The sequence below is a fragment of the Burkholderia paludis genome (assembly GCF_000732615.1).
Lineage (GTDB): Bacteria > Pseudomonadota > Gammaproteobacteria > Burkholderiales > Burkholderiaceae > Burkholderia > Burkholderia paludis.
On the sequence record NZ_JPGL01000017.1, the window covers coordinates 1 to 55323 of the forward strand.

Consider the following 55323-nt stretch of genomic DNA (forward strand, 5'->3'; position numbering starts at 1 on the left):
ACTCGGGAGTCGGGACTCGGGACTCGGGACTCGGGACTCGGGACTCGGGACTCGGGACTCGGGGCTCAGGACTCAGGACTCAGGACTCGGGGCTCGGCATACGACATGCGACATGCGACATGCGGCGGGCGGCACCGGCACCGGCCCGATCCATACGCCGCCATGAAAAACGGCACGCGGGCCGGCGCCATCGCCCGCCCGCGTGCCGTCGCGGCACCGCGCTGCCTGCCCGTGCGCTACCGGCGCCGCACGACCATCAGCCGCAATTCGGTCATGTCCTCGATCGCGTAGCGGATCCCTTCGCGGCCGAGGCCCGAATCCTTCACGCCGCCGTACGGCATGTTGTCGACGCGGAACGACGGCACGTCGTTGATCACGACGCCGCCGACCTCCAGCTCGTCCCACGCACGCTGCGCATGCGTGAGCGAATCGGTAAACACGCCCGCCTGCAACCCGAAGTCGCTGTCGTTCACGCGCGCGAGCGCATCGTCGAACCGCTCGAACTTCTCGAGGATCGCGACCGGGCCGAACGCCTCCTTCCGGTACAGGTCCTGCTCGCGCCCGACGTTCTCCAGCAGCGTCGCCTCGAACATCGCGCCGTCGACCTTGCCGCCCGCGACGATCCTCGCGCCCGCCGCGACGGCCGCATCCATCCAGCCGGACAGCCGGCGCGACTCGCCTTCGGAGATCATCGGGCCGACGAAGGTTGCCGGGTCCTTCGGATCGCCCATCTTCAGCGAACGCGTCTTCGCGACCAGCTTCTCGCGCAGCGCGTCGTAGAGATCGGCATGCACGAGGATCCGCTGCACGCCGATGCAGCTCTGGCCGGACTGGTAGTACGCGCCGAACGCGAGACGCTCGACCACGTAGTCGAGCCGGTCGCGCTGATCGGCATCGACGATCGCGGCCGCATTGCCGCCGAGTTCCAGCACGACTTTCTTCTTGCCGGCCTTCTCCTTCAGCGCCCAGCCGACCGCGGGCGACCCCGTGAACGACAGCAGCTTGAACCGCTCGTCGGTCGTGAACAGGTCGGCGCCGTCGCGATGCGCGGGCAGCACCGAAAACGCGCCCTTCGGCAGGTCGGTTTCCGCGAGCACCTCGCCGATGATCAGCGCGCCGATCGGCGTGCGGCTCGCGGGCTTCAGCACGAACGGGCAGCCGGCCGCGAGCGCCGGCGCGACCTTGTGCGCGGCGAGGTTCAGCGGGAAGTTGAACGGCGAGATGAACGAGCACGGACCGATCGGCACGCGCTTCGTGTAGCCCGTATAGCCCTGCGCACGCGCGGAGATCTCGAGGTTGACGATCTCGCCGTCGATGCGCACCGATTCCTCGGAGGCCACGCGGAACGTGTCGATCAGCCGCGTCACTTCGCCCTTCGAATCGTTGATCGGCTTGCCGGCCTCGATGCACAGCGCCTCGGCCAGCTCGTCGAAGCGCTCGCGAAAGCGCGTGACGCAATGGTCGAGCACCGCCTGCCGCCGGTACGCGGGCAGCTCGCGCATCGGTTTCGCGGCGTCGACCGCCGCGCCGATCGCCGCGTCGATCGCCCTGGCATCGGCCAGCGCGACCCGTGTCGCGACCTGGCCGCTGAACTTGTCCGTCACGTCCAGATCGGTGTTCGCGTACACGGCCTCGTTGGCGAGGTAGTACGGATAGGTTTCCTTCAGCATGGAACGGCTCCTTCCGGTGAGCGGGGGCTTCAGAGCTGCGCCGACAGGCGCTTGATCTCGCGGTTCAGCACGCGTTCGTTGTCCGAATAGTCGATCGGCACGTCGATCACGTGCACGCCCGGCGACGACAGGCACTCGCGCAGCAGCGGCTCGAGATCGTCGGCCGCCTCGACGCGGTGCCCGTGTGCGCCGTAGCTTTGCGCATACGACACGAAATCGGGGTTCTGCAGCGTCATCGCGAAATCGGGGAAGTTCATGTTCTCCTGCTTCCAGCGAATCATCCCGAACGCATCGTCGCGCAGGATCATCACGACGATGTCGAGCTTCAGCCGGACGGCCGTTTCGAGCTCCTGGGAATTCATCATGAAGCCGCCGTCGCCGCACACGGCGATCACCTTGCGCTGCGGATGCACGATCTTCGTCGCGATCGCCGACGGCACGCCCGCGCCCATCGACGCGAGCGCGTTGTCGAGCAGCAGCGAGTTCGGCTCGTGCGCGCGCCAGTAGCGCGCGAACCAGATCTTGTACATGCCGTTGTCGAGACAGACGATCCCGTCGACCGGCAGCGCGTTGTACAGGTCGTTGACGATGCGCACCGGGTACATCGGGAAGCGCGGATCGTGCTGGCCCTTCTCCAGATGCGCGTCGAAATGCTCCTTGATCATCGCGAAGCGCGCGAAATCCCAGTGCGGCTGCGGGACGACCGCCTCCTTCATCTGCCACACCGCGTTCGCGATGTCGCCGACCACCTCGATCTGCGGAAAATACACGGGATCGACCTGCGCGCCGAGGAAGTTCACGTGGATCACGGTCTTGTCGTCCGCGCGCATGAAGAACGGCGGCTTCTCGATCACGTCGTGGCCGACGTTGATGATGCAGTCCGCGTGTTCGATCGCGCGGTGCACGAAATCGCCGTCGGACAGCGTCGCGTTGCCGAGCCACAGCGGGTGCGTCTCGTCGATCACGCCCTTGCCCATCTGCGTCGTGAAGAACGGGATGCCCGTCTTGTCGACGAATTCGCCGAGGATCTTGCGGGTGGTCTTGCGGTTGCCGCCCGCGCCGATCATCAGCAGCGGATGGCGCGCGGCCTGGATCGCGGCGACCGCGTGCGCGACCGCCTTCTCCTCGGCCACCGGCCGCCGGCTGTAGCTGCGCGGGATCGGCTGGCCGTCGCCCTCCTCGTGCGCGATGTCTTCCGGCAGCTCGAGGTGCGCGGCGCCCGGGCGCTCTTCCTCCGCGCGGCGGAACGCCTCGCGCACGGCCGACGGGATGTTGCCGATCGACACGATCTGCCGCGTGAACTTCGTGAGCGGCTGCATCATGCCGACCACGTCGACGATCTGGAAGTGGCCCTGCTTGCTGGACTTGATCGGCTTCTGGCCGGTGATCATCAGCATCGGCATGCCGCCGAGCTGCGCGTACGCGGCGGCCGTCACGAAGTTCGTCGCGCCGGGGCCGAGCGTCGCGAGACACACGCCGGTGCGCCCCGTCAGGCGGCCGTAGGTGGCGGCCATGAAACCGGCCGCCTGCTCGTGCCGGGTCAGCACGAGCTTGATCTTCGAGCGCCGCAGCGATTCGAGCAGATCGAGGTTTTCTTCGCCGGGAATGCCGAACACGTACTCGACGCCTTCGGCTTCCAGCGCCTTCACGAACAGATCCGATGCTTTCATGGGGGACTCTCGGTTGATGCCGCCTGCCCGGCATACGGACACGCGGCGTACATGACGCGCGCCGGCCTACGGCGCGCGGACGCTTACCTACTGGACACAGACCACGGCACTGCCCGCCGCGCGACACAACGTGCACGGCGGTGCCCTCCGGATGCCGGAGGACGAACGGACCCGCCCGCGCGCGCGCGGCGGGTGCGCACGGGCGGCAAGGACGTTTTCGATTGTAGACGGATTCGAAAAATTCCGACGTCCGCAGGTTGCCTGATTCGCGCGCGGCGCGCCCATCGGCCAGACGGCCATTACGCCGACAAACGACGCGCGCGGCCTTATGGTGAAGGCCATGCACACCACCCGGATATGTGAACCATGGTTGACACACCGCTATCGATGACATACAGTGCTCCAACCCTCAGCATCCGAACCACCTGCGTGTTCGACGCATGGTTCGCCGCGCTGCCGGACCGCATCGCGAAGCGCCGCATCCAGGCACGCATCGACCGCCTGTCGATGGGCAATCCGGGCGACTGGAAATCCGCCGGCTCGCCGGTCGTCGGAATGCGGATCGACCACGGCCCCGGCTACCGCGTCTATTACGTGCGGCGCGGAACGATCTGGGTCGTCCTGCTCTGCGGCGGCGATAAATCGACGCAACAGGCCGACATCCGGGCCGCGCACGCGATGCTTGCGCATCTCGACATGGAGTAATCGATGGACAAGATCAGCACCCGGCCGTGGGATTCGGCCGACCACCTGAAGACCGAAGACGACATGGCCGATTATTTCGAAGCGTGCCTGCAGGAAGCCGGCGACGATCCGGCCTTCATCGCGCACGCGCTCGGCGTGATCGCACGCGCACGCGGCATGTCGCAAGTCGCGCGCGACGCGGGCCTGTCGCGCGAAGGGCTGTACAAGGCGCTGTCGCACGACGGCAACCCGAGCTTCGGCACGATCCTGAAGGTCATCAAGGCGCTCGGCCTGCAACTGCACGGCGCGAAGGCGCACGCGTAACGCGCATGACGCGCCGGCGCGCGGCGTCGCATCCGCTCCGCGATCGCGCTGCCCGCGGCCGCCTCAGTGCAGCCACCCGGCCGCCCAGCGCGGCACCAGCGACACCAGATACAACCCGAGCCCGATCAGCCCGCCGACCAGCGTGCCGTTGATGCGGATGTACTGCAGGTCCTTGCCGATGTTCAGTTCGATCTGCCGCGACATCTCGCGCGCGTCCCAGTTGCGCACCGTGTCGCGAATGTGGCGCATCAGGAAATCGGCAAAATCCGGCGCCATCTCGTGCACGGCCTTCTCCACATGCTCGTTCAGCGACGCGCGCAGCGCCGGGCTTTCCGCGAGCCGCGCGCCCAGCCAGCCGCCGAGCGTCGCGGCCTGCCGGTGCAACGTCGAATCGGGGCGCGCGAGGTCCGCCTTCAGCCACGCGCGCAGCTGGTCCCACAGGTCGCGCACGTAGCCGTTGAACGCATCGCCGTCACGGATATAGCGCCTGATCTCCTCGCCCTTCGCGATGAACGCGGGGTCGTGCTTCAGCCGCTCGGTCAGCCGCGCGACCGTCCGGTCGAAACGTTGCCGCAGCTCGTGCTCGGGGTCGGCCGCTACGCCTTCCAGCACGCGGCTCACCGCGCTGGCGAGCATCCGCGCGCCGTTCTCGCCGAACCATTGCGTCGGCATGATCTTCTCGATCTTCGGGTATTGCGTTTTCAGCCATTCGACGATGAAACCCGCGATCACCTCGCGGTTCTCCTCCTTGTCGAGCACGTCGACCACCTGTTCGATCGCATCGTCGAGCAGCACCTGGTGGCGCCCGTCCTTCGTCAGCGTGTCGAGAATCGCGCCGGCCGATTGCGACAGGTCGACCCGGTCGAGCCCCGCGCGGAACGCGTCGTGGACGAACGACTGGATGCGCGCATCGTCGGTCATGTCGAGCGCGAAGCTCATCAGCTTCGTCACGTAGCCGCCGAGCGCGTCGGTGTTCGCCGGCTCGCCGAGCCACGCGCCGAGCTTCCGCGCGGGATCGTGCTGGCGGATCTGCGCGGCGAGCGCGTCGGGCCCGAGGAACTTCTCGCGCACGAACACCGCGAGGTTGTCGGCGATCTTGTCCTTGTTCTTCGGAATGATCTCGGTATGGCGTGACACGAACGGAATCGGCACGCGACGGAACAGCGCGACGACCGCGAACCAGTCGGCCAGCGCGCCGACCATCGCGGCCTCGGCCACCGCCTTGAAACCGTCGACCCACGGGCCGCGCGGCAGCAGGATCGTCGTGACGAACACCGCGACGGCGGCCAGCAGCAGCCACAGTGCGCGGCGCTTGCTTCGTTTCAGTTCGAGGGCTTTGTCTGGCGTCATGGGCAACCGGTCGGGCGAAGGATGCCGCCAATATGCACCGAGTCGGCGCCCGCCGACAAATGGCCGCCCCTGATTAACGGCCGGCCGCCGAGGCATCGGCCGGACCGTCGGGGCCATTTCCGCCCCGCTTTTCGTACACGCGTTTCATTCGGCGCGGCACCGGCCGCGCCCCTTCGCGACAGCCCTCCGACGCCGCGCATCGCCCGCTCGGCCCCGCCAGCCGGGCTGTCTCTCAATGTCGTGTTTACCCGGATAGCACGACGTCGTTGCGTCCGCTCAGACTGTATTCACATTTCGAGACACTGTCTCTCATATAGAGACGAACATCATGCTCAAGACACTCAGCAGCGCACTGCAACTGATGCAGTACTTCACCGCCCGCCAGGCCGTATGGGGCGTCCGCGAACTCGCGAAGGAGAGCGGCGTGCATCACGCGATCGTCCATCGCGTGCTCGCGACGTTCGCGGCCGAGGGCTACCTCGTGCAGGACGACGCGGGCCGCTATGCGCTCGGCCTGCGCTGGTTCGAGATGGGCGAGATCGTGCGGCGCTCGCTGTCGCCGTCGCAAATCGTCGAACCCGCGCTGCATCGGCTCGCGCAGCAAAGCGGCGAGACCGTGTTCCTGTCGTTGCTCGACGGCTACGAAGGGCTGTGCCTCGACATCGCGCACGGCGACCAGCAGTTGCGTTTCTCGATCGAGGAAGGCCAGCGCTTCGCGCTGCATGCGGGCGCGCACGGCAAGGCGATCCTCGCGTTCCAGCCCGATCCGGTGCGCGACGAAGTCTTCGCCCGCGCGACGCGGGCCGGCCAGACCGTCGATCGCGCGGCCGTCGAGGCGCGCCTCGAGGTGATCCGCGAGAGCGGCTGGGCCTATACGCGCGAAGAAGCCGCCACCGGCGTCGCGGGCCTCGCGGTGCCGCTCACCGCGAAGGGCAGCCGCTCGGTCGCCGGATCGCTCGCGATCTCCGGGCCGATGCAGCGCCTCGACGAATCGGCCGTGCCGCGCCTGCTCGACGCGCTGAACGACGCGCGCCGCAAGATCGAGGGCGTGCTCAGCCTGATGCGCTGAGCCCATACCGCCCCCCAAAAAACGACAGACATCAGGCATCAGGAGGAGAAACCCATGAACGCCCAGCAAGACGCGCCGGCCGGAGAGCCGGCCGCGCCCGCCACCCCGTCCGGCGCCCCGCGCGTCCGGTTCGCCGAACCCGTGCTGCTGATCGTGTCGGTCGTGCTGTCCGTGCTCGGCGCGATCATCGGCATGCAGCTGATCGTGTCGCTCGGCATCTCGGCGAACACGTCCATCATCGGCGCGCTGATCGCGATCGTGTTCTCGCGCATCCCGCACGAACTCGCGCGGCGCTTCCGCGTGCTCGAACGCCAGAACCTCGTGCAGACGGCCATTTCGTCGGCCACGTTCGGCGCGGCGAACTCGCTGATGATCCCGATCGGCGTGCCGTACGCGATGGGCATGCCCGAGCTGGCAACGCCGATGCTGATCGGCGCGCTCGCCGCGATGCTCGTCGACGGCACCATGCTCTACCTGCTGTTCGGCAGCCGGATCTTCCCGGCCACGGGCAGCTGGCCGTCGGGCGTCGCGACCGCCGAAGCGATCTGGGCCGGCGACCGCGGCGGCCGCAAGGCCGCGTTCCTCGGCATCGGCGTCGCGGTTGGCGTGGCGGGCGCGTGGATCGGCATTCCGATGTCCGCGTTCGGCGCGGCGTTCCTCGGCAACCTGGCGGCGCTGACCATGTTCGGCCTCGGGCTGCTGATCCGCGGCTACTCGGTCGCGCTGACCGGCGTCGATATCGCGAAAGCGTACATCCCGCACGGCGTGATGATCGGCGCGGGCATCGTCGCCATGCTGCAGGTGTCGACCGAGATCCGCCGCGCACGCCGCGCGCCGGTCGACGAAGCCGGCACGGGCGACGTGTCGCCGCAGCGCGCGGGCCGCATCCTCGGCCTCGGCTATGTCGTCTACATGCTGATCGCGCTCGTGATCGTGGGCTGCACCGGCGGCTTCTCGGAGATGTCGACCGGCATGCTGATCGTGTTCGTGCTGTACGCGGCGTTCTCGGCGTACATCCACGAGCTGATCGTCGGCATCGCCGCGATGCATTCGGGCTGGTTCCCGGCCTTCGCCGTCGCGCTGATCACGCTGACGATCGGCATCCTGATCGGCTTCCCTGCGCCCGCGCTCGCGGTGCTGGTCGGCTTCTCGGCCGCGACGGGGCCGGCCTTCGCCGACATGGGCTACGACCTGAAGACCGGCTTCCTGCTGCGCGGGTCGGGCCGGGACCCGGCGCTCGAAATGGCCGGCCGCCGCCAGCAGTTCCTCGCGGCGACGCTCGGCTTCGCCGTCGCCGGCATCGTGGTCGTGCTGTTTCACCACGGCTTCTTCAGCCGCGACATGCTGCCGCCGGTCGATCGCGTCTACGCGGCGTCGATCAAGGCCGGCTCGTCGTGGGACATCGCCCGCGACCTCGCGATCTGGGCCGTGCCCGGCGCGCTGCTGCAGTGGCTGGGCGGCGCAAGGCGCCAGCTCGGCGTGCTGCTGTCGACCGGCATGCTGCTCACCTCGCCGCTCGCGGGCTTCGCCGTGCTGACCGGCCTCGCGATCCGCTTCATCCTGCTGCGCACGCGCGGCGAACGCGACATCGCCGAGATGAGCGCGTTCGCGGGCGGCGTGATCGCGGGCGACGCACTCTTCAGCTTCACGCGCTCGCTCATCAAGCTCAAGTAATCCGTTTCACCGACAGGACCCCTGATGGACATCACCGCAATCCGCGCCGATACGCCGCTGACCGCCTCGACGATCTACCTCGACACGGCCGCCGCATCGCTGCCGCCCGAGCCCGTGCTCGACACCGTCAACGACTATCTGCGCGACACCGGCCGCGTCGGCATCTACCTGCCCGCGTTCCGCAAGGCCACCTATGCGCGCGTCGACGCCGTGCGCACGCAGCTCGCCGCCTTTCTCGGCGCGCAGGCCGACGAGATCGCGTTCACGAAGAACGCGACCGAGGCGATCTCGCTCGTCGCGCAGGGGCTGCGCTGGCAGCCGGGCGACGAAGTGCTCGTCGCGGATACCGAAATGCTCAGCAACCTGCTGCCATGGAAGCGGCTCGAAGCCACGCACGGGATCGTCGTGAAGATGATCGCCGCGAACGACGAAGGGCTGCTGGCGCCCGACGCGTTCGCGCAGGCCGTCACGCCGCGCACGCGCCTGCTCACGTTCTCGCACGTGCCGAACTCGTCGGGCGCGCTGCAGGACGCCGCCGCGCTGTGCGCGGTGGCCCGCGCGAACGGCGTGCTGTCGCTCGTCAATGCATCGCAGAGCATCGGGATGGTCGCGACCGACGTGCGCGCGCTCGACTGCGATTTCCTCGCGGGCTGCGGCCGCAAGGCGCTGCGCGCGACGGAAGGTTCCGGTTTCCTCTATGTGCGGCGCGAGCGGATCGATGCGCTCGAACCGGTGCTCGCCGGCTGGTGGAACGGTGCGTACGACCGGACGACCGGCGCGCTGTCGTTCGTCGCCGGCGCGAAGCGCTTCGAAGCCGGCTGCCCGATCGTGCCGGCGATTCTCGGCCTCGGCGCCGCGCTCGACTATGCGCAGCGCATCGGCGTCGCGCAAATCGAGGCACGCGTGCGCGAGCTGACCGCGTATGCGGTCGAGCGCTTCGCGACGCTGCCCGGCTTCGAACTCTACGGCCCGCGCGATGCGGCGCGCCGCATCGGCATCGTGCCGTTCAACCTGCGCGGCGTCGATCCCGCGACGATAGTCGCGGCGCTCGAGGCGCAGCACTGCATCATCGAGGCCGGCAACTTCATGGCCGACGCGATCCTCGCGCGCTACGGCGTGTCGACGATGGCGCGCGTGTCGCTGCACTACTTCAACACCCGCGACGAAATCGACCGCGTCGCCGCGCTGATCCACGCGGCGGCCCGCTGATCCCCTTCCCTACGACCGACCCAGGAGCCATCATGAACTCACGTTTCCTGCTGATGAGCAGTTCCCGCAAGGACGCGCTCGGCTATCTCGAGCACGCGACCGAACAGATTCACGCGCTGTTCCGCCACGAGGCGCGCAAGATCGTCTTCGTGCCGTACGCCGGCGTGTCGTTCAGCTTCGACACCTACGAAGGCCTCGTGAAGCCGGTGTTCGAGAAGCTCGGCTACGCGCTCGAATCGCTGCATCGCAGCGCCGACCCGCGCAAGACGATCGAGCACGCCGACGCGATCGCGATCGGCGGCGGCAACACGTTCGCGCTGCTCAAGCGTCTGTACGACGCGAACCTCGTCGACGCGATCCGTGCGCGCGTGCAGGCCGGCGTGCCGTACATCGGCTGGAGCGCGGGCAGCAACGTCGCCTGCCCGACGATCCGCACGACCAACGACATGCCGATCGTCCAGCCGCCCACGCTGCGCGCGCTCGGCCTCGTGCCGTTCCAGATCAACCCGCACTTCATCAGCGGCAAGCCGGCCGGCCACAACGGCGAGAGCCGCGAGGAACGCCTCGGCGAATTCCTCGACATCAACGCGCCCGAACAGGTGTTCGCGCTGCCCGAAGGCTCGGCGCTGCTGTCCGACGGCACGACCGGCACCGTGCTCGGCGAGCGCGGCGCGCTGCATTTCGCGAGCAAGACCGACGTGCGCACGCTCGCGGAAAACGCCACCTTCCCGCTCGCATCGATCACCGGCCCGGCCGGCCTCGATGCGTGGCCCGCTTTCCGGCAATAAAAAACGCCGGACGGCCCTTTAAAAAAACATTTCCATATCGGTTAGGAGACCTTTTCATGAAGAAGCAACTTGCCGGACTCGCGCTGCTGGCCGGCGCGACGGGCATCGCCCATGCCCAGTCCACCGTGACGCTGTACGGCGTCATCGACGTCGCGATCGGGTACCAGACGCACACCGACCCGTCCGGCGATCGCACGATCGGCCTGCAGCAGGGCAACGAGGGCTTCCTGTCCGGCAGCCGCTTCGGGCTGAAAGGCAACGAAGTGCTCGGCGACGGCTGGAAAGCCGGTTTCACGCTGGAAAACGGCTTTCTGGCGAACAACGGCAAGCTCGACCAGCAGGGCCAGCTGTTCGGCCGCCAGGCGTTCGTGAAGCTCGGCCACGAGCGCTGGGGCGAGCTCGCGCTCGGCCGGCAGTACACCACCGGCAACACGATGCTGTACTACGTCGACCCGCTCGGCGTGGGCGCCGCGCCAACCAACTCGTGGCAGGTCTACCTGGTCGGCCAGCGCTACGACAACGCGGTCAGCTACACCGGCGCGTACGGGCCGATGCAGGTGATCGCCGAGTACGCGTTCGGCGGGATCGCCGGCGACACGCGGGCGCGCTCGTCGATGTCGCTCGGGCTCAAGTACGAATCGGGCCCGGTGACGCTGATCGGCGATGCGCAGCAGACGCGCGACACGCAAAGCCGCCGCGCGCGGATCTACCTCGCCGGCGCGAAAGCGGCGATCGGCAGCGTGAACGTGTTCGCCAACTACCTGCACAGCGATCGCGACGCGGGCTTTGATTCGTCGAACGGGGGCACGGACACCGCGTCGATCACGAGCATGACGTCCGGCTCGCCGACCGCCGCCGTCACGATCAACTCGGTGTTCGACTCGCATCGCCGCGACGACTTCTTCACCGTCGGCGCGAGCTGGCGGGCAACGCCCGTGTGGAACTTCGTCGTCGCGGGGATGCACGACCGTACGCTCGCCGACGGCTTCAACGGCGCGCGCAGCACCGTCTACGGCGTCGCCGACTACAGCCTCAGCAAGCGCACCGACGTGTATGTCGCGACGTCGTACGAATGGACGCGCGGCGGCTGGTCGGGCCTGTTCGGCAATACGACGACCAATGCGGCGGCCGCCGGCGGCGCCGCACTCAACGGCCGCAACGAACAGCTTTCCGTGCTGCTCGGCTTGCGGCACTTCTTCTGACCCACCGCGCATTCGGCCGATGCGGCCCGCGGCGCGGCGCACCACCGCCGCATCGGCAACCTGAATCAAGAGGCATTCGATGGCACTGAAACAGACCCTCGTCATGTTCGACGCGCTCGACGGCGCGACCGTCAACGGGCAGCACATCGCCGCCCTGTTTGCGCCGTATGCGGCGCACGGCGTGACGATCGACGTCACCACGGTCAACAACGAACCGCCCGAGGACCCGACGAAGACGACCGACTTCCTCACGATCGTGATCCCCGGCTCGCGCGGCAAGACGGCCGGCGGCGAGGCGCGCACGCTGGGCATCGTCGGCCGCAACGGCGCGATCGGCGCGCGGCCCGCGAAGTTCGGGATGGTATCGGACGCGGACGGCCCGATCGGCTCGCTCGCGGCCGCGCTGAAGCTCGCGCAGATGAAGGCGAACGGCGACGTGCTGCCCGGCGACGTGATCGTCACGACGCACCTGTCGACCGACGTGTCGATGAGCGAGAACAACGGCGTGCCGTTCATGGGCATGCCGGTTTCGTCGGCGACGATGAACCGCTACGAAGTGACGCCCGACATGGATGCGATCCTGTCGCTCGACGCGTCGAAGGGCAACCGGATCGTCAAGCAGCGCGGCTTTGCGCTGTCGCCGACCGCGATGCAGGGCTACATCCTGCGAATGGCGCCCGATCTCGTCGCGATCATGGAATCGACCACCGGCATGCCGGCCGTCACGTTCCCGATCTCGCTGCAGGACATCACGCCGTACGACAACGGTCTGTCGCACTTCAACAGCATCATGCAGCCGCACGTCGGCACCGACAAGCCGGTGGTCGGCGTCGCGATCACCGCGCGCGCGGTGGTCGGCGGCAGCGATTCGAGCGCGAGCCACGAGGTCGACCTCGCGGAAGCCGTGCGTTTCTCGGTCGAAGTCGCCAAGCGCTTCACGGCCGGCGCGTGCGAGTTCTACGACGCGAACGAATGGCGCAGGATCCGCAACGCGTATCCGGACCTGAGCGTGTTCCAGGGGTACGGCAACGCCGCGTAACGACGCCATGCCGGCGCGGCGCGCCACACGGCCGCCCGCGCCGGCCGTGTGGCGCATCCCGCGTTACAGGAAGGTCTTCAGATTGACCGCGGGATCGGCGAGCTTCGCCGGATCGGGCACGGCCCCTGCCGCGATCAGCCGGCGCGATGCGCCGATGTCGCGCCCCAGGTTCGCCGCGGCCACCGCGACGATCTTCCCGTCGCCGCCCAGCCCGAACACCGTGAACGGTCCGCTCGCCGGATCGCCGCGCACGACGGTCGTGCATTCGCTGCCGAACAGCCCGAGCATCTGCAGGTTGCAGTCGTACTGATCGGACCACAGCCACGGCAGCTCGGCATAGGTCGCATCGTCGCCGAGCAGGTTCGCGGCCGCGACGGCCGGCTGGTTTTCGGCAACCTGCCACGATTCGATCCGCACATGACGCCCGAGCAGCGGATTGAAATGCATCGTCACCTCGCCCGCCGCGAAGACCGCGGGATCGATCGTCCGGCAGCCGGCGTCGACGCGTATGCCGTTGTCGACCTCGAGCCCCGCCGCCTGCGCAAGCTCGACGTTCGGCGTCACGCCGATGCCGACCACGACGATATCGGCCGCCACGTCGCCGCGGTCGGTCTCGACGATCGCGCCGCCCGCCGGCGCGCGACGGATCGCGCGCGGCAGCGTGGCCATCCGGAAGGCCACGCCGCGCGCATCGTGCAGCCGATGCGCATACGCGCCGACGACGTCCGGCAACGCGCGCTGCAGCAGGCGCGGAGCCGGATCGATCACCGTGACGTCGCAACCGAGCTGGCGCGCCGCGGCCGCCACCTCGAGCCCGATGAAACCGCCGCCCAGCACCGCCACGCGGCGGCCCGGCAACAGCTGCGCGCGCAACGCCCGCGCATCCTCGACCGTGCGAACGTAGTGCGGCTCGACGCCCGCGTCGACCACGCCGCCGAACAGACGCACCCGCGAGCCCGTCGCGAGCACGAGCCGCGCATAAGGCAGCGTCGTGCCGTCGTCGAGCCGCACGCGCCGCGCATCGCGCTCGATCGCGTCGACGCGCGTGCCGAGCCGCAGCACGATGCGCTGCGCGTCGTACCAGCCCGCATCGCGCACGAATGCACGCTGCTCGCCGCCGTCGCTCAGCAGCGCGTCTTTCGACAGCGCGGGCCGATCGTACGGCAGCTCGCGCTCCGCGCCGACCATCACGATCCGGGCCCCGGCATCGCGCTCGCGCAGCGCTTCGGCCGTGCGCCGTGCCGCATGGCCGGCGCCGACGATCACGAACGGATCAGCCGACATTGATTTCCACCTGCCCGTCGACGATCCGCAGCGGATAGGTCCGCACCGGCTCGGTGATCGGTGCGCATTTCGGCGCGCCGGTGCGGATGTCGATCAGCCCCTGGTGCAGCGGGCATTCGACGCAGCCGTCCTCCACATAGCCCTCGGACAACCGCGCATGGCCGTGCGAGCAGAGGTCGTGCATCGCGAACAGTTCGTCGCCGATCCGGAACACGGCGATCGGCTTCTGGCCGGCGACGCGCGCCGCCGGTTCGTCTTCGGAGAATTCGTCGAAAGCGCCGAGCGGATGCCACTCGGCCAGCGTTGCTTCGGTCATGTCGGTTCCTTGCTTCCTGTTCAGATCGGGGTGGCGAGCAGCGTCTGCACGCGCGACGTGTCGTAGATCACGCGCTTGGTCTTGTAACGCAGCCCGTCGGGCGTACGCACGACCGTGTCGTAGTACTTGCCGGCCTGGTACACGTTCGATTCGCCGTTGCTGCGCGTCTGCACGACGACGTAGTTGCTCTCGGTATCGATCTCGCCGTCGCGTTCGGCGACGATCGTCAGGCCCGACGTCATGTGCCGATACGTGTGCTCTTCGTAGATGTTCGCGTGCCGCAGCGACACCACGCGGTCGCGCAGCATCCGCTGGTTCGTGCAGTGGACGATCCCGACCGGCAGCCCGAGATCCGCGTTCTCCTTCGGCACGATTTCGTACGTGCAGTCCTCGGTGAACATCTCCGGCCAGTGTTCGAGCCGGTCGTTGTCGAGGTGTCCGATATAGCGGTTCTGGAGCATGTAAATCTCGAACCACGTCTTCATGTCTTCCGTCATTTCGCGCTCCCGCCTCAATAGCCCATCAGCTTCTGGTAGCCGACCCAGAACTTGCGGATCAGGCTTTCGGTGATCACCGTGTCCTGCTGCTCCGGATTGCCGCGCGACATCTCGATCACCGACGTCGCGTCGCCGTCGCGCACCGTGCCGCGCTGCACGAGCTCGGTCGCCTCGGTGTCCTCCATCGAGATGTAGCCCGCCGGCCCGACGAGGTTCGCCTGCTTGATGCGCAGCGCGCGCAGCTCCGGCGTATCGTCCGTGTAGCCGAAGAAGTGGAAGATCAGTTCGAAGTTGTCGGGGCCTTTCGGCAGGATCTGCCGCGCGACCAGCGTGTTGTGGATCTGCTGGATCACGAGCTGCGGGAAGATCGGCTGGATATGGTTCGTGCAGTCCTCGTCGTATTCCGGCACGAGATCGAGGATCGATTCGTCCTCGAGATGGAAACCCTCGTCGAACGAGCGGATGTTCTGCTGCTTGTAGGCCGCCGACGTATCGTCGCCCGTCTTCGTCACGGTGATGATGCTGTGCAGCCCGTGGTTCGCGTCCGGGATCGAGCGCGCCTTCATGCCGACGCGGAAGATGTTGAAGGTCGTATGGAACAGGTGCAGCATGCTCGCGTGATACGGGTCCTTCACGTTCTCCATGTACAGCTTCCAGTTCGACTTCGAGTACTGGCGCGTGCAGCCGAGATACTCCACCGGCTTGTGGAAGATCCGGTCGATCCACGGGCGCATCTGCTCGCCGAGATAGTCGGGCAGCGGCATGACGTCGTCGCTGAAGGTCGCGAACACGAGCCCGCGATAGCAGTCGACGCGCAGCTTGCGCAGCCCGTGCTGCTTCGGGTCGAAGTCGGCCGGCATCCCGGTCATCCCCTTCTGGCCGCGCCGGAACGGCACGCCGAGCAGGTTGCCCTGGTTGTCGAAGCTCCACTGGTGATAGACGCAGGTGTGCGAGCTGGCGTTGCCGCGCGACTTGCGGCACACCTGCGCGCCGCGGTGCGCGCAGCGGTTCACCCATGCGGCGAGCGTGCCGTCCTCGGCGCGCGTGACGACGACCGGCGTATCGCCGACGAACGTGCTCTTGAAGTCGCCCGGGTTCGGGATTTCCGCCTCGAGCGCGACGAAGTTCCACGTCGGCCCGCGAAAGATGCGCTCCTGCTCGCGATCGTAGACGGCGCGCGAGCTGAACACCTTGTACGGCACGCGCGAGCCGTCGTCATGCGGAAAGGTCACGTCGGCTGCGTCGTCGCGCGTGGCGAACACGACGGGCGATTCTGTCTGCTCCATGTCGGACTCCTTGTCGATCCGTTGCGTTGAATGCATGGAACAGATTTTTGAAAAGCTAATATTTCCCGTCTATCCGGAAAGTGCGATTGCGGCGGCGCAATATCCACTTTCGGCGGATTTCTGCGCTAGCATGACGGCACACGCGACCGGCGCACGATCGCGACCCATTGTCCGGATCGAAGCGCGCGTCGCCCATACAAAGGCTGAGGCCCATGTCCCCAACGTCGTTCGAGCCGCTCGCGCTGCGCGCGCACCGGCTGTTCGAATCCCGCGATCTCGACGAGACGCGCGAGCGGATCTCGCGCGTGATGCAGCCGCATGCGCTGCTGCCGGGCGGCCGCGTGCGCGGCGCGGCGCACATGGATTTCGTCCGGCTCGGCGGGCTCGGGATCGGCACGATCGCGTTCGGCGACGCGATGCGCGTGCAGGTCGACGCGGTCGACGGCTATTACCTGCTGATGTTCTGCCTGTCCGGCCAGGCCGAGGTGCGCGCGATGGGGCGGCAGCTCGGCGTCGACGGCCAGACCGGCGTGCTCTGCGCGCCCGGCGAGCGCTTCGACGCGGTGCTGTCCGCCGATTGCGAGCAGTTCGTGCTGCGCATCGACGCGGCGACCGTCGGCTCGCTGACCGGCGATCCGCGCGCGACGCTCGATCCCGTCCTGCACGTCAGCGACGCCGCGCTCGCCGCGTGGCGCCAGCAACTGATGCTCGTCGCACGCTCGCCCGAGCTGCTCGAACGCGCGAACGCGAACCCGCGCGTCGCGTCGCAGCTCGAGCACCTGCTGATCGACCTGCTGATCGAGGGCCATCCACCGTCCGTGCTGCGGGCGTCGCACCGCGACCCGGCCCCCGGCTTCGTGCGGCGCGCGCAGGAATTCGTGAACGCGCACTATGCGCAGCCGCTGCAGCTCGCCGATATCGTCCAGGCCGCCGGCGTGCCGGAACGGACGCTGCGCGATGCGTTCCTCCAGTTCCGCGGGATGAGCCCCATGCAGTACCTGCGCGCGACGCGGCTCGACCATGCGCGCGAGCTGCTGCGCGGTGCGGCGCCCGACCGGCGGATCGCCGATGTCGCGCTCGATTGCGGGTTTGCGCACCTCGGACGGTTCGCGATCGCATACCGGGAAAAGTTCGGCGAATCGCCGTCGGAAACGCTCGACGCGAAGCGCTGACAGCCGCTGCGCCGGCGCACGCGCCGCCGGTTTGCACGGCCGGCAACGCACCGCATCGATCGGGACGACGCGGCGAGGCCTCCCCGCATCCGCGGGCGTATTTCAAATAGACCGTTAGTTGCGATCTTGCGCCTGCGACATCCGTTACGCCGGCGGCGCGATCATCTCCCGGGCAATCGCGCAGAACGCGGCGGTGGCGGCGTTTTCGCCGTGCAGCCGGCGGCTCATGATGATCGGCGACGTCGCGGCCGGCTCCGGCAACCGCCGGTAGACGACGCCCTTCACGCGCACGCCCTCCACGCTCTCCGGCACCAGCGACACGCCGACCTGCGCGGCCACGAGCCCGAGCGCCGTCTGCAGCTCGCGCACCTCGTGAACGGCCGCCGGCACCAGCGCGCCGTCGCGCAGCGCGGAGAGCTGCTGATCGGCAAAGCTCGGGCGCGGCGTGCTCGGGTAGACGATCAGCGTCTCGTTCGCGATGTCCGCGAGCGTCAGCGGCCGGGCCGGATCGGCGAGCGGATGCCCGACCGGCAGCGCCGCGATCAGCTTCTCCTCGATCAGCGCCTCGCGCACCAGTTGGTCGTCGTCGAACCGCAGACGGCCGAACCCCACGTCGATCCGTCCGCCCTTCAGCGCGCCGAGCTGCTCGAGCGTGAACATTTCGATCAGCGACAGCTCGACGCCGGGCTGCGCCTCGCGAAACGCGCGGATCACGTCCGGCAGCGCGCCGTACAGCGTCGACGGGACGAAGCCGATCACGATCCGCTCCGACAGTTGCGCGAGCCGCCGCGTCAGCGGCCCGAGCTCGTCGGCCTGATCGACGAGACGTTTCGCCTGCGCATAGAACACGCGCCCGGCATCGGTCAGCTTCAGCGGCCGCGCGCCGCGCTCGAACAGCGGCAGGCCGATCTCGTCCTCGATCGCCTGGAGCTGGCGGCTCAGCGGCGGCTGCGTCATGTGCAGCCGCTCGGCCGCCCGCGTGATGTTCATCTCCTCGGCGACGGCGATGAAGTAGCGGAGCTGACGCAATTCCATTTCATGCCTCGAAGGTATGGGTGTCGTCGGACAGCGGGCTGGACGACGCGCGGTGGGATTGCGTGCCATGCGCGCCAGCAGGAAGAATCGCATGATAGCAACCGCCGCCGCCATCGGGCGTATCGAGGCGCGGCGCGTCGACGTGCCGACGATCGGGCCCCGCGAATTGCCGGTCGCCGCGAGGCATTGACGGCCCGTCGGGCCGGCCCGGATTCGATGCACGGACGGTATCGAAGGCGTCGGCGGGGGAGCGTCCGGGACCGTCGACGCGTTCACGGTCGAACGGGATCGCGATGCCGGGTGCCCGGCCGGGACGGCGCACCACCTGTGAACGCGGGAAAGTGCCGTGCGGCATGCGAACCTGACCGGCAACAGTGGGGCCTTCGCCCTGTCGCCGCCCACCTTCGATCCGCGCAGCACGATCCGCTCCGATGCCGAAGGCTGCTTCTGCTTCTGCTTCTGCTTCTGCTTCTGCTTCTGCTTCTGCTTCCGCTTCTGCTTCCGCTTCCGCTTCCGCTTCCGCTTCCGCTTCCGCTTCCGCTTCCGCTTCCGCTTCCGCTTCCGCTTCCGCTTCCGCTTCCACAGCATGCCCCCAATCGGCCCCGTCGCCCCGGCCATTGTCAGGCGCATGCTCACGGCTTCGTTTCGGCGAACGGTTGTCGTAAGCTGACGATGTGGATCGACATCGAAGCCGACGCGCATCCGCGACACGGCCGCCCATACGCGACGCGCGAAAGGCCGATCCCGGCGGTCACGCAAACCGAGGCGGCGAAAGGCAAGCCGTACGACGTCGACGGACCGTTCGCGCCGATCGGCTTCGATTGCCCTCCGCACGAGGAACCGCGTGACGCACCGCGAAACGACGTTACGCCGGCCCGGGCGGCCCGACCGTTCGGCGCATCGACAACACAAGGAGCGCAGGATGCTGTTTCATGTGGAAATGACCGTCCGTCTGCCGACGGACATGGACCCGGTCAAGGCCGCGACGCTGAAGGCGGAAGAAAAGGCGATGTGCCAGCGGCTGATGAACGAAGGGATCTGGCGGCATCTGTGGCGGATCGCCGGGCGCTATGCGAACGTCAGCGTTTTCGACGTCGAGAGCGTGCAGCAACTGCATGACCTGCTGAGCCAGTTGCCGCTCTTCCCGTACATGGAACTCGACGTGCGGGCGCTGTGCCGGCATCCGTCGTCGGTGCGGGAAGACGATCGCTGAACCGGCGTGAATCGCGGCCGTCACGCGCGGCCTCAAGAGGCACGACACGGGCGGCCGGCGATGTCACGCAGGCCGCCCGCGTCGCTTTCATTTCGACCGGGCCGGCCCGCGTCGCCCCGCGTCGGAATACCCGGCGCCCGTCACGCGACCCGATGCGCGGCAAACCCGACCTCGCCCGGCGCGATCCCGTCCTTCAGCGTCAGCGCCGGAATCTCGTAGTCGCCCGCGTTCTGCCGCCGGAACGGAATCGGCTGTGCGGTCCACAGCGCGTCGAGACGCCGGCCGAGCGCCGCGCGCGTCTCGCCGAAGCGCGCGTCGTCCATCTTCCCCGTCCGGTAGATCACGAACGGCGGCAGCACGTCGAAACCCGGGTAATACAGCATCCCGTGCTGAATCGGGAACAGCACGTCGTCGATCGGCCCGTTGATGCCGCGCGCGCTGTAATGCGACTCCCACCCGCCGGCCGTGACGACCACCATCGCGCGCTTGCCGGCCAGCGCCCCTTCGCCGTAGCGATTGCCCCAGCGCGTGTCGGAATGCTCGCCTACGCCGTACGCGAAGCCGTACGCATACACGCGCTCGAACCAGCCCTTCATGATCGCCGGCATCGAGAACCACCACAGCGGGAACTGCAGGATCACCGCGTCGGCCCACTTCAGCTTGTCCTGCTCGCGCACGATGTCGGCGCTTTGCGTGCCGGCCGCGAACGCGCGCCGCGAATCGAGCGACGGATCGAAACGCGCGCCGGGCGCGCGATCGGTCGCATCGCGCCCGTCGAGCACGGGCTTCCAGTTCATCGCATACAGGTCGGTCACCTGCACCGCATGGCCGGCCGCCTCGAGATGCGCGACCGCGAAGTCGCGCAACGCGCCGTTCAACGAACGCGGCTCGGGATGGGCATAAACGATCAGCACATTCATGTTCGGTACTCCGTCGATTGAATGACTGCAGGATGCCGCTTCCACCGGTATATTTGAAATGAATTCCCGATATGCCAGGTATAGCCATGAACAATCTCAGGCGACTCGACCTGAACCTGCTCGTCACGCTGGACGTGCTGCTCGCCGAGCACAACGTCACGCGCGCCGCCGAAAAACTGGGCATGTCGCAGCCGTCGGTCAGCGTGCAGCTGCAGAAACTGCGCGACGTGTTCGGCGATCCGCTGCTGCTGCCGGGGCCGCGCGGGATGCGGCCGACCGCACGCGCGGAAGCGCTGCGCGAGCCGTTGCGGGACGCCATCGAAGCCATCGGGCGCGCGGTGATCCCCGCCACGCCGTTCGATCCCGCCACCGCGACGAACACGTGGCGGGTAGCCGCAACCGATTACGGCGAATCGACGATCGTGCTGCCCGCGCTGAACGCGCTGCGGTCGGCCGCACCGGGTACGCGGCTCGCCGTCGTCGAGCTCGTGCCGCCGCGCATCGAACAGGATGCCGAACGAAACGGCATCGACCTCGCGTTCCACACGACCGAGGGGTCGCCGCCCGGCATGCGGCGCCGGCCGCTGTTCGTCGAGCGCTACGTGCTCGTCGGGCGCGCCGGTCATCCGAAGCTGAAGCGGCGCCCCACGCTCGCGCAGTTCGGCGCGCTCGAGCACGTGATCGTGTCGCCCGACGGCGGCGGCTTCTTCGGCGTGACGGACGACGCGCTCGCGCAGGTCGGTGCGACGCGGCGCGTCGTGCTGTCGGTGCCGCATTTCCTGTTCGTGATGTCGGCCGTCGCCAGCACCGACCTCGTCGCGATGCTGCCCGAGAGGCTGGTGCGCGACGTGCCCGCACTGCGCGTGGTGGAAGCACCGGTCGACGTGCCCGGCTACGAAATGTCGATGCTGTGGCACGAACGCGTGCATCGCGATCCGGCGCACCGCTGGTTGCGGGAAACGATCTCGGCATCGGTCTGATCCGCCCGGCCGCGGGGGGGCGGCTGACATCTGCTGTCGCCAGGGGCTTGAAAGTCCGCCGATCACTGTATATATTTACAGTGTTTCTGCGTCATTTGACCCGAATTCCGTCATCCCGAGACGGTCTTTAGTGAGGCGACCATGTTCCAGTCATCCGCATTCGATCCCGAGCAACCCGGCTTCAATCCCGTCCACTTCGAGCGCGCCGCGCAGCGGGCGGTCGTCGATCTGCAGCGCGTCGTCGGCGGCCCCGCGCAGCGGGCGCTCGGCCTGCGGCGCCGCACCCACCCCGCCGCCGTCCGCACGATGAGCTGGCAGGCGCTGCTGAACGTCGAAGAGCTGGCCTTCTCGAATGCCGGCTTCCTGAACCGCAACGATCCGACCGTCGTCGACGCATTCATCCGGCTGCGCGACAGCCGGCTGGTCGCCTCGGACACCGAGGAGCCGGTGGACTGGCGTCGCGACGACGACGACCTGCCGGCCGTCTACCTGATCGTCAAGGCGATGCTCGATGCGGAAGAGGAAGAGCGCGCCGAAGCGGGCTGAGCCGCGCCGGCCGCTCGCGGCGCGCCGCCGCGCAGCAGGCTCGTGCGGCCCGTGCCCATGCCCGTCGCCGCGCTCCCGTGCGGGCGGGCCGGCGCGCCGGATCGCACACTGCGCGCCGTCGCGCGGGCAAGCCAGCGCCGCGCGACGAACGCCGGAACGAACCTGCCGGGGGCCGCGCGTTACAGCCGTGCCGCCAGCCGCGAGCCCTGGTCGATCGCGCGTTTCGCGTCGAGTTCGGCGGCCAGTTCCGCGCCGCCGATCAGGTGCACCGGGCGCCCGGCCGCCTGCAGCGGCGCAAGCAGCGCGCGCTGCGGCTCCTGCCCGGTGCAGAGCACGATCGTGTCGGCTTCGATCAGCGCGTGATCGGTGCGCTGCTCGCCGTACGACACGTGCAGCCCGCGTTCGTCGATCCGTTCGTAGTTCACGCCGCCGATCATCGTCACCTGCTTCATCTTCAGCGTCGCGCGGTGAATCCAGCCGGTCGTCTTGCCGAGCCCCTTGCCGAGCGGCGCGGCCTTGCGCTGCAGCAGCGTCACTTCGCGCGCGGGCGCGGCGACCTGCGCGCGCGTCACGCCGCCGCGCGTCGCGGCCGGGTCGGTCACGCCCCACTCGGCCTTCCACGCGTCCAGGTCGAGCGCGGGCGACTCGCCGTCCTGCACCAGATATTCGGCGACGTCGAAGCCGATCCCGCCCGCGCCGACCACCGCGACGCGCCGGCCGACCGGCTGCCTGCCCGCGAGCACGTCGATGTAGCTGAGCACGTTCGGCCCGTCCTGCCCCGGAATCTTCGGGTCGCGCGGCGAGACGCCGGTCGCGAGCACGATCTCGTCGTAGCCGCCCGCGATCAGGTCGCTCGCGTCGACCCGGCGGTTCAGGTGCAGATTCACGCCGGTCAGCGCGATCTGCCGGCCGAAGTAGCTCAGCGCTTCATGAAACTCCTCCTTGCCCGGAATCCGCTTCGCCAGGTTGAACTGGCCGCCGATCTCGGCCGCGCCGTCGAACAGGTCGACCCGATGGCCGCGCAGGGCGAGCACGGTCGAGCACGCGAGCCCGGCCGGCCCCGCGCCGACCACCGCGATACGCTTCGGCTGCGCCGCGGGCGTGTATTCCAGCTCCGTCTCGTGGCACGCGCGCGGATTCAGCAGGCACGACGCGATCCGGTTCTTGAACGCGTGATCGAGGCACGCCTGGTTGCAGCCGATGCAGGTGTTGATCTCGTCGGCGCGGCCCTGCGCGGCCTTGACCACGAATTCGGCATCCGCGAGCAGCGGACGCGCCATCGACACCATGTCCGCGCAGCCGTCCGCGAGGATCTGCTCGGCCACTTCCGGCCGGTTGATCCGGTTGGTCGTCACGAGCGGAATGCCGACCTCGCCCTTCATCTTCTTCGTCACCCACGCGAACGCGCCGCGCGGCACCGACGTCGCGATCGTCGGCACGCGCGCCTCGTGCCAGCCGATCCCGGTGTTGATGAGGGTCGCGCCCGCGCGCTCGACGGCCTTCGCGAGCTGCACGGTTTCGCTCCAGTCGCTGCCGTCCGGAATCAGGTCGAGCATCGACAGCCGGTAGATCAGGATGAAATCGCGGCCGACCGCTTCGCGGGTGCGCTCGACGATCTCGATCGGCAAGCGGATGCGGTTCTCGTACGCGCCGCCCCACTGGTCGGTGCGCTTGTTCGTATGCATCGAGATGAACTGGTTGATCAGGTAGCCCTCGGAGCCCATGATCTCGACGCCGTCGTAACCGGCTTCGCGCGCGAGCGTCGCGCAGCGGACGAACGCGCGGATCTGCCGCTCGACGCCGCGCGCGCTCAGCTCGTGCGGCGCGAACGGCGAGATCGGCGACTTGATCTTCGACGGCGCGACCGCGAACGGGTGATAGCCGTAGCGGCCCGTATGCAGGATCTGCAGCGCGATCTTGCCGTCCTCGGCATGCACGGCGTCCGTGATCTCGCGATGCCGCCGCGCGGCGCCCGACGTCATCAGCGTGCCGCCGAACGGCTTGGTCCAGCCAGCCACGTTCGGCGCGAAACCGCCCGTCACGATCAGGCCGACGCCGCCGCGCGCGCGCTCGGCGAAATAGGCGGCGAGCCGCGGCAGCGTCTTGCGGCTGTCCTCGAGGCCCGTATGCATCGAGCCCATCAGCACGCGATTCTTCAGCGTCGTGAAGCCGAGATCGAGCGGAGCGAGCAGGTGGGGAAAGGGTGTTGTCATGATGGTCGCGCCGATAAGCAATGCCTGCCATCGTAGGCGCGCGCCGCCTTGAACGTGAGGGGGCAAACAGCCATAATGCTTGTCATTTCCGGCCAAGAAGACATGACCTCCCCCCTTGCCAAGGATCGCCTCGGGCTGCGCCGGCCGACGATTCCGGTCGCCTATACGCGCCTGCTGCTGCAGGCGCTGGCCGCGCGCGGCGTCGACCTTGCCGCGGTGCGCGCCGGCACAGGCCTGCGCGACGCGGTGCTGGCCGAGCCGGACGCGCGCGTCGCGCCGTCGCAATGGGGGCGGCTCGTGCTCAACGCGATCGAGATCGGCGGCGATCCGGGCATCGGGCTCGCGTTCGGGCTGCTGCTGAAGCCGACCGTGCACGGCTTTCTCGGCTATGCGACGCTGACCGCGCGGGACATCCGCGAGGCGCTGGCGGTCACGCAGCGCTACTTCCGCATGCGCAACCGTCAATATCGGCTGACCTATGCGGAGGACGAACGCGGCGCGACCCTCGAGCTGCACGGCGTGCAGGCGAGCCCGGTGCTGCAGCACCACGTGATGTTCGAATTCGTGCTGACGGGGCTCGCGCAGAACATCTCGCAATGGGCCGGGCGCGCGTCGCCGCCGATCGCGCTGCGCTTCGCGTGGCCGGAGCCCGCGTATTTCGCGCGCTATCGCGATACGTTGCCGCCGGTCGAATTCGGTTGCGCGGCGAACGCGCTATGGATCGCACGCGACGTGCTCGACTGGCCGCTGCCGCTCGCCGACGAAGTCGCGCACCGGCAGGCGCTCGTGCAGGTCGAGCGCGAATATGCGCAGGTGCGGCAGGAGGAAGGCGATCTGGTCGAGCGCGTGCGCGCGGAGCTGGCGCGCACCGCAGGCGCCTACCCGGGGCCCGACAGGCTGGCGGATGCACTGCTGGTGTCGACGCGCACGCTGCGGCGCCGGCTGGAGGAAGCCGGTTCGGGCTACCGGCAACTGCTCGACGAAGCGCGGTTTCGCGACGCGAAGCAACTGCTCGCCGCATCGGATCTCGACCTGAAGACGATCGCCGAGCGGCTGCAATTCACCGATCCGGCGAACTTCACGCGCGCGTTCCGGCGCTGGGCCGGGCAAACGCCCAGCGCCTACCGGGAAGCGGCCGGCGCGCTGGCGGAACCGGCGGCGGCCGGCGCGTCGTCCAGATAGATCCGCGCGCCGCCATCGCTGCCGGCCGCCTCGATCCGCACGTCGCCCGGCGCGGCCGCGATCGCGTCGTACACATCGTCGGTCACGCACACCACCGGCACCGCGATCGCATACAGCTCGGCGGCCACGATCGCGCCGATCGAGAGGATCAGGTCGCGCTCCTTCAGCACGATCCCGACCGGCCCGGTGCCGTTGCGCACCGCTTCCGCGAGCACGCTGCTGCTCGAACTCGAGCCCTTCGCGTGCGGCATCACCATCACCTTGCCGGCCAGGCTCGCACCGGCCTGCGGATGGCCGCGATCGACGATCCGGCCCGCGCCCGAGTCGTAGCCGCCCCAGAAGCTGAGCGGCCTGTCGAGCACGAACGCGCGTGCGCACGCGCTACCCGGCACGAGCGTGTCGCCCGCCCACTGCTTGCCCGTCGCTTCAGTCATCGAATCGCACCTTTCCTTCGTACGCCGACCGCACGCATTCGCGCATGCTGCCGTACGCGACCGTCACGCCGATGTTCGCGGGCGCATAGGACGCCCATTTCCCCGAGTTGGTCATCACGAGCCCCGACAACTGCTTCATCACCGGCGTGATGTACGTGCAGGTGTCGACGACGATCTGGATGCCGCGCGCGGCGAACTTCGCCGCGAGGCCGGCTTGCTCCAGCTCCCACAGGATGAAACGGCTCGTGTTCACGTAGAAATCGCAGGCCGGCTTGCCGTCGAACGCGTCGAGCAGCATGTCGAGCGTGCGAAATTCGGCCAGCGAGAAATGCGGCGTGCCGAGCGCCACCGCGACGAGCGCATCGCCGGCCGCGCCGTGGTTCAGCGTGCGGCGAATCTCGGCGAGATCGGCCATCGACACGTCGACCGTGCGTCGCGCCGCCTGCCCGTGCAGCGCGGCGTCGAGCGTCGGCGCCTCGGGCGTCACGCCGACCGCATGGAACAGCGCGACGGCCCCGCTCGAGGCGGCGGCCGCGCCGAGCGCCTTGAGCTCGTCCTCGGTGGTGTCCGCCGGCAGCCCGACGATCGCCGGCACGACCGCGCCCGCGAGCTTGCCGATCGCCAGGCCGAGCGCGGCGAAATGAATGTCGCGCGACGGCAGGCCGCTGAAATCCGGTGCGTTGAAGACGATCCGCGCCGCGCGGTTCGCTTCGACGTGGAGCCCCGCGTACGGCGCCCGGCCGGTGATCGCGGCGGCCAGGTCGAGAAAGTCGCCGTACCGGCTCGTGCGCGCGCCGAGCACCGAGTTCGCGAACACGATCGCGTTGGATTCGGCCCATGCGATCTGCTCGCCTTGCGCGGGTCGCTTCTTCAGCTGATACGGCGCGCACGTGAAGCTCGATTCGCAGCCGAGCTGCAGATGCGCGTCCATCAGGCGCTGCGCGTCGCGCCGGATCGTGCGGTCGCCGTGGTACAGCTCGGGGTGGATCAGGTCGAGCGACCCGACGTTCAGCGTGGTCGGCACCGCGACCTTCGCGCCGGTGTCGACGAAATACTCGACGAAATCGAGGCTGGTCTGGCCGTGGTAAAGACAGCCGTCGATATGCGCGGACGTGATGTCGATCAGGTGCGGCGCGGACATCACCTGCGCCGTGCGCGCGACGATCCGCATCGCGCGCGCGACGCCGTCGCCGAAATCCCCGCGCAACATCGCGTCGTCGCGGTCACTCAACTGCAGCATCGGTTGCTCCTTTGACGCGGGCCGGCGGCGCCGGCCCGTGATACCCGTCGAAGGACTCTACAACTGGAAATAAAAACTGTCCAGATTGCCGCCGATCCGGACAATCCGAAAACCAATTCCCGTTCCGGAACGCAGTTCAAGCAAGCGATGGCTTGAATTCCGATCCAGTTCGCCGCCAGCCCTAGCGTTGCGCGGTGAGGCTGAACAGCTCGTCGCGCAGCGCCTGCGCGCGCCCCTGGCCGAACTGCGTCTCGAATTCGTCCTGCGCGGCCTGCCACGCGACTTTCGCCTCGGCGAACGTGCGCTCGCCGAGCTTCGTGAGGTGCAGCGCGTGCGCGCGCGCATCGCGCTCGGCCGCCGCCGTCGCGACGAAGCCGTCGCGCTGCAGCGGCTTCAGCGCGCGCAGCAGCGTCGTGCGGTCCATCACGAGCGCGTCGGCGAGTTCGCTCATCAACAGGCCCGGCCGGTGCGCCAGGTTCACCATGATCGAGAACTGCGCGGGCGTGACGCCGACCGGGGCCAGATGGCGCTCGTACAGTTGCGTGACGAAGCGCGCCGCCTGACGCAGCGCGAGACAGTTGCACGCTTGACCCATCGGGATGTCGTTCATGCTCCGCAATTTATATGTGCATATGCATAAAGTCAATGTACACTCCGCCGTAACGGAGCCGGCGGCCGGCCGGAGGCGTCCGGCGCCCCGCGATCGCAAGGAGACGGACATGGACTACATCGACAAGCTGCGGATCTTCCGGTCGGTGGTGGAGATGCGCAGCTTCACACGCGCCGCCGACATGCACGGCCTCGCGCGGCCTGTCGTGTCGCGCGCGGTGGCGGATCTCGAGGCGCGCTTCGGCAGCCGGCTGCTGCACCGGACCACGCGCCAGGTGTCGCTGACCGAAACGGCCGAGCGCATCTACGCACGCTGCACGGCCGTGCTCGACGAACTCGACGCACTCGAGATGGACGCGCAGGCGCCCACGCGCGAACCCGAAGGGCTGCTGCGCATGGTCGCGCACACGACGGCCGCGCTGAACCGCCTCGTGCCGCTGATCGCCGGCTTCAAGGCCGCGCATCCGAAGGTGCGCCTCGACGTCACGCTGACCGAGCGCCCGGTCGATCTCGTCGGCGAAGGCTACGACATCGGCATCGTCGTGCCGTACATGCTGACGAGCGAAACGACCGTCGTGCGGCTGGTCGAACGGATCCCGGTCGTGATCGTCGCGACGCCGGCGTACCTGCGCGCGCATCCGCGCCCCGACACGCCGGCCGACCTGGCCGATCATCCGTTCGTGCCGATGTCGCCGTCGCTGCGCCGGCCCGCGCTGTCGTTCCGCATCGACGGCGACACGCTGACCGTGCCGTTCCGTTTCGACATCTCGTCCAACAGCCCCGTCTTCAATCGCGAGATGGTGATGCACGACTTCGGGATCGGCGTCGTGCCGAAAACGCTCGTGCGGGCCGAACTCGCGTCGGGCGCGCTCGTGCAGCTGCTGCCGGACGCCGATCTCGTCGACGCGTTCGTCGAGATCAAGCTCGCCTACGCGAACCGGGCGCTGCTGCCCGCGAAGGTCAAGGCCTTCATCGACTACACGGCCGCCTACTGCGACCGCGAAGGCTGGATCGTGCCGGCGGCGGCGTGACGCCGATTGGTACAACGGCGACACCAATCTGATCCCGCCCCGGCCATCGATCCGCCCCGCGCCACGCCCTAACATGTGCACATGCACAAGACCACGCTCACCGACGACGATTGCTTCGCGGTCCGGCAAGCCGCCCGCCGGATCTCGCAGTTCTACGAGCGTTACCTGTCGCGGGCGGGCGTGACGCCGTCGCAGTACAGCATCCTCGCCCTGCTGCGCGAGCGGCCGGGCCTGACGATGGCGACGCTGTCCGCGGTGCTGGTGATCGAACGCACGGCGCTGCTGCGCGCACTCAGGCCGCTGGTCGGCGCGGCGCTGGTGGCGGGCCGGATCGAGCCGCCGTACCGCCGCCAGACCTTCGCGCTGACCGCGCACGGCGAAACGAAGATCGCCGACGCGCACGTGCACTGGCTCGCCGCTCAGGAAGCGTTCGAGCGGCGGTTCGGGCCGGCGCAGGCGGCCCGCCTGAGAGACGAACTGTTCCGGATCACGCACAACCTGCCGGAACGCTAGGGCCCGCTCGCACCACGCGCGGGCCCGCCCCTTCCCCGATCGACGACGCGTCGTCGATCGACTTGATCAGTGCATATACATAGGTGAATCGATGGATACGACCCAAGCCGCTGCCTCCCGCGAGGCAGCCACCACCGACCGGCCCGCGGCGCAGCGCCGCCGCGTGCCGTGGATGCGCATCGCGCTGGGCGCCGTCGTGGTGGTGCTCGCCGCGGCCGCGCTCGACTGGCTGTTCGTGCTGCGCTTCCAGGAAAGCACCGACGATGCATATGTCGGCGGCGACGTGACGGTGCTCGCGCCGAAGGTCAACGGCTTCGTCGACCGGATCCTCGTGACCGACAACCAGCGCGTGAAGGCCGGCGACGTGCTCGTGCAGCTCGACGCCCGCGACTACGACGCGAAGCTCGCGCAGGCCCGCGCCGAAGTGGACGGCGCGCGCGCCGCCGTGACCGAACTCGAAGCGAAGCAGCAGTTGCAAGACGCGGTGATCGGCCAGCAGGCGGCCGACAGGAGCGCATCGTCGGCCGAGCTGACGCGTGCCGCGGCGGATCGCGTGCGCTACCGCGAACTCGTGAAATCCGACGCCGTGTCGAACCAGATCGTCGAGCGCGCGGATGCCGACTATTCGAAGGCCGACGCGGCCGTCGCACGCAGCGACGCCGCGCTGCTCGCCTCGAAGCGGCAGCTCGACGTGCTCGGCGCGCAGCTCGCCGACGCGCGGGCCCGCGTGAACACCGCGCTTGCCGCGCAGCGCGTCGCCGCGCTCGACGTCGAATACACGACGATCCGCTCGCCGGTCGACGGTTACGTCGGCAACCGCACGGGCCGCGTCGGGATGCTCGCGAACGTCGGCGTGCCGCTGCTGACGATCGTGCCGGCCACCGGGCTGTGGATCGATGCGAACTTCAAGGAAGACCAGTTGCGCAAGATGCGCGCGGGCGACCGCGTCGACGTGTCGCTCGATGCGTCGAGCACGCGCCTGCACGGCCGCGTCGACAGCGTCGCGCCCGCGACCGGCGCGACCTTCAGCGTGCTGCCGCCCGAAAACGCGACCGGCAACTTCACGAAGATCGTCCAGCGCGTGCCCGTGCGCGTGCATCTCGACCCGCAGCCGGGCCTCGAGCAGGTGCTCCGCCCCGGCCTGTCCGCGGTCGTGACCGTGCACATCGACCACGCCAACTGAACGGGAGCCTGCGATGACCACCGCGTTTTCCGGCGACCCCGCGTCGCAACCGACCCGGCAGCGCGTCTTCGCGTTCGCGCTGATGTGCGTCGGCTTCTTCATGGCGACGCTCGACATCCAGATCGTCGCGTCGTCGCTGCGCGACATCGGCGGCGGCCTGTCCGCGAGCCAGGACGAGCTGTCGTGGGTGCAGACGGCCTACCTGATCGCCGAGATCATCGTGATCCCGATGTCGGGCTGGCTGTCGAAGGTGATGTCGACCCGCTGGCTGTTCGTCGCGTCGGCCGTCGGCTTCACGATCACGAGCATGCTGTGCGGGCTTGCATGGGACATCAACTCGATGATCCTGTTTCGCGGGCTGCAGGGCGCGCTCGGCGCCGCGATGATCCCGACCGTGTTCACCACCGCGTTCGTGCTGTTCCCCGGCCGGCAGCGGCTGATCGCGTCGACGACCATCGGCGCGCTCGCGTCGCTCGCGCCGGCGATCGGCCCCGTGATCGGCGGCTGGATCACCGACCAGTGGTCGTGGCACTGGCTGTTCTACCTGAACCTCGTGCCGGGCGTCGCGGTGGCCGCGCTCGTGCCGCGCTACGTGCACATCGACCAGCCCGATCCCGGCCTCGTGCGGCGCGGCGACTATCGCGGCATCGTGCTGATGTCGGGCTTCCTCGGCTGCCTCGAATACGTGCTGGAGGAAGGCCCGCGCAAGAACTGGTTCGGCGACGACGCGATCGTCGCGTGCGCGTGGATCTCCGGCATCTGCGGCTTCCTGTTCATCGTGCATGCGCTGACCGCGGAAGACCCGATCGTCGACCTGCGCGCGCTCGCGGTGCGCAACTTCGGGATCGGCAGCCTGCTGTCGTTCGTGACCGGTATCGGGATCTTCGTGACCGTGTTCCTGACGCCGCTGTTCCTCGCGCAGGTGCGCGCGTTCAGCTCGCTGCAGATCGGCATCGCGCTGCTGTCGGTCGGGGCGTTCCAGTTGCTGGCGCTGTGTGCGTACGCGTTCGCCGCGCGCCATGTGAGCATGCGCGCGCTGCTCGTGTTCGGGCTGGTCTGCTTCGGCCTCGGCTGCTACCTGTACACGCCGATCACGCACGACTGGGGCTGGCGCGAACTGCTGCTGCCGCAGGCGCTGCGCGGGATCGGCCAGCAATTCAGCGTGCCGCCGATCGTGACGATGGCGCTCGGCTCGCTGCCGCAGTCGCGGCTGAAATCGGCGAGCGGCCTGTTCAACCTGATGCGCAATCTCGGCGGCGCGATCGGCATCGCGGTGAGCGCGACGATGCTCAACGACCGGCTGAATTTCCATTACCTGCGCCTGAACGAACACGTGAGCGCCGGCGCGCCGCAGGTTGCGTCGCTGCTCGATCGCCAGGCCGCGTACTGGACGGCCGTGGCGGGCAATACGCTGAACACCGCGCAGGCGGGACTCGCGAACCTGCACCGGCTGATCTACCGCGAAGCGCTGACGCTCACCTATGCGGATGCGTATTACGCGCTGTCGCTGTGCTTCGTCGTCGCGCTGGTTGCCGTCGCGTTTTCCAAACCCATCACCCTGAACGCGCCGCCGCCGGACGCGCACTGAGATCGAGGCCATCGCCATCATGAAGAAATTACTCGTCGCCGTCGCCGTCAGCGCCCTCGCCGCCGGATGCGCGGTGCAGCCCGCACAGCATCCGGCGCTGCAGGATTCGGTTCGAACGCTCGCGCCCGACGGCTGGGATACCGAGGTGCCGCGTGCGGACATCGACGCCGCCGCGTGGTGGGCGCAATTCCACGACCCCGTGCTGGACCGGCTGATCGCGACCGTGCTCGACGGCAACCTCGATCTGCAGGCCGCCGCCGAACGCGTGAAGCAGGCGCAGGCGCTGACCGTGCAGAAGCGCGCGGTGCTGTTGCCGGAACTCGACGCAAGCGCGCATGCGGCCGATGCGCGCCAGAACACGCCGCCGCCGCTCGGCTACGTGCGGCAGGCCGGCGCGGGGCTGGCGCTGAGCTGGTCGCCCGACGTGTTCGGCGGCGAGCGGCTCGACCTGCTCGCCGCGCAGGCCGCGCTCGTCGGCAGCACGCATGCGGAAGATGCGATGCGGCTCGCGCTCGCGGCCGATGCGGCGTCCGCATACGTCGACCTGCGCTGGGCGCAGCAGGAACTGAAGATCCTGAAGGATAACGAAACGATCCGGCGGCGTGCGCTCGAACTCACGCGCAAGCGGCAGGCGTTCGGGCTGTCGACGGAACTGGACGTCACGCGCGCGCAGAACCAGCTCGACGCACTCGACGCGCGGATTCCTCCGACCCGGGCGCAGATCGCGCATCAGCTCAACCTGATCGCCGTGTATTCGGGGCGCACGCCGGAGTCGGTCGACCGGCTCCTGCTGACGCAGGCCGGCGCGATTCCCGCGCCGCCGGCCGGCGCGCCGGCGACGCTGCCTTCACAGGCGCTGCTGCGCCGGCCCGACGTACTGACCGCCTATGCGCAGGTCGAACAACGCGCGGCGCAAGTGGGCGTGGCCAGGGCCGAACGCTACCCGAAGTTCTCGCTGAACCTGACGGACGGGATCCTGGCCGCGTCGTATCTCGGGCTGCCGACGTTGACCGACAACCTGTTCAGCGCCGCGTTGAGCGCGACGAGCCCGATCTTCAATGCCGGACGCATCACGGCCGGGATCGTGCAGAGCGAAAGCCGGATGCGCGAGTCGGAACTCGGATTGCGGCAGACGATGCTGCAGGCGCTGCGGGAAGTGGAGGACGCGCGCGCGAATCTCGTCGGCGCCGACGCGGCGACGCAGCGGCTCGATAGCGCGCTTGCCGCGTCGGACAAGGCGCTCGGGTTGGCCAATCAGCTCTACAAGGGCGGCGCGACGGATTTCCTCGACGTGCTGTCGGCGCAGGAGGTGTATCTGCGGGATTCGGATTCGCTCAACCAGGCGCGGCGCGAACATGCGCTGGCGGCCGTTGCGCTTTACCGGTCGCTGGGAGGCGGGTGGAGCCGGCACGATGCGGGGGACGCACCGGCCACGGAAGCGATGGCGCGGAACTGAGCGCGCCGGATTGCCCGGCGCGTCCGCGCTCGCCGGTTCACGACGGTTCGGGCGGACAGGACGGCGTCGAATGGTTCCAGCCCGGCGGCCCCCAGTCCAGCGCGTTCCGCAGCCGGATGCCGCTCGCGTGCAGCGTCGTGTCCCACAGCGGTTTCAGCGGCGTGAGGCGCGCCAGGCTGCGCAGCTCGACGCCCTGCTCCGCCAGCCGGGCCGGCAGATCGCGCACGGTGTCGCGCGCCGCCGGCATCACCGCGCCGCGCGACACCCACATGCCCAGCTCGTCGACGCTGTCGAAGCCCGTCGCGGGCAGGCTGTAGCGATACAGCGTCGCGGCTTCGACGCGCTCGAGCCAGCCCTCCTCCACATAGGCGACGGCGCGGGCGCCGCCCGTCCCGAGCCATGCGCGCCGGTCGGCCGCCGACGTGTGCGGCGTCGGCCAGATCAGGATGCGCGGGCATTCGCGCGGAAAGAGATAGAGAAAGCTGTGCAGCGCGTCGATGGCCCACACGAGCGGGCCGTTGAGCCAGTCCCGCGCCGGCCCGCGATCGACCGGAACGCGCAACGGCCGCGGCTCGAACCGCCCGATGCCGGGATCGTCGCTGAAGTGGAACAGCGTCCCGTCCAGCCGCCGCCGCTCGCCCTGCCGCGCAGCCGGATCGCGCACGATGCAGCGTGCGGGCGTGCCTACCGGTCCAGCGCGAGCTTCGCGCCGAGCCCCAGCAGGATCGTTCCCATCACCGCGTCGATCGGCTTGCGCAACTTCGCATAGCCCGTCTGCACGCGGTTCGTCGAGAACAGCACGGCAACCGTGCAGAACCACGTCAGCGAGACGGCGACGACCACGGCCAGCGTCGCGCCATGCACCCAGGCCGGCGCATGCGCGGGCAGCAGCGTGACGAACAGGCTGCCGAAGAACGCGGCGGCTTTCGGATTCGTCAGGCCGACCAGCAGCCCTTTCCGGTACGCGTGCACGCCGCCGCGCACGACCGGCCGGCTCGCGGCCTCGGGCTGCGGCGCCGGTTGGCGCAGGCCCGCCAACGTCCTGACGCCCAGATAGATCAGGTACGCGGCGCCGGCGATGCGGATCGCCTCGTACAGCCACGCGAGTTTCGCGACGATCAGGCCGAGCCCGAAAATCGCCATCGCGGCCCAGGCCGCATGCGACGACGCGATGCCCAGCGCGGCCAGCAGGCCGGCGCGGCGATGGCCGAGCGCATGCGAGGAAACGGCGATCAGGTCGGGGCCGGGGCTGACGCACGCCAGCCACATCACGCCGCCCACTGCGGCGAGTTGGGGAAGATAGCTCATGGCGATTCGGGTGGATGCGGGTCGAGGAGGACGACCGGGCTACTCTAGCACGCCGATTTCGGTTGCATGCGGGACGATCCGCGCCGCGGCTCAGCCGGCGTCGGGCCAGCGGTATCCGATCACTTCGTGCAACGGATACGCGAGTTCGCGCACCTCTTCCAGCTGGTTGCCGCCGAACAGATGCACGTGTTCGCGGTCGTGCCGCAGGTAGAAACCGACATGCCCTTTCCAGCTCGCGGGATCGTCGCGCGTCAGGACGGCGATGCAGCCGTACACGGGGCGCTCCAGCGGCCGGCCCCATTCGAGCCACGAACGCGCGAGCGCCGAGCCCGTGCCGCGCATGCCGGCATGCGTCATGCACCAGTTGACGAACGACGAGCACCAGGAAATCTTGTCGTCGTAACCGGCCAGGTTCGTCTGGTCGTTGTATTCGACGATGCGCGGGTTGATGCTGCCCGGCGGGTGCCGCCGGATGCCGCGCTCGGCCAGCGCGACGGGCATCCACGGCGGATGGGCGGCCGCCGGCTCTCTGTCGGGGTGGAATCGGGTCACGTCGTTCCCGTGCGTGTGTGAGGTGCGGTCGATCTTCGCACGAACGGCGCCCGGCGGCGAGCGCCGCCGCGCGCACGGCCGGCCGGTCACGCATTGCCCACTCGCGGTGGGAACTGTTACGACCCGCGCCGGGTTTTTCCGGGCGCGCCGGCGCCGCACACTCCATGGGTCCGCCGGCATTTCGGCGCTTCACGACGAGGTCAACGATGACGCAACCCCTTCTTCCCCGCGACGACACCTATGCCCGTGGTCTCGCGTTGTTCGAGCGCCTGCACGGCGCGCACAGCGGCAAGGATCTGGCGCAGTCGCGCGAAACGCTCTGCCCCGACTTCCTGACGATGACGATGCAATGGGCGTTCGCCGGCGTGCTCGACCGGCCCGGGCTCGACCTCGCGACCCGCGAGCTGGTCGTGATCGCCAGTTGCGTGACGCTCGGCTACGCGCTCCCGCAATTGCGCGCGCACGTCGAAGCGGCGCTGGTTGCCGGCGCGACGCGCGAGCAGATCGTCGAGGCGATCCTGCAGACGATGTTCTACGGCGGCGGCGCGGCCGTGAACAATGCGCTGGGCGTCGTGGCGGAAGTGTTCGCCGCGCTGCCCGACGACGGGCTCAACGCGCCGGCTCCGCAACCGCAAAATGATCGAGCGCAAACGCGATGAACGCGCGGAGCTTGGCCGGCGCGCCGGCATCGCGCGCGTAGAGCAGGTAGAAATCGCGGCCGCGCGATTCGTACGCGGCCAGCAGCCGCTGCAGGCGGCCCGCCTCGAGGTCGGCCTTGACCAGGCCGAGCGGCTGCAGGATCACGCCGCCGCCGGCCAGCGCGGCCTCGCGCAGCGCGGGGCCGCTGTCGACGCGCAACCGGTACGCGACCGGCACTTCGAGCGCGCCGTCGGGCCCGTCGAACCGCCACCGGTAACGCGGCCCCCAGCGCGTATGGCCCAGGCAATCGTGGTTCAGCAGATCCTGCGGCGTCGCCGGCGTGCCGTGCCGGGCCAGGTAGTCCGGCGACGCGCACACGACCATCCGGTAATACGACGGCAACGGCCGCGCGACCAGCGACGAATCGGCCAGCGGCCCGACGCGAAACGCGAGGTCGATGCCGTCGCCGACCGGATCGACTGCCGCATCGGTCAGCACGAGTTCGATATCGACGCGCGGATACTGCGCGAGAAAAACGGCGACGGCGGGGGCGAGCTGCGTGACGCCGAACGAAATCGGCGCGGCGATGCGCAGGTGGCCGGACGGGTCGCCGCCGAGCGTCGACGCGGCGTCGTCGGCGGTCTCGACCCGCTCGAGGATGTCGCGGCAATGCTCCAGGTAGAGCACGCCGGCCTCGGTCAGATGATGACGGCGCGTCGTGCGGTGCAGCAGCTTCACGCCGAGACGCGCTTCGAGCGCGTTCAGGTGCTTGCCGACCATGCTCGACGACAGGCCGAGCCGCTCGGCCGCGGTGGTCAGGCTGCCGGTGCTGACGATCTCGACGAACACCGACATGCTTTCGAAGCGGTCCATGATGATTGGGCGGGTGGACGACGGAAGGATGCGCGTCCGGCGCGGTGCGGCCGGATGCGCGTGGCGCTCAATCTTCGCACGAACGCCGCGGATGGCCGCGCCGTTCCCGCGCGGCGGTCGCCACGCGATGCGCCCGCCGCGTCACCCTGCCGGCCGCACGTCCCGCACGCGGCCCGTCAACGGCTGGCGAGGCTGGCGTTTCCATACTGGGCGACGAGCGCGTACCACAGTGCATAAACCTCCTTCATGCCTGGATCGTGGTCGTTGGTCCATACGGCCGTCTGCACGAGGACGAGCTTCGACGCCGGGTCGACGATGATTCTCTGGCCGTCCATCCCCTGCAGCGCGAACATGCGCCGCTCGCCCGGCAACAACCACACCTGGTACCCGTAGCCGAACACCGGGTTGGCCTTGCCCGGCGCGAGAAAGCCGTCGCCGGGCGCGACCGTCGTCGCCTGCAGCAGCCAGTCGCGCGGCACGATCTGCCGGCCGTTCCACTGGCCGTCATGCGCGAGCATCATGCCGAGCCGGGCCCAGTCGCGCAGCGTGGCGCTCACGCAGCAATAGGTGATGTTCTCCCCGGTCGCGTCGCGTCCCCACGATGCATCCGACTCCATGCCCATCTTCTGCCAGATGCGCTCGCTCGCGTATTGCGCGACGCTCATGCGGGTGGCGTGGCTCACCACGAGGCCGAGCACTTCGGTTTCGATGCTCGCATAGCTGAAGTGCGTGCCGGGCGCCCGCTCGCGCGTGTTGAAGTGCCTGACGGCGTCGATCGCGCCGAGCCCGTGCGGATCGAAGAGTTCGAGCCCGAACTTGTCGCGGTCGTCGCCGGCATTGTCGTCTTCGAAGAAATGGACGCCGGACGACATGTGCAGCAGGTCGCGGATCGAGGTCTGCCCGTACGGGCTGTCCGCCAGCTCCGGCACATAGGCCGCCGCGCGATCGTCGATCGAGTGGATCGCGCCTTCGGAGACGGCGATGCCGACCAGCAGGCCGACGATCGTCTTCGCCATCGATTGCGACATGAAACGGTCGGCGTCCGTCCGGGCGTAACGATAGTGTTCGTAGAGAATCGTGTCGTCGCGCGCGATCAGCAGCCCCGTTACCGGATTGCGCTCGAGATAGTCGTCGAGATTGCGGTTCTGCCCGGCATACGGGTAGATCAGCGACAGCTCCCGCCCGGACGATTTCAGTATCGACGGGGTGCCGGCCCGCGCCACGGGATCGGTCATGCGCACCTTGTCGAAATGGGTGTAGTAGCCGACGAACTGCTGCTGGGTTCTCCCGTGGCCGGGCACCGGCAACGGATAGCGATCGGCCGCGCCGTAGGCGTCCGCCGCGTATCCGGTATCGGAAAAAACGGGCTTCGGCTGCGCAACGGTACAAGACAACGCGAGGAAACTCCCGACGGCAACCGCCCTGACACTGTGACGCATGACCAGACTCCTTTTTCGATAGAGACTGCAGCTATCTTCAGATCATTGCTCAACGCCCGGTGCGGGCTGCCGTTGACCGGCCGAGTGTTTCAGAATGTAACCAGGGAGGTGCGCGACGGGCGTCGACGCGGACGCCGCGATGCGCCGGCATCCGCCGAATGGCGAAGGGCGGCGTGCAACGTCGCACCCGCACGTGCATGTGCACGTGCGACGCTGCGGACGAGCGGGCGAATGCCGCCGGCGTCTCAGGCCGCGATGCGCTTCTGCATGAATACGCTCAACGGGTCGTCCGCGTAATCGCCGAACGGCCCGCGGCGCTCATATCCCGCGGACGCATACAAGGCCAGCGCCTCGTGTTGACAAGGGCCGGTTTCCAGCCGGAGCACCGTACAGCCGAGCTCGATTGCCCGCGACTCGAGCCTCGCCATGAGTGTCCTGGCGATGCCCTGCCCACGGCCGCGCGGGCTGACGTACATGCGCTTCAGTTCGCCGAATCCGGGGTGGAGGACGATCGCCCCGCAGCCGACGGCCTGACCGTCGCCGTCCCGTGCGACGGCAAACAGCACATTGGCTTGCTTCAGCGACGCGATATCCACGACATGCCGGCTCTCGGGCGGGTACAGCGTGTCCTGGTACGCGTCCAGATCGGCGATGAGGGCGATGACGTCGGCCTGGTCGGGAGATTCGAAAGCAATGGTCATGACGGAAAGGGCTGGCAGGGTTGGCGAAAGCGCAACGGAACGGCCGGTCGACCCGGCGGCAGTCGATGCCGTTGCGTCCTATCGGACGACGGCATCGACCATCGCCTGTACTTCGGACAGCAGCCGCGCATAGTACTTCTGTCGCGGCACATGCGTGTCGTAACAAGCCTTGCGCTGTTCATCGGTCAGCCCTTCCGCATTGCAGGCGGCGATCGCCGGCAACGTCGCATCCCGCCACAGGATGTAGGCCCGCTCCCCCTGCCGGATCGATACCGCCATCGTGCTCGGCGCATCCGGCATCCCGTCCTGGCTGTGACCCAACAGCAACGCCTTCACCACGGCGTCGGCCGGCTTGCGCTTCACCGGCAATTCGGTGAAGCGGAACGCCATCGCGTCGTCGTCGAAGATGTCGGCGTAAAACGTCTCGTTGTCGAAAATGGCCGCGACGTCGTCCGGCGACTTGATCCCCGCATCCGCCGTCGCCACCCAGGCCTTCAGCAGCGGCACCGTCGTCACGACGAGACTCACCTTTCCGTCGTTCGATTTCAGGAACAGGCCGTCCGGCCCGGGCGTCGTCCCGCCGTCGATGTAGAGGCCGTCGACGGTGCTCCCCGCCTTCGCGGGAAACCCTTTCGCGTCGACCTTCCCGACCAGTTTCGCGAGCCGCGCGTTGACCTCCGGCGTGTACTTCTTGTCCAGCGCCATCTTGTCGTCCCATTGCGCCGCGCCGATCTCGTCGGTGGCCTGCTTGCGATAGGCCAGATACGCATCGGTGGGCGACCGGATCATCTTCGCCCCGACCACCGCAACGACCGCGACGAGCGCCACCGCTCCCGCGCCGGCCTTCCATCCGAAAAAGCGCTTCATTTTTATTGACGTCACCGAATCCCGCGCCGACAGATCAAACGGCTGCCGCGAATCCACGGCAGCCGCCCCTCAGAAACGCGACATTCTAAAACGCAAACCGGACTTCATTCATCCACCTTGAAAGCCGACACCAGCCGGGTCAGCTCCGCCGCCTGCTGCTTCAGGCTCGCCGCCGCCGCCGCGCTTTCCTCCACCAGCGCCGCGTTCTGCTGCGTCATCTGGTCGAGCGACTGCACCGCGTCGCCGATCTGGTCGATGCCGGCGCTCTGCTCCAGGCTCGCCTCGGCAATCTCGCTCATCATCGCGCTCACCCCCTGCACCTGCGACACGACATCGCTCATCACCTTGCCCGCATCGCTGACCAGCCGCGACCCGGCGCTCACCGTGCCCGCGCTGTGCTCGATCAGCGCCTTGATCTCCTTCGCCGCCTGCGCGCTGCGCTGCGCCAGATTCCGCACTTCCGACGCGACCACCGCGAACCCGCGCCCCTGCTCGCCGGCCCGCGCCGCCTCGACGGCGGCGTTCAGCGCGAGAATGTTCGTCTGGAACGAGATGCTGTCGATCATCACGATGATCTCGGAGATCCGCTGCGACGCGTCGCTGATCTCGCGCATCGTGCTCACGACCTCGCCCACCACCTGCCCGCCGCGCGCCGCCGTATCCGATGCGCCGTTGATCATCCGCGCGGCCGTCGTCGCCGTCTCCGTGTTGTTCCGCACCACGGCCGTGATCTCTTCCATCGACGAAGCCGTCCGTTCCAGGTTGCTCGACTGCCCTTCGGTACGCTCGCTGAGATCCGCGTTCCCCGACGCGATCTGCGCCGAACCGGTCGCGATCGACGCGGAAGCCGTGCGAATCCGGTGGACCAGCGTCGACAGCGACGACACGAACCGGTTGAACGCATCCGACAGTTGCCCGATCTCGTCCTGGCTCTCGACCGTCATCCGGCGCGTGAGGTCGCCCTGGCCGCTGGCGATCTCCGACAGCAGCGTCGCCGCCCGGCGGATCGGCGCGGCGATCGCGCGCCCGACCAGCCAGATCACGAGCAGCGCGACGCCGAGCCCCGCCACCGCCGCGACCAGCGCCGCGCTGCGGATCGCGCGCGTCACGGGCCCGAGCAGTTCCGCCTGCGGCACCTCGACGACGACGTACGCGTTCAGCTCCGGAATGAACGACGTGGCGATGAAGCGCGCGCCGCCGTCGCCGTCGTAGCTCAGGTACGCATACGGCTTGCCGGCCAGCAGCGTCGACGACGCGTCGCCGGGCAGCCCCTGCTGGTCCTTCAGGAAGTGCTTGCCGTCGATCAGCGACGAATCGCGATGCATCATGATCGCGCCGTCGGGGCGCACGAGATACGCGAACCCGGTCTCGCCGATCCGGTACGACGCGATGCCCTTCGCGAGCGCATCGACGGACAGGCTCATGCAGGCCGCGCCGATCGGCGCGCCGTCGAGCTCGATGCGGCTGTTGATGAACATCATGTAGCCGCCGACCGTCACCTCGCGGTCCATGTTCACGTCGAACGCCTTGCCCGACGCCAGGAAGCCGGTCAGCCAGCGGTCCTGGTCGGTCACCTTCCGCTGCAGGCCGGCTTCGTTGTAGTAGTTGCCGCTCTTCACGGACACCCACTGCACCGACGCGGCCTTCTGCTCGTCCTTCACGTTCTTCGCGAGCTGGATCCAGTTGCGCGTGCCGGCGTCGGGTTCGCCGTCGGCTTCCCATTGCAGCAGGAACGCGTCGCGCGCGAGGATGCGCGACGCGGCGATCGGCCCGGCCATCTGCCGCTGCACGTCGGCGCGGATGCCGTTCAAGGCCGTCGGCAGTTCCTCGCGCACGACGCGATCGCGCACGGCGTTGCCGATCAGGCGAAGGCTGAGCCCGCTCGAAATCGCGACGAACACGAGCAGGCAGCTCGTCATGCTGAAAATCAGCTTGTTCTGAATGGAAAGCTTGCGCCAGAAATGCATGGGGAACCCTCGATAACCGCTCGGTCTGAGCCAGTTTGGGTTATCGGCAGGCAGGCGCGGAACCGCATCGCTGATTTCAGATGTCGATCATGCGGGATTTGTTATGTTGTTGTCAGGTGGGCCGATGCGGCCGGTCGCGCCCGGTCGCGCGCACGCCGGTCAGTATGCGACGAAGATCGTCACGCGCCGGTTCCTCGCGCGCGCCGCCGCATCGTCGCCCGTCACGAGCGGCTGCGTATCGGCCCGCCCGATCGCCGCGAGCCGGTGCGGCGCCACGCCGCGCTCGGTCAGGTAGCGCACGACGCTCCCGGCGCGCGCCGACGACAGCTCCCAGTTCGATTCGTATTTCGCGTTCGCGATCGGCACGCTGTCCGTGTGCCCCTCGACGAGGATGTCGCCGGTCGCGTGATCGCCCAGCGCCTGCGCGATCCGGTCCAGCACCGGCGCGGCATCGGGCAGCAGCCGCGCGTCGCCGACATTGAACAGGATCTTCGCGTCGATGCCGATCTCGACGCCGTGCGGCGCCTTCACGAGCGATATCCGGCCATCCGTCTTCAGCGTATCGAGCAGCGCGAGCCACGCCGGCGCGCGCCCGGGCGGGGCGGCGTCCGCCGCGCCGCCGGCATGCCGCGCGAGCGTCTGGTAGCGCGCATCGAGCGCGTTGTACTTCGCCAGCTGGAGCACGTACAGCGCCAGGAACAGCACCATCAGCGTCGTGATGAGGTCCGCGTACGAAATCAGCCAGCGGCCGGATTGCGCGCCTTCGGGTTCGTCGTGGTCGCGATCGGCGGCCGAGGCGCCGTCAGTTCGAGCAGTCATGCGGTCGGTGATCCAGGTTCGTCCTGCGGCACGCGCCCATCATGCGAGCGACTCGGCCGCGCGGCCGCGCACGTCGCCGGTCAGGCGCGTTTCGATCGTATGCGGCGATTCCTTGCGCGAAATCGCCAGCAATCCGTCGAGATACAGCTTGCGAAACCGCAGCTCGCTGTCGATCTGCGCGCGCAGCTTGCCGTACAGCGGCAGGAACACGAGGTTCGCCAGCGCCAGCCCGTACAGCGTCGCGATGAACGCGACCGCGATGCCCGGCCCGAGCTGCGCCGGTTCGAGCATGTGGCTCGTCACCTGCACGAGCCCGAGCACCGAGCCGAGGATGCCGAACGTCGGCGCATAGCCGCCTGCCTGCTGCCACACGCGCGCGGCGGCCAGGCGGCTGCGCTCGTACGCGTCGAGTTCGCGCTGCAGCGCATCCTCGAGCACGGCGGTCGACACGCCGTTCGCCAGCAGTTCGAGCCCGCGGCGCGCGAACGGATGGATGCCGCTCACATCCATCGACTCGAATGCGAGCAGCCCGTTCAGCTTGGCGCGGTCGCCCCATTCGAGCAGGTCGGACAGGTTCTGGCGATCGACCTCGCGCGCCCGCACGAACGCGAGCCGCAACTGCTTCACCGCGTCGAGGAAACGCGCCCACGTGTTCTGGATCATCACGGCGCCGAGCGTGCCGCCAAGCACGATGACGAGCGCCTCGAACTGGAACAGCATCGGGAAATGCCCGCCTTCCAGCGCGAAACCGAACACGATCGCCGCACCGCCAAGCACCACACCGGCCAGGGTCAAGAGGTCCATGCGTGCGCTCCCGTCATGCGTCCGTTGCCGAAGCGACAGGCGCGGCGCCCGCCGCGGGCGCTTTCGCCGCGCGCACGGCATCCAGCACGCGCTGCTCGATGTCCTCGACCTCGAGCGGGTCGAGCTTGAGTTCGCGGCGCATCACCCACGACACCTCGTTGCGCCGCGCCTCGGTCATCACCGAGAACAGCTTGTCGGCCACCGCGCGATCGTCGAGGCTCGCGATCAGCTTCGCGAGATCGTACGTATCGAACGCGCTGACGACGTCGAACAGCGTGCGCGAGTCGACCCGCACGAGATCCTCCAGCGCGCGCACGTCGCCGCCGCGGCGCGGATTGCGCCGCGAGAAATACGCCACGCCCTTTTGCTCGACGTAGCTGAGCACCTTCGACTTGCGGAACGCGAACACCTCGTCCGCGATCTCGCCGTTCGACAGCTTGCTGAGCAACAGCGTCTTCTCGACGCCGATCAACGATTCGAGATCGACCAGCTCGATCAGCTCGAGTTCGCTGTTGATCGACAGGTCGAGATCGTGATCGGCCACCTGCTGCGCGCGATCGATCACGCGTGCGGCGTCGAAGGTCACGACCTGGCGCGCATCGGACGACGCCGCATGGTCGATCGTCCCGCCGGCATGGTCCGCCTGCGCGGCCTCGATCGTGACGAGATTGAGCTTCTCCATGCGTCGCAGCATCGCGAGCACGTGCGGCCGCGAATGGCCGGCGATCGCGCGGCACTTGCGGATCACGTCGGCAAGCGGCACCGAGGTTTCGGCCGCATGCACCTGCATCGGCCGGCGCGCCCACGTGTCGCCGCCCTCGCGCGCGTCGGCGCCCGCCATCAGCGCCAGCACGTGCGCATACGACAGCACGCCCGGCATGAAGTCGGCATGCGTATAGGTCGCGAGCTGGTCGTCCTTGCGCTTCACGCGGCGGATCAGCGTCCGCACGATATGACGCAGCAGCGCCGACACGCGCTCGATTTCATCATCGAGCATGGCGGTCGGCACGACCGTAAGCTGACAGAATGAAAGCGCCTTCGCCGTATGGGCGCGCGGCTCGGCCGCGAGCAACGCGGATTCGCCGAAGAACTCGCCACGGCCGAGCGTCGCGACGACGACACGCTTGTCGTCGCATCGCGTGGACAGCTCGACCTTGCCGTCCGTGATCAGAAAGATGACGGGCTCGCCCGCAAAACCCTCGGAGTAAATGATTTCTCCGGGCGCCGCCGTACGCGTCCACGATTGCTGACGATTCAAATCGATTCCCCTGCTGCGCTGACTTTCTTGTCCGGCGGCGCCGCGCTTCATGCGCGATCATCGCCGCCGTACCCCGTGTCCCCGTTTACGACACGCGACACGGGGTTCTTTAACGTCGGCGCCGGTCGCCGGCGCGGCATCGGTTACGAATCGTTTGCGCGAGCATCCCGGCGCGATGCGTCCGGAAATGCGGCAGACAGCCGCACGTGCCGCGGCGCGCGCCGGCCGGCCGCACGCCGGGCTCCGGGCCTGCACCGCACCCGGCCGCCAATACGCAACGCTCATTCATGCAGGCCCCACGACACGAGCACCGCGTGGATGTTGCGCGCGTATTCGTCCCGCAAGCGCGGCGTTTCCGAGTGATACGCACCGATCGCCTGCCAGGTGTTCCCGTAGCGGACCATCTTGCGCTTCAGCATCCACGCCGCGACGTAGATGTTCACGCACGCGTCCTTCAGTGCGCCCGGCGGCACACCGTAGCGGCGCAGTTCGCCGAAGTGCACCGAGTTGATCTGGGTCTGGCCGACGTCGATGCTGCCGTCCGCGTTGCGGTGCACGGCCGCGGGATTGCCCTTCGATTCGTACCAGGCGATCGCGCGCAGGATCTGCGGGTTGACGCCCTGATAGCCGGCCGCGCGTTCGAAACAGGCGCCGTCGGGCACCGCGTCGTCCGCCCGCGCCGGCGCGACGTACAGCGCACCCAGCAGCATCGCGGCCCCCAGCCACGACAGGGCGGCCGATCGCATCGGGAACAAGCGGGGGCGGCGCGGCGCGCATCCGCCGCATCGATCGTGCCGCTTCATTGCGTCATCGCCAGCGCAGCGGCGCCGGCGCCTGTCGGACGCGATTCACGCGCGCCTTTCGCCAGCGCGTCGTCGAGCTTCCTGTCCTCGGCCGCGAGCACCGCACGCGACGCCTCGGTCACGACGAGATGCACCTGAAACTCCGGCGCCTTCTTCGCGGGCGGCGCGTGGCGCGAGCGCCTCGCGTGGCGCCCGCCCGCCGGTGCGCTCGCCTGCGCTTCGTCGTCGCCGCCCGCCCCCGGCGGCAGCGACGCGTACGGCGGCAGCGGCGGAAACACCTGGTTGGACGCGGCCGGGGCGGACGATGTTGCGTCGCCGGGCGGCGCCGCGAACGCGGCGCCGCACACGAGCATGGCCGTACAGATCGACAGTCGTAGCATCGCGGGATCTCCTGTTACCGGGTCTGGGTCGGTTCGACCTGCACGCTGTACGGCCGGCAACTCCCGGCCGCAACGTTCTCGACACGCACCGATGCGGCGCGCGGCGTCGCGATGCCGCGCCGGAGCGACTGGTTCAGGTAGCCGAAATCCTGCGGCAGCGCAGCCACGCGGATCGTCATCGGCTGCGACTGCTTCGACGCCAGCGCGCCGACTTTCGCCAGCATCGCGGTCAGTTGGGGATCGCGTGCGCCGAGCGCATCGGCGGGTATGACGAAATCGACGAGCGGCGTCGACGCGGAAGACGCGTCGTCGCGCGCATTCGCGTCCTGACCTCCGGAGCGGAGTTGGGCGCAGCCGGCCGACATGACCAACGCAGCGGCACAGACAAGCATGACGAACGGTTTCACGTATTTCTCTAGCGGTCAGTGGACCTGCGTTATCGGCAGCGCGCGGACGATGTTTACCCCGATCGCGCGTGAAGCCCGCCGCGCGGGATCGCGCGGCGGGCTTCGATTCCTCTGATTTAAGCGCGGCGTGATCAGACGCCATTCATCCGATCGTTGCACGCATGCCGCGTGTGCCGCGCGCGATCCGGCGCTCAGAACTCCATGTCGAGTTCGTCGATGTCCTCATGCTCCGCTTTCGCCGCGTCGATCCACTCCGCCACGAACGGTTGCGCGAGCACCTGCATGCAGTACTCGGCGATATCGGGCTCCAGCTTCACGTCGTAGGTCAGGAAGCGCGTGACGACGGGCGCGTACATCGCGTCGGCGATGCCGATCTCCGCGCCGAACAGCCAGGGGCCGCCGTATGCGGCCAGGCACTCGCGCCAGATCGTCACGATCCGCTGGATGTCGTGCTGCGCGCGCGACCAGATCCGGAAGCCGGGGAAATGCGCGCGCAGGTTCATCGGCAACGCGGATCGCAGCGCGCTGAAGCCGGAATGCATTTCGCCGCAGATCGACCGGCAATGCGCGCGGGCGTGCCGGTCCTCCGGCAACAGCCGCGCCTGCGGCCGGATTTCGTTCAGGTATTCGGCGATCGCGAGCGTATCCCACACCGCGTTGCCGTCGTGCGTCAGACACGGCACGAGGATCGACGGCGACAGCAGCAGCAACTCCGCGCGCGACGCCGCATCGATCGGCACGCTGACCGTCTCGAACGGCAGCCCGCTCAGCTTCGCGAGCAGCCAGCCGCGCATCGACCACGACGAGTAATTGCGGCTGCTGATGGTCAGCGTCGTCTGTCCGGTGGATTCCATGTCGCTCCCCTGTCCAATGCCGTTCGTGCCCCTGCACCGAAAACGGACGCCGCGAGGTGCCGCCCGCACCACGCCGGTGCCGCGCATTCGCCGAACTGGCGCAGCCGCGCACGCCGTCGCGGCCCGGGTTGCCCGCCGCAACGGCGCGGCGACGCACCGCGTGCGATTGCCGCTTCTCGCGCGCCGCCTGCACCGCCGCGCTCCCGAACCGCGTGCAACGCGCGTGCCAGACGCGCGCTGGCACATGGCTTGCCTCGTTCAATCCAACGCGGCACAACGAGCGACGGTCATGAATCTGCTTGCCTACCCGTTCTATCAATGGTCTGCCGAATGCACGCGCCCGGCGCGCGCATGGGCCGCCGCCGCACGCGCGACGATGTCGCTGTGGCCGCCCGCCACCGCGACGCCGGGCGGCCGCATGCTCGACGCGCTGTGCGAGCTGCTCGAATGCTGCGCGTTCTCGCATCGGCGGCCGCCGTTCGGCATCGCGTCGATCGACGTCGACGGCGAAACGGTGCCGATCGTCGAGGAAGCCGCCGCGGCCACGCCGTTCGGCACGCTGCTGCATTTCCGCAAGGCGCGGCCGGTCGCGCGCCAGCCGCGCGTGCTGATCGTCGCGCCGATGTCCGGGCATTTCGCGACGCTGTTGCGCGGCACCGTGCACACGATGCTCGCCGACCACGACGTGTACATCACCGACTGGCACAACCCGCGCGACATTCCGCTGACGGCCGGACGGTTCGGTTTCGACGAATACGTCGCGCACGTGATCGACTTCATCCGCCAGATCGGCCCGGACGCGCATGTGCTCGCGATCTGCCAGCCGACCGTCGCCGCGCTCGCGGCGGTCGCGCTGATGGCGGCCGGCGGCGATCCGGCGCAGCCCGCGAGCCTGACGCTGATGGCCGGCCCGATCGACTGCCGCGTGAATCCGACCAAGGTCAACGCGCTCGCCACGAGCCAGCCGATCGAATGGTTCGCGCGCAACCTGATCAGCGTCGTGCCGGCCGGCTTCGTCGGTGCGCAGCGGTGCGTGTATCCGGGATTCGTGCAGGTGGGCGCGTTCATGTCGATGAACCCCGACCGGCACGCGGCGTCGTTCGCCGACCTGTACTACCAGCGCGCGAAAGGCGATCCGGCGAAAGCCGATACGCTGCGGCACTTCTACGACGAGTATTTCGCGACGGCGGATCTCACCGCGGAGTTCTATCTGGAGACGGTCGAGAAGGTGTTCCAGCAATACGCGCTCGCCCGCGGCGAGCTGACGGTCGGCGACCGGCTCGTCGAACCGGCGGCGATTCATCGCACCGCGCTGCTGACGATCGAAGGCGAGAAGGACGATATCTGCGCGGTGGGCCAGACGGTGGCCGCGCAGGAGCTGTGTTCGGGGTTGCCACCGTATCTGAAGACGCACCATGTGCAGACGGGGGCCGGCCACTACGGCGTATTCAACGGCAGCCGCTGGGAAACGCAGATCTATCCGATCGTGCGCGCGACGATCCACGACAACGAGCCGTACGACCGCACCGCGGGCGCGGAAGGCGATGCGGACGGCTCGCACTACGTCACGCTGCGCGCGCTGCTCGATGCGCGCGCGACAACGCACGCCGCGACGACCGATGCGCCATCGCACCATGCCGGGTGAACCGGCGCGGCGCGGCAATCGCCGGCGCGAAAAATAAAACGCCCCGCCGTGCTGGCGGGGCGCGCGTTCAGGCAGCGTGCCGGCAACGCGCGAGGCGGCGGCCTCGCGCGTCGGGGCCCGTCTTACGAACAGGCCTTGCCGTGCGACGCGTGGAAGCCCTTCGCCTTCGCGTCCGCTTCCGACATGTAGCTGCCGTGCTTGGTCTTGCCGTAGTACTTGTCGGTCGGGCAGTGATAGACCTTGGTGCTGTCGTTGACCCACACCTTGCCCGGGCCGCCGCCGGGCGCGGCGGCTGCCGTCGTCGCAGCGGCGCTCTTCGCGGGCGCGGTGCCGGATGCGGCGGCAGCCGAAGCCGCCGCGGCGGGCGCTGCCGCCGGCGCGCTGGCCGCGGCGGCGGCCGACGCGCCGTACCAGGTCTTCACGCCCTTGTGGCCGGCGCACGCGCCCTTCTTCGACGCGCCCGAGTAGAACGAGCCGTCCTTGCACAGGCCGGTCGTGCCGGTCGGCGCGCTGGCCGGAACCTGCGCGAACGCACCGATCGACATGCCCATGCCGGCGACGAGCGCGGCGATCAACATCGTTTTTTTCATGGTCCTCTCCTGATTTGCCTGGAACATTCATGCGCCCCGGTCATCGCCGGGAACAGCCGGGGTTATCGCACCCAGTGGCAAACGCGATGGTGGTGATGATCGAAATGGCACACACGGTGCGGATGGGCTTCGGCCAGTGCCGGAACGAGAACCACGCAGGCAAGTGCGGTGGCGGTGAGGATCTTCGCGATGCGGTTCATGAAACTCTCCCGAGTAGGTCGGCCGGAGATCCGGCCGGTACCTACTTAACGCCGACGGTCGACAAGCCGTGCACCGCGCCCGCGCACAATTGACGATCTTTGACATCGCCTCGCCCGCCGGCGGCCGAACCTGACGAATGCCTTTCTTTCATCCGGATCTTCGGCTTCGCAGCGGTTCGGAATTCGAAAGAATGTGTCCGACCGGAACGCGGCGTGTCGCGCCGGCGCCGCACGCGACAGCGTCCCGCCGCGCAGGATCGGCGCGGCGGCCACCCTGATGCAGCCGTTCGCAAGTGCCCGCCCGGAACCCGGGCGGCTACGCGCCCGCGCTTTCCCACGGCGTGGGCGGCGGCACGGCGCACGGCCCTTCGACGTCGATGGATTTGAAATCGGCGGGCCCGACGATCTCCAGATACTCCATGTCCGGCGAGTAGTCGAACAGGTAGTGGACGATCCCCGGCGCCTGGTGCACGCAGTCGCCGGCGGCCACCAGCGTTTCCTGGTCGCCGTACATGAAGCGCGCCCAGCCCTTCAGCATGATCACGATGTGGAACTCGGCCTCGTGGCGGTGCCAGCCGGTGCCCGCTACCGGTGCATGATTCGCCCTGACGAGCTGCGCGACGACCTTGCCGTTCGTCGCGGCCGCGATGCCGAGATCGCGGTACAGGAAGAAGTCGCGCAGCCCTTCGCCGCGAAACGCGGTGTCCTGGGGCTTCACGTGGGAAAAGGCGGTGGTGGTCGGCGTGCTCATCGTGGTGCTCCTTCGTCGCGAGGATCACGCGTGACAAGCATTTAGCGTTCCAGTTCGCGACGTCGCGGGCGATGCGCGACGCCGCCGGTGCGTCTACTTCAGCCGGCCCGACAGGAACTGCCCGAGCCGTTCGCTCTTCGGATTCACGAGAATCTCCTGCGGATTGCCTTCCTCCTCGATCTTCCCCTGGTGCAGGAAGATCACGTGATTCGACACGTTGCGCGCGAAGCCCATCTCGTGCGTGACGACGACCATCGTGCGGCCTTCCTCGGCGAGCTTCTGCATCACCTTCAGCACTTCGCCCACCAGCTCCGGGTCGAGCGCCGACGTCGGCTCGTCGAACAGCATCACTTCCGGCTCCATCGCCAGCGCGCGCGCGATCGCGACGCGCTGCTGCTGGCCGCCCGACAGGTGCGACGGATACATGCCTTCCACGCGCGGCGCGAGCCCCACCTTCTCCAGGTACTTGCGCGCCCGCGCGATCGCCTCTTCCTTGCCGACCCCGAGCACGGCCATCGGCGCCTCGATCACGTTCTCGAGCACCGTCATGTGCGCCCACAGGTTGAAGTGCTGGAACACCATCGACAGCTTCGTGCGCATCCGCTGCAACTGCTTCTGGTCGGCCACGCGCAGCGCCCCGCTACGGTCGCGGGTGGTCTGGATCGGCTCGCTGCCGATCGTGATCTGCCCCGAGCACGGCTGCTCGAGGAAGTTGATGCAGCGCAGGAACGTGCTCTTGCCGGAGCCGCTCGAACCGATGATGCTGATCACGTCGCCGGCCTTCGCCTTCATCGACACGCCCTTCAACACCTCGTTGTCGCCGAACTTCTTGTGCAGGTTGTCAACGGTGAGCTTGTACATGCTGGATCCTTCGTTGCGAATGCATTAATGACCGCGCGGCGCGAGGTACGCGAGCCAGCGCGTCTCGAGCTTGCGGAACGCCCAGATGAGCGTGAACACGACGGCGGCGTACAGGACGGCCGCGATGCCGTAGGCCTGGAACGACATGTAGGTAGCCGAATTGACGTCGCGCGTGACCTTCAGGATGTCGGGCACGGTGGCCGTGAACGCGAGCGTCGTCGCGTGCAGCATCAGGATCACTTCGTTGCTGTAGCTCGGCAGCGAGCGGCGCAGCGCCGACGGCAGGACGATCCGCGTATAGAGCTTGAAGCGCGACATCCCGTACGCGAGCCCGGCCTCGATCTCGCCGGCCGACGTCGCCTTGATCGCGCCCGCGAAGATCTCGGTCGCATACGCGCATTCGTTCAGCACGAACGCGAGCAGCGTGCAGTTCATCGCGTTGCGGAAGAACGTGTCGAGCAGCACGTGATCGTGCACGACCTGCAGGCTGTAGATCCCGGTGTAGCACATCAGCAGCTGCACGTAGAGCGGCGTGCCGCGGAACACGTACGTGTAGAGCCAGACCGGGCCCGAGATCCAGCGGTTCGACGACGCGCGCGCGATCGCGAGCGGCACGGCGAGCGCGAAGCCCAGCACGATCGACACGACCAGCAGCCACAGCGTGATCGCGAGGCCGCTGAAGCGGTAGCCGTCGGTATAAAGATAGCTTTGCCAGTACTGGCTGACGATTTCGATCACAGTGCGAGCCTCCGGACACCGACGGAATAGCGCTTCTCGAGGTGGTGCAGCACGACGTTGGACACCGTCGTGATCGCGAGGTAGATCGCGCCCGCGGCCAGCGTGAAGAAGAAGAAATCGAGCGTGCTCTTGCCGGCGTCCTGCGACGCCTTGACGACGTCGGCGAGGCCGATGATCGACACGAGCGCGGTGGCCTTCACGAGCACCTGCCAGTTGTTGCCGATGCCGGGCAGCGCGAAGCGCATCATCTGCGGGAACAGGATGCGGCGAAACACGCGCCAGCCGCCCATCCCGTATGCGAAGCCCGCCTCGAGCTGGCCGCGCGGCACCGCGAGGAACGCGCCGCGGAACGTCTCGGTGAAGTACGCGCCGTAGATGAAGCCGAGCGTCACGACGCCGGCCACGAACGGGTCGATGTCGATCTGGTCCCAGCCGACGAGGTCGGTGGCCTGGTTCAGCAGGATCTGGATCCCGTAGAACAGCAGCAGCATCAGCACGAGGTCGGGCACCGCGCGGATCAGCGTCGTATAGAAGGTGCCGACCGACCGGAGCACGCGGTGAGTCGACAGTTTCGCCGCCGCGCCGGCGAGCCCCAGCACGAGCGACGCGGCAAGCGACAGCACCGCGAGCTTCACGGTCTCGACCGTGCCGGCCCACAGCAGCGGGCCAAATCCTTGGAAGATCATATGAGGGGTCCAGAACGGGGTGGCTGGATTGTCAATAGCCATTAACCGCGCATCAAACGATATCTGCGCACTACTTGATGCGGCCTGCTCATCAAGCCGGACGCAACCCGCGAGGCGGGCGGCGCCCGGCGACGGACGCGGCGCGCGCCGCAGCCGACGCGCGCCGCGGGGAGGGTCAGCCGCCGTAGACGTCGAACGCGAAGTACTTCTTCTCGAGCTTCCGGTACGTGCCGTCCTTGATGAGGTCGGCGATCGCGTGGTCGATCTTCGCCTTCAGGTCGGCGTCTTCCTTGCGCAGGCCGATGCCCGCGCCGTTGCCGAGCGTCTTCGGATCGTCGATGTCGCCGCCGGCGAATGCGAAGTTCGCGCCGCGCGGCGTCTTCAGGAAGCCGATGTCGGCCTGCACCGCGTCCTGCAGCGTCGCGTCGAGGCGGCCGGACATCAGGTCCTGGTACACGCCGTCCTGGTTCTGGTACGGCACGACCTGCACGCCCTTCGGCGCCCAGTTCACCTTCGCGTAGGTTTCCTGAATGGTGCCCTGCTCGACGCCGACCGACTTGCCCTTCAGCGATTCGGCGGTCGGCTGCAGGTTGGCGCCCTTCTTCACGACGAGGCGCGTCGGCGTGTTGAACAGCTTGTCGGAGAATGCGATCTGCTCGGCGCGCGCCGGCGTCATCGACATCGACGACAGCACGCCGTCGAACTTCTTCGCCTTCAGCGCGGGGATCATCCCGTCGAAGTCGTTCTCGACCCACACGCATTTCGCCTTCAGGCGGGCGCAGATCTCGTTGCCGAGATCGACGTCGAAACCGACGACCTTGCCGCTTGCGTCCTTCGATTCGAACGGCGGATAGCTGGCGTCGACGCCGAACCGGATCGTCGACCAATCCTTGGCGTGGGCACCGACCGCGATGCAGGCAAGGGCAATACTGAGCGCGAGTTTCTTCATGGCATTCCTGTCAGAGGCGAGCTGGGCAAGCGTTCCCGTCGGGCAACCCCGCCGTGAATCTTCCAACCCGGATATCGCGCCATCCGCGACATCCCAAGTTGTACATACAACTTTGCCCGCGCAGGGACATCGCCAGCAATCCGTGTTTATCACTAATTGCCGGACGATTATGGCCATGGGCCGGGAATATCCTTTAATTTCAATTAATTACTATTTACACAACGCTGAACGCCTGCTTTCCGTACGCATACGAATGCGGCCGCGCGACGGGGCAAACCTGTCTAGACTTCCCGGGCCGCGCCGGCCGCTTCCAGCCCGACCAGCCGGTAGCCGAACTGCAGCTCCGTCAGCAGGTGCCGCGGGCGCGCCGGCACCGGTTCGAGCTTCTGCCGCAGGTTCGTCATGTACACGCGCACGTAGTGCGCGCGATCCGCGTCGTGAATGCCCCACACCTCGGCCAGCAACTGCCGCGCGGCGATCACGCCGCCGCGCGCGCGGATCAGCGCGGCGAGCAGCCGGAATTCCAGGCGCGTCAGGTGGATCGGCGCGCCGCCGCGCACGACCTCGTGCCGCCCGAGATCGACGGTCACGTCGCCGAACCGCACGACCGACGACGATTGCCCGTCGGTCGACACGAACGCCGCGCGCCGCAGTTGCGCACGCGCGCGCGCCAGCAGCTCGGGCACGCCGAACGGCTTCGGCAGGTAATCGTCCGCGCCCGCGTCGAGCGCCGCGACCTTCTCCACCTCCTGCTGGCGCGCGGACAGCACGATCACGGGCACCGTCGACCACTCGCGCAGCTCGCGGATGAACGACTTGCCGTCGTCGTCCGGCAGCCCGAGATCGACGATCACGAGATCGGGCTTGCTGCTCGACGCATACATCCGGGCCTCGCGGGCCGTGGACGCCTCGCAGGTGTCGAGCCCCTCCTGTTCCAGCGCCATCCGGACGAACCGGCGGATATCCGCCTCGTCCTCGACGATAAGTACGCGCGATCTGATCATGTCCGGCTCTCGTGTTCGATATCGGGCGGCGCGCCCAGTGGCAGGCGAATCTCGAACCGCGCGCCGTGCGGATCGAGCGGCACGGCGCGGATCGAGCCGCCGTGCGCGTTGACGATGCTGCGGCACAGCGCGAGCCCGAGCCCCACGCCGCTGATCGACGATTCCTTGCGCTCGCGCTCGAACGGCTCGAACAGCGGCTCGGTGTTGCGCGCGACGAAGCCGGGCCCGTCGTCCTCGACGAACACGTACAGCGTTTCGCCGAACACGCGCGCGCGCACCGACACGGCCGCGTCCGCGCCCGCGTATTTCGCGGCATTGTCGAGCAGGTTCATCAGCACGCGCTCGATCAGCAGCGCGTCGACGTCGATCAGCGGCAGGTCGGGCGGCAGGTCGGCGCTCACGTCGCGGCCGGCCAGCACGCCGGCCGAATGCGCGAGCGCGCTGCCGACGATCTCGTCGAGCATGTGCCACTCGCGATTGAGCCGGACGCCCTCGCTCTGCATCCGCGCGAGGTCGAGCAGGTTCACGACGAGCCCGTGCAGCGCCTCGGCCTGGTTGCGGATGCCGTGCGCGAGCGCCGCCGGCTGCCCGTCCGCGAGGCGCTCGGGCCGCTCCAGCGTCTCGGCGAGCCCGCGGATCGCGGTGAGCGGCGTCTTCAGGTCGTGCGACACGGCGGCGAGCAGCGCGTTGCGCAACCGCTCGCCCTCGATCCGGACCAGCGTGTGCTGCGCGACCTCGACGTAGTGCACGCGTTCGAGCGCCATCGCGATCGACGAGCACAGCGCGTCGATCAGGCGGCGATCGTCGGGGTCCGTCGGCACCGGCTGCGCGTCGCCGAACAGGACGAGCAC

The 55323-nt window shown here is 68.5% G+C and carries 58 protein-coding genes (1 of these 58 only partly in view); 20 read left to right on the plus strand and 38 right to left on the minus strand.

The genetic code is table 11. The features are described from left to right. Positions 1 to 236: 236 nt before the first annotated feature. Positions 237 to 1670, minus strand: a complete 1434-nt coding sequence (locus tag GQ56_RS0112425) for an aldehyde dehydrogenase family protein (protein ID WP_031398961.1) — start codon at positions 1668 to 1670, stop codon at positions 237 to 239. 29 nt (positions 1671 to 1699) lie between these two features. Further along, complete coding sequence (locus GQ56_RS0112430) at positions 1700 to 3340, minus strand: acetolactate synthase large subunit (RefSeq protein ID WP_031398962.1); 1641 nt, start codon at positions 3338 to 3340, stop codon at positions 1700 to 1702. Between the two features lie 387 nt (positions 3341 to 3727). Between GQ56_RS0112430 and GQ56_RS0112435 the strand changes: the two genes are divergently transcribed. Both GQ56_RS0112435 and GQ56_RS0112440 read left to right on the plus strand, forming a co-directional pair. Next, on the plus strand, positions 3728 to 4045 hold the full coding sequence (locus GQ56_RS0112435; RefSeq protein ID WP_031398963.1) for a type II toxin-antitoxin system RelE/ParE family toxin: 318 nt from the start codon (positions 3728 to 3730) through the stop codon (positions 4043 to 4045). A gap of 3 nt (positions 4046 to 4048) precedes the next feature. Next, positions 4049 to 4348 (plus strand): addiction module antidote protein, encoded by a 300-nt coding sequence (locus GQ56_RS0112440; protein WP_021157290.1) that lies wholly within the window; start codon positions 4049 to 4051, stop codon positions 4346 to 4348. 63 nt (positions 4349 to 4411) lie between these two features. Here GQ56_RS0112440 and GQ56_RS0112445 read toward each other — a convergent pair whose 3' ends face one another. Beyond that, positions 4412 to 5698: a DUF445 domain-containing protein gene (locus GQ56_RS0112445; protein ID WP_031398964.1), complete on the minus strand. Its 1287-nt coding sequence runs from the start codon at positions 5696 to 5698 to the stop codon at positions 4412 to 4414. 328 nt (positions 5699 to 6026) lie between these two features. On the opposite strand from GQ56_RS0112445, the gene GQ56_RS0112450 reads away from it, so the two are divergent. The 6 genes from GQ56_RS0112450 to GQ56_RS0112475 all read left to right on the plus strand — a co-directional run bounded on the left by GQ56_RS0112450 (position 6027) and on the right by GQ56_RS0112475 (position 12679). Further along, entirely contained in the window at positions 6027 to 6767 is a 741-nt protein-coding gene (locus tag GQ56_RS0112450; RefSeq protein WP_031398965.1) for an IclR family transcriptional regulator, read from the plus strand. A gap of 54 nt (positions 6768 to 6821) precedes the next feature. After that, entirely contained in the window at positions 6822 to 8441 is a 1620-nt protein-coding gene (locus GQ56_RS0112455) for an OPT/YSL family transporter (protein ID WP_031398966.1), read from the plus strand. Positions 8442 to 8465: 24 nt separating this feature from the next. Next, complete coding sequence (locus GQ56_RS0112460) at positions 8466 to 9650, plus strand: aminotransferase class V-fold PLP-dependent enzyme (protein ID WP_031398967.1); 1185 nt, start codon at positions 8466 to 8468, stop codon at positions 9648 to 9650. Between the two features lie 32 nt (positions 9651 to 9682). Beyond that, positions 9683 to 10438 carry a dipeptidase PepE gene (gene pepE, locus GQ56_RS0112465; RefSeq protein WP_031398968.1) on the plus strand — a complete coding sequence of 252 codons (756 nt, stop codon included), beginning with the start codon at positions 9683 to 9685 and terminating at the stop codon, positions 10436 to 10438. Between the two features lie 56 nt (positions 10439 to 10494). Continuing rightward, complete coding sequence (locus tag GQ56_RS0112470) at positions 10495 to 11640, plus strand: porin (RefSeq protein ID WP_031398969.1); 1146 nt, start codon at positions 10495 to 10497, stop codon at positions 11638 to 11640. A gap of 79 nt (positions 11641 to 11719) precedes the next feature. Further along, the gene (locus GQ56_RS0112475) at positions 11720 to 12679 is read left to right on the plus strand and encodes a DUF1177 domain-containing protein (protein WP_031398970.1); all 960 of its coding nucleotides are present in this window, start codon (positions 11720 to 11722) and stop codon (positions 12677 to 12679) included. Between the two features lie 63 nt (positions 12680 to 12742). On the opposite strand, the gene andAa is transcribed toward GQ56_RS0112475, so the two are convergent. From andAa to andAc, 4 genes are read right to left on the minus strand one after another with little or no spacing between them, the layout of a single operon-like run. Beyond that, complete coding sequence (gene andAa, locus GQ56_RS0112480) at positions 12743 to 13963, minus strand: anthranilate 1,2-dioxygenase system ferredoxin--NAD(+) reductase (RefSeq protein ID WP_031398971.1); 1221 nt, start codon at positions 13961 to 13963, stop codon at positions 12743 to 12745. Further along, a complete protein-coding gene (andAb, locus tag GQ56_RS0112485) occupies positions 13953 to 14279 on the minus strand; it encodes an anthranilate 1,2-dioxygenase ferredoxin subunit AndAb (protein ID WP_031398972.1) in 327 nt (108 codons plus the stop codon). The genes andAa and andAb overlap by 11 nt, the downstream gene beginning before the upstream one ends. A 20-nt stretch (positions 14280 to 14299) precedes the next feature. After that, positions 14300 to 14776 (minus strand): anthranilate 1,2-dioxygenase small subunit AndAd, encoded by a 477-nt coding sequence (andAd, locus tag GQ56_RS0112490; protein ID WP_006490977.1) that lies wholly within the window; start codon positions 14774 to 14776, stop codon positions 14300 to 14302. A gap of 14 nt (positions 14777 to 14790) precedes the next feature. Next, positions 14791 to 16062, minus strand: a complete 1272-nt coding sequence (gene andAc / locus GQ56_RS0112495) for an anthranilate 1,2-dioxygenase large subunit AndAc (protein WP_031398973.1) — start codon at positions 16060 to 16062, stop codon at positions 14791 to 14793. A 212-nt stretch (positions 16063 to 16274) separates the two neighbouring features. Between andAc and andR the strand changes: the two genes are divergently transcribed. After that, positions 16275 to 17234 carry an anthranilate 1,2-dioxygenase regulatory protein AndR gene (andR, locus tag GQ56_RS0112500; RefSeq protein ID WP_031398974.1) on the plus strand — a complete coding sequence of 320 codons (960 nt, stop codon included), beginning with the start codon at positions 16275 to 16277 and terminating at the stop codon, positions 17232 to 17234. A gap of 144 nt (positions 17235 to 17378) precedes the next feature. Here the strand turns inward: andR and GQ56_RS0112505 are convergent, their stop codons facing one another. Both GQ56_RS0112505 and GQ56_RS45865 read right to left on the minus strand, forming a co-directional pair. Continuing rightward, positions 17379 to 18269 (minus strand): LysR family transcriptional regulator, encoded by an 891-nt coding sequence (locus GQ56_RS0112505; protein ID WP_031398975.1) that lies wholly within the window; start codon positions 18267 to 18269, stop codon positions 17379 to 17381. Position 18270: 1 nt separating this feature from the next. Next, complete coding sequence (locus GQ56_RS45865) at positions 18271 to 18852, minus strand: hypothetical protein (RefSeq protein WP_162531555.1); 582 nt, start codon at positions 18850 to 18852, stop codon at positions 18271 to 18273. Positions 18853 to 19191: 339 nt separating this feature from the next. Between GQ56_RS45865 and catC the strand changes: the two genes are divergently transcribed. Next, positions 19192 to 19482, plus strand: coding sequence for a muconolactone Delta-isomerase (gene catC / locus GQ56_RS0112520; RefSeq protein ID WP_031398978.1), 291 nt, complete (start codon positions 19192 to 19194; stop codon positions 19480 to 19482). Between the two features lie 140 nt (positions 19483 to 19622). Here catC and GQ56_RS0112525 read toward each other — a convergent pair whose 3' ends face one another. Beyond that, on the minus strand, positions 19623 to 20402 hold the full coding sequence (locus tag GQ56_RS0112525) for an NAD(P)H-dependent oxidoreductase (protein ID WP_031398979.1): 780 nt from the start codon (positions 20400 to 20402) through the stop codon (positions 19623 to 19625). Between the two features lie 86 nt (positions 20403 to 20488). On the opposite strand from GQ56_RS0112525, the gene GQ56_RS0112530 reads away from it, so the two are divergent. Both GQ56_RS0112530 and GQ56_RS0112535 read left to right on the plus strand, forming a co-directional pair. Beyond that, on the plus strand, positions 20489 to 21382 hold the full coding sequence (locus tag GQ56_RS0112530) for a LysR family transcriptional regulator (RefSeq protein WP_031398980.1): 894 nt from the start codon (positions 20489 to 20491) through the stop codon (positions 21380 to 21382). A 141-nt stretch (positions 21383 to 21523) separates the two neighbouring features. Next, complete coding sequence (locus GQ56_RS0112535) at positions 21524 to 21928, plus strand: DUF2471 family protein (RefSeq protein WP_031398981.1); 405 nt, start codon at positions 21524 to 21526, stop codon at positions 21926 to 21928. A gap of 179 nt (positions 21929 to 22107) precedes the next feature. Here GQ56_RS0112535 and GQ56_RS0112540 read toward each other — a convergent pair whose 3' ends face one another. After that, positions 22108 to 24141 (minus strand): NADPH-dependent 2,4-dienoyl-CoA reductase, encoded by a 2034-nt coding sequence (locus tag GQ56_RS0112540; RefSeq protein WP_031398982.1) that lies wholly within the window; start codon positions 24139 to 24141, stop codon positions 22108 to 22110. Positions 24142 to 24216: 75 nt separating this feature from the next. On the opposite strand from GQ56_RS0112540, the gene GQ56_RS0112545 reads away from it, so the two are divergent. Continuing rightward, positions 24217 to 25323, plus strand: a complete 1107-nt coding sequence (locus GQ56_RS0112545; RefSeq protein WP_052007252.1) for an AraC family transcriptional regulator — start codon at positions 24217 to 24219, stop codon at positions 25321 to 25323. Here the strand turns inward: GQ56_RS0112545 and GQ56_RS0112550 are convergent. From GQ56_RS0112550 to GQ56_RS0112560, 3 genes are all read right to left on the minus strand, one after another. Beyond that, positions 25263 to 25757: an aconitase X swivel domain-containing protein gene (locus GQ56_RS0112550; RefSeq protein WP_031398984.1), complete on the minus strand. Its 495-nt coding sequence runs from the start codon at positions 25755 to 25757 to the stop codon at positions 25263 to 25265. The genes GQ56_RS0112545 and GQ56_RS0112550 overlap by 61 nt on opposite strands. Continuing rightward, positions 25750 to 26997, minus strand: coding sequence for an aconitase X (locus tag GQ56_RS0112555; RefSeq protein ID WP_031398985.1), 1248 nt, complete (start codon positions 26995 to 26997; stop codon positions 25750 to 25752). The genes GQ56_RS0112550 and GQ56_RS0112555 overlap by 8 nt, the downstream gene beginning before the upstream one ends. A 181-nt stretch (positions 26998 to 27178) precedes the next feature. Continuing rightward, complete coding sequence (locus GQ56_RS0112560) at positions 27179 to 27607, minus strand: MarR family winged helix-turn-helix transcriptional regulator (RefSeq protein WP_031398986.1); 429 nt, start codon at positions 27605 to 27607, stop codon at positions 27179 to 27181. A 109-nt stretch (positions 27608 to 27716) separates the two neighbouring features. Here GQ56_RS0112560 and GQ56_RS0112565 point away from each other — a divergent pair, with 109 nt between their 5' ends. The 5 genes from GQ56_RS0112565 to GQ56_RS0112585 all read left to right on the plus strand — a co-directional run bounded on the left by GQ56_RS0112565 (position 27717) and on the right by GQ56_RS0112585 (position 33377). After that, entirely contained in the window at positions 27717 to 28637 is a 921-nt protein-coding gene (locus GQ56_RS0112565) for a LysR family transcriptional regulator (protein WP_031398987.1), read from the plus strand. A gap of 81 nt (positions 28638 to 28718) precedes the next feature. Next, entirely contained in the window at positions 28719 to 29150 is a 432-nt protein-coding gene (locus GQ56_RS0112570) for a MarR family winged helix-turn-helix transcriptional regulator (RefSeq protein WP_031398988.1), read from the plus strand. Between the two features lie 91 nt (positions 29151 to 29241). Further along, a complete protein-coding gene (locus GQ56_RS0112575) occupies positions 29242 to 30333 on the plus strand; it encodes an HlyD family secretion protein (RefSeq protein WP_031398989.1) in 1092 nt (363 codons plus the stop codon). Between the two features lie 13 nt (positions 30334 to 30346). Continuing rightward, positions 30347 to 31921 (plus strand): DHA2 family efflux MFS transporter permease subunit, encoded by a 1575-nt coding sequence (locus GQ56_RS0112580; protein ID WP_031398990.1) that lies wholly within the window; start codon positions 30347 to 30349, stop codon positions 31919 to 31921. 19 nt (positions 31922 to 31940) lie between these two features. After that, positions 31941 to 33377: an efflux transporter outer membrane subunit gene (locus GQ56_RS0112585; RefSeq protein ID WP_031398991.1), complete on the plus strand. Its 1437-nt coding sequence runs from the start codon at positions 31941 to 31943 to the stop codon at positions 33375 to 33377. Between the two features lie 37 nt (positions 33378 to 33414). Here GQ56_RS0112585 and GQ56_RS0112590 read toward each other — a convergent pair whose 3' ends face one another. The 3 genes from GQ56_RS0112590 to GQ56_RS0112600 all read right to left on the minus strand — a co-directional run bounded on the left by GQ56_RS0112590 (position 33415) and on the right by GQ56_RS0112600 (position 35186). Further along, positions 33415 to 34041 carry a DUF6886 family protein gene (locus GQ56_RS0112590; protein ID WP_200877986.1) on the minus strand — a complete coding sequence of 209 codons (627 nt, stop codon included), beginning with the start codon at positions 34039 to 34041 and terminating at the stop codon, positions 33415 to 33417. Positions 34042 to 34061: 20 nt separating this feature from the next. Beyond that, positions 34062 to 34685 carry a LysE family translocator gene (locus GQ56_RS0112595; RefSeq protein WP_031398993.1) on the minus strand — a complete coding sequence of 208 codons (624 nt, stop codon included), beginning with the start codon at positions 34683 to 34685 and terminating at the stop codon, positions 34062 to 34064. A gap of 90 nt (positions 34686 to 34775) precedes the next feature. Further along, entirely contained in the window at positions 34776 to 35186 is a 411-nt protein-coding gene (locus tag GQ56_RS0112600; protein ID WP_031398994.1) for a TIGR02594 family protein, read from the minus strand. Between the two features lie 257 nt (positions 35187 to 35443). Between GQ56_RS0112600 and GQ56_RS0112605 the strand changes: the two genes are divergently transcribed. After that, positions 35444 to 35896 carry a carboxymuconolactone decarboxylase family protein gene (locus tag GQ56_RS0112605; RefSeq protein WP_075122931.1) on the plus strand — a complete coding sequence of 151 codons (453 nt, stop codon included), beginning with the start codon at positions 35444 to 35446 and terminating at the stop codon, positions 35894 to 35896. On the opposite strand, the gene GQ56_RS0112610 is transcribed toward GQ56_RS0112605, so the two are convergent. From GQ56_RS0112610 to GQ56_RS0112665, 12 genes are all read right to left on the minus strand, one after another. Further along, the gene (locus tag GQ56_RS0112610) at positions 35847 to 36749 is read right to left on the minus strand and encodes a LysR family transcriptional regulator (protein ID WP_031398996.1); all 903 of its coding nucleotides are present in this window, start codon (positions 36747 to 36749) and stop codon (positions 35847 to 35849) included. The two genes, GQ56_RS0112605 and GQ56_RS0112610, sit on opposite strands and share 50 nt — an antisense overlap. Positions 36750 to 36925: 176 nt before the next feature. After that, positions 36926 to 38188: a serine hydrolase domain-containing protein gene (locus tag GQ56_RS0112615; RefSeq protein ID WP_043301341.1), complete on the minus strand. Its 1263-nt coding sequence runs from the start codon at positions 38186 to 38188 to the stop codon at positions 36926 to 36928. 245 nt (positions 38189 to 38433) lie between these two features. Then, entirely contained in the window at positions 38434 to 38889 is a 456-nt protein-coding gene (locus tag GQ56_RS0112620; RefSeq protein WP_031398998.1) for a GNAT family N-acetyltransferase, read from the minus strand. Positions 38890 to 38967: 78 nt separating this feature from the next. Next, positions 38968 to 39756 (minus strand): hypothetical protein, encoded by a 789-nt coding sequence (locus tag GQ56_RS0112625; protein ID WP_031398999.1) that lies wholly within the window; start codon positions 39754 to 39756, stop codon positions 38968 to 38970. Between the two features lie 104 nt (positions 39757 to 39860). Then, positions 39861 to 41723 (minus strand): methyl-accepting chemotaxis protein, encoded by a 1863-nt coding sequence (locus GQ56_RS0112630; protein ID WP_031399000.1) that lies wholly within the window; start codon positions 41721 to 41723, stop codon positions 39861 to 39863. Positions 41724 to 41882: 159 nt separating this feature from the next. Then, positions 41883 to 42542: an OmpA/MotB family protein gene (locus GQ56_RS0112635; protein WP_031399001.1), complete on the minus strand. Its 660-nt coding sequence runs from the start codon at positions 42540 to 42542 to the stop codon at positions 41883 to 41885. Positions 42543 to 42581: 39 nt separating this feature from the next. Then, positions 42582 to 43346, minus strand: a complete 765-nt coding sequence (locus GQ56_RS0112640) for a flagellar motor protein (protein WP_031399002.1) — start codon at positions 43344 to 43346, stop codon at positions 42582 to 42584. Positions 43347 to 43359: 13 nt separating this feature from the next. Next, positions 43360 to 44604: a Crp/Fnr family transcriptional regulator gene (locus GQ56_RS0112645; RefSeq protein ID WP_031399003.1), complete on the minus strand. Its 1245-nt coding sequence runs from the start codon at positions 44602 to 44604 to the stop codon at positions 43360 to 43362. Between the two features lie 281 nt (positions 44605 to 44885). Next, a complete protein-coding gene (locus GQ56_RS0112650; protein WP_031399004.1) occupies positions 44886 to 45350 on the minus strand; it encodes a lytic transglycosylase domain-containing protein in 465 nt (154 codons plus the stop codon). A gap of 53 nt (positions 45351 to 45403) precedes the next feature. Beyond that, positions 45404 to 45787: a hypothetical protein gene (locus GQ56_RS39325; RefSeq protein WP_031399005.1), complete on the minus strand. Its 384-nt coding sequence runs from the start codon at positions 45785 to 45787 to the stop codon at positions 45404 to 45406. Between the two features lie 14 nt (positions 45788 to 45801). Next, positions 45802 to 46194 carry a hypothetical protein gene (locus GQ56_RS0112660; protein WP_407638587.1) on the minus strand — a complete coding sequence of 131 codons (393 nt, stop codon included), beginning with the start codon at positions 46192 to 46194 and terminating at the stop codon, positions 45802 to 45804. Positions 46195 to 46385: 191 nt separating this feature from the next. Continuing rightward, positions 46386 to 47048 carry a glutathione S-transferase family protein gene (locus GQ56_RS0112665; protein WP_031399007.1) on the minus strand — a complete coding sequence of 221 codons (663 nt, stop codon included), beginning with the start codon at positions 47046 to 47048 and terminating at the stop codon, positions 46386 to 46388. A 289-nt stretch (positions 47049 to 47337) separates the two neighbouring features. Between GQ56_RS0112665 and GQ56_RS0112670 the strand changes: the two genes are divergently transcribed. After that, positions 47338 to 48693: a polyhydroxyalkanoate depolymerase gene (locus tag GQ56_RS0112670; protein ID WP_031399008.1), complete on the plus strand. Its 1356-nt coding sequence runs from the start codon at positions 47338 to 47340 to the stop codon at positions 48691 to 48693. A 122-nt stretch (positions 48694 to 48815) separates the two neighbouring features. On the opposite strand, the gene GQ56_RS0112675 is transcribed toward GQ56_RS0112670, so the two are convergent. The 9 genes from GQ56_RS0112675 to GQ56_RS0112715 form a co-directional block, all read right to left on the minus strand. Then, the gene (locus GQ56_RS0112675; RefSeq protein WP_031399009.1) at positions 48816 to 49283 is read right to left on the minus strand and encodes a DUF3761 domain-containing protein; all 468 of its coding nucleotides are present in this window, start codon (positions 49281 to 49283) and stop codon (positions 48816 to 48818) included. 62 nt (positions 49284 to 49345) lie between these two features. After that, positions 49346 to 49483, minus strand: a complete 138-nt coding sequence (locus GQ56_RS46040) for an HHHH-motif protein (RefSeq protein WP_162836102.1) — start codon at positions 49481 to 49483, stop codon at positions 49346 to 49348. A gap of 316 nt (positions 49484 to 49799) precedes the next feature. After that, positions 49800 to 50234, minus strand: coding sequence for a cupin domain-containing protein (locus GQ56_RS0112685; protein WP_031399011.1), 435 nt, complete (start codon positions 50232 to 50234; stop codon positions 49800 to 49802). Positions 50235 to 50327: 93 nt separating this feature from the next. Beyond that, positions 50328 to 51095, minus strand: coding sequence for an ABC transporter ATP-binding protein (locus GQ56_RS0112690; RefSeq protein ID WP_031399012.1), 768 nt, complete (start codon positions 51093 to 51095; stop codon positions 50328 to 50330). A 24-nt stretch (positions 51096 to 51119) separates the two neighbouring features. Then, the gene (locus GQ56_RS0112695) at positions 51120 to 51833 is read right to left on the minus strand and encodes an ABC transporter permease (protein WP_031399013.1); all 714 of its coding nucleotides are present in this window, start codon (positions 51831 to 51833) and stop codon (positions 51120 to 51122) included. Then, positions 51830 to 52519 (minus strand): ABC transporter permease, encoded by a 690-nt coding sequence (locus GQ56_RS0112700; RefSeq protein ID WP_031399014.1) that lies wholly within the window; start codon positions 52517 to 52519, stop codon positions 51830 to 51832. The genes GQ56_RS0112695 and GQ56_RS0112700 overlap by 4 nt, the downstream gene beginning before the upstream one ends. Positions 52520 to 52694: 175 nt before the next feature. Continuing rightward, on the minus strand, positions 52695 to 53468 hold the full coding sequence (locus GQ56_RS0112705; protein WP_031399015.1) for an ABC transporter substrate-binding protein: 774 nt from the start codon (positions 53466 to 53468) through the stop codon (positions 52695 to 52697). A 281-nt stretch (positions 53469 to 53749) separates the two neighbouring features. Next, entirely contained in the window at positions 53750 to 54472 is a 723-nt protein-coding gene (locus GQ56_RS0112710; protein WP_031399016.1) for a response regulator, read from the minus strand. Beyond that, positions 54469 to 55323, minus strand: partial view of a DUF4118 domain-containing protein gene (locus tag GQ56_RS0112715; RefSeq protein ID WP_031399017.1) — the 3' portion only. It continues 846 nt past the right edge of the window; the window shows 855 of its 1701 coding nt (coding positions 847–1701); the start codon falls outside the window, past its right edge; its stop codon occupies positions 54469 to 54471. The genes GQ56_RS0112710 and GQ56_RS0112715 overlap by 4 nt, the downstream gene beginning before the upstream one ends.

Bases quoted from the DNA above. Each gene is read 5' to 3' on its own strand.
- GQ56_RS0112425 (WP_031398961.1), bottom strand. From the start codon at position 1,670: ATGCTGAAGGAAACCTATCCGTACTACCTCGCCAACGAGGCCGTGTAC.
- GQ56_RS0112430 (WP_031398962.1), bottom strand. From the start codon at position 3,340: ATGAAAGCATCGGATCTGTTCGTGAAGGCGCTGGAAGCCGAAGGCGTC.
- GQ56_RS0112435 (WP_031398963.1), top strand. From the start codon at position 3,728: ATGACATACAGTGCTCCAACCCTCAGCATCCGAACCACCTGCGTGTTC.
- GQ56_RS0112440 (WP_021157290.1), top strand. From the start codon at position 4,049: ATGGACAAGATCAGCACCCGGCCGTGGGATTCGGCCGACCACCTGAAG.
- GQ56_RS0112445 (WP_031398964.1), bottom strand. From the start codon at position 5,698: ATGACGCCAGACAAAGCCCTCGAACTGAAACGAAGCAAGCGCCGCGCA.
- GQ56_RS0112450 (WP_031398965.1), top strand. From the start codon at position 6,027: ATGCTCAAGACACTCAGCAGCGCACTGCAACTGATGCAGTACTTCACC.
- GQ56_RS0112455 (WP_031398966.1), top strand. From the start codon at position 6,822: ATGAACGCCCAGCAAGACGCGCCGGCCGGAGAGCCGGCCGCGCCCGCC.
- GQ56_RS0112460 (WP_031398967.1), top strand. From the start codon at position 8,466: ATGGACATCACCGCAATCCGCGCCGATACGCCGCTGACCGCCTCGACG.
- pepE (WP_031398968.1), top strand. From the start codon at position 9,683: ATGAACTCACGTTTCCTGCTGATGAGCAGTTCCCGCAAGGACGCGCTC.
- GQ56_RS0112470 (WP_031398969.1), top strand. From the start codon at position 10,495: ATGAAGAAGCAACTTGCCGGACTCGCGCTGCTGGCCGGCGCGACGGGC.
- GQ56_RS0112475 (WP_031398970.1), top strand. From the start codon at position 11,720: ATGGCACTGAAACAGACCCTCGTCATGTTCGACGCGCTCGACGGCGCG.
- andAa (WP_031398971.1), bottom strand. From the start codon at position 13,963: ATGTCGGCTGATCCGTTCGTGATCGTCGGCGCCGGCCATGCGGCACGG.
- andAb (WP_031398972.1), bottom strand. From the start codon at position 14,279: ATGACCGAAGCAACGCTGGCCGAGTGGCATCCGCTCGGCGCTTTCGAC.
- andAd (WP_006490977.1), bottom strand. From the start codon at position 14,776: ATGACGGAAGACATGAAGACGTGGTTCGAGATTTACATGCTCCAGAAC.
- andAc (WP_031398973.1), bottom strand. From the start codon at position 16,062: ATGGAGCAGACAGAATCGCCCGTCGTGTTCGCCACGCGCGACGACGCA.
- andR (WP_031398974.1), top strand. From the start codon at position 16,275: ATGTCCCCAACGTCGTTCGAGCCGCTCGCGCTGCGCGCGCACCGGCTG.
- GQ56_RS0112505 (WP_031398975.1), bottom strand. From the start codon at position 18,269: ATGGAATTGCGTCAGCTCCGCTACTTCATCGCCGTCGCCGAGGAGATG.
- catC (WP_031398978.1), top strand. From the start codon at position 19,192: ATGCTGTTTCATGTGGAAATGACCGTCCGTCTGCCGACGGACATGGAC.
- GQ56_RS0112525 (WP_031398979.1), bottom strand. From the start codon at position 20,402: ATGAATGTGCTGATCGTTTATGCCCATCCCGAGCCGCGTTCGTTGAAC.
- GQ56_RS0112530 (WP_031398980.1), top strand. From the start codon at position 20,489: ATGAACAATCTCAGGCGACTCGACCTGAACCTGCTCGTCACGCTGGAC.
- GQ56_RS0112535 (WP_031398981.1), top strand. From the start codon at position 21,524: ATGTTCCAGTCATCCGCATTCGATCCCGAGCAACCCGGCTTCAATCCC.
- GQ56_RS0112540 (WP_031398982.1), bottom strand. From the start codon at position 24,141: ATGACAACACCCTTTCCCCACCTGCTCGCTCCGCTCGATCTCGGCTTC.
- GQ56_RS0112545 (WP_052007252.1), top strand. From the start codon at position 24,217: ATGCTTGTCATTTCCGGCCAAGAAGACATGACCTCCCCCCTTGCCAAG.
- GQ56_RS0112550 (WP_031398984.1), bottom strand. From the start codon at position 25,757: ATGACTGAAGCGACGGGCAAGCAGTGGGCGGGCGACACGCTCGTGCCG.
- GQ56_RS0112555 (WP_031398985.1), bottom strand. From the start codon at position 26,997: ATGCTGCAGTTGAGTGACCGCGACGACGCGATGTTGCGCGGGGATTTC.
- GQ56_RS0112560 (WP_031398986.1), bottom strand. From the start codon at position 27,607: ATGAACGACATCCCGATGGGTCAAGCGTGCAACTGTCTCGCGCTGCGT.
- GQ56_RS0112565 (WP_031398987.1), top strand. From the start codon at position 27,717: ATGGACTACATCGACAAGCTGCGGATCTTCCGGTCGGTGGTGGAGATG.
- GQ56_RS0112570 (WP_031398988.1), top strand. From the start codon at position 28,719: ATGCACAAGACCACGCTCACCGACGACGATTGCTTCGCGGTCCGGCAA.
- GQ56_RS0112575 (WP_031398989.1), top strand. From the start codon at position 29,242: ATGGATACGACCCAAGCCGCTGCCTCCCGCGAGGCAGCCACCACCGAC.
- GQ56_RS0112580 (WP_031398990.1), top strand. From the start codon at position 30,347: ATGACCACCGCGTTTTCCGGCGACCCCGCGTCGCAACCGACCCGGCAG.
- GQ56_RS0112585 (WP_031398991.1), top strand. From the start codon at position 31,941: ATGAAGAAATTACTCGTCGCCGTCGCCGTCAGCGCCCTCGCCGCCGGA.
- GQ56_RS0112595 (WP_031398993.1), bottom strand. From the start codon at position 34,685: ATGAGCTATCTTCCCCAACTCGCCGCAGTGGGCGGCGTGATGTGGCTG.
- GQ56_RS0112600 (WP_031398994.1), bottom strand. From the start codon at position 35,186: ATGCCCGTCGCGCTGGCCGAGCGCGGCATCCGGCGGCACCCGCCGGGC.
- GQ56_RS0112605 (WP_075122931.1), top strand. From the start codon at position 35,444: ATGACGCAACCCCTTCTTCCCCGCGACGACACCTATGCCCGTGGTCTC.
- GQ56_RS0112610 (WP_031398996.1), bottom strand. From the start codon at position 36,749: ATGGACCGCTTCGAAAGCATGTCGGTGTTCGTCGAGATCGTCAGCACC.
- GQ56_RS0112615 (WP_043301341.1), bottom strand. From the start codon at position 38,188: ATGCGTCACAGTGTCAGGGCGGTTGCCGTCGGGAGTTTCCTCGCGTTG.
- GQ56_RS0112620 (WP_031398998.1), bottom strand. From the start codon at position 38,889: ATGACCATTGCTTTCGAATCTCCCGACCAGGCCGACGTCATCGCCCTC.
- GQ56_RS0112625 (WP_031398999.1), bottom strand. From the start codon at position 39,756: ATGAAGCGCTTTTTCGGATGGAAGGCCGGCGCGGGAGCGGTGGCGCTC.
- GQ56_RS0112630 (WP_031399000.1), bottom strand. From the start codon at position 41,723: ATGCATTTCTGGCGCAAGCTTTCCATTCAGAACAAGCTGATTTTCAGC.
- GQ56_RS0112635 (WP_031399001.1), bottom strand. From the start codon at position 42,542: ATGACTGCTCGAACTGACGGCGCCTCGGCCGCCGATCGCGACCACGAC.
- GQ56_RS0112640 (WP_031399002.1), bottom strand. From the start codon at position 43,346: ATGGACCTCTTGACCCTGGCCGGTGTGGTGCTTGGCGGTGCGGCGATC.
- GQ56_RS0112650 (WP_031399004.1), bottom strand. From the start codon at position 45,350: ATGCGATCGGCCGCCCTGTCGTGGCTGGGGGCCGCGATGCTGCTGGGT.
- GQ56_RS39325 (WP_031399005.1), bottom strand. From the start codon at position 45,787: ATGCTACGACTGTCGATCTGTACGGCCATGCTCGTGTGCGGCGCCGCG.
- GQ56_RS0112665 (WP_031399007.1), bottom strand. From the start codon at position 47,048: ATGGAATCCACCGGACAGACGACGCTGACCATCAGCAGCCGCAATTAC.
- GQ56_RS0112670 (WP_031399008.1), top strand. From the start codon at position 47,338: ATGAATCTGCTTGCCTACCCGTTCTATCAATGGTCTGCCGAATGCACG.
- GQ56_RS0112675 (WP_031399009.1), bottom strand. From the start codon at position 49,283: ATGAAAAAAACGATGTTGATCGCCGCGCTCGTCGCCGGCATGGGCATG.
- GQ56_RS46040 (WP_162836102.1), bottom strand. From the start codon at position 49,483: ATGAACCGCATCGCGAAGATCCTCACCGCCACCGCACTTGCCTGCGTG.
- GQ56_RS0112685 (WP_031399011.1), bottom strand. From the start codon at position 50,234: ATGAGCACGCCGACCACCACCGCCTTTTCCCACGTGAAGCCCCAGGAC.
- GQ56_RS0112690 (WP_031399012.1), bottom strand. From the start codon at position 51,095: ATGTACAAGCTCACCGTTGACAACCTGCACAAGAAGTTCGGCGACAAC.
- GQ56_RS0112700 (WP_031399014.1), bottom strand. From the start codon at position 52,519: ATGATCTTCCAAGGATTTGGCCCGCTGCTGTGGGCCGGCACGGTCGAG.
- GQ56_RS0112705 (WP_031399015.1), bottom strand. From the start codon at position 53,468: ATGAAGAAACTCGCGCTCAGTATTGCCCTTGCCTGCATCGCGGTCGGT.
- GQ56_RS0112710 (WP_031399016.1), bottom strand. From the start codon at position 54,472: ATGATCAGATCGCGCGTACTTATCGTCGAGGACGAGGCGGATATCCGC.